At 60.7% G+C, this 56,888-nt stretch carries 56 protein-coding genes (2 of these 56 only partly in view); 22 read left to right on the top strand and 34 right to left on the bottom strand.

Features of this window, described 5'->3' with window-relative positions; genetic code table 11:
- On the top strand, positions 1-48 hold the 3' end of the coding sequence (gene cysG / locus YH62_RS06865) for a siroheme synthase CysG (RefSeq protein ID WP_046793425.1). 1,452 nt of this gene lie to the left of the window's left edge; only the last 48 of its 1,500 coding nucleotides appear in the window; the start codon falls outside the window, past its left edge; its stop codon occupies positions 46-48.
- Here cysG and YH62_RS06860 read toward each other — a convergent pair.
- Genes YH62_RS06860 through YH62_RS06840 form a run of 5 tightly spaced genes read right to left on the bottom strand, consistent with a single transcriptional unit; the run spans position 43 to position 5,146 of the window.
- Positions 43-780 (bottom strand): ABC transporter ATP-binding protein, encoded by a 738-nt coding sequence (locus YH62_RS06860; protein WP_046793424.1) that lies wholly within the window; start codon positions 778-780, stop codon positions 43-45. The genes cysG and YH62_RS06860 overlap by 6 nt on opposite strands.
- Positions 777-1,622 (bottom strand): ABC transporter ATP-binding protein, encoded by an 846-nt coding sequence (locus YH62_RS06855; protein ID WP_046793423.1) that lies wholly within the window; start codon positions 1,620-1,622, stop codon positions 777-779. Before YH62_RS06855 ends, YH62_RS06860 begins: the two co-directional genes overlap by 4 nt.
- On the bottom strand, positions 1,609-2,511 hold the full coding sequence (locus YH62_RS06850) for an ABC transporter permease (RefSeq protein WP_046793422.1): 903 nt from the start codon (positions 2,509-2,511) through the stop codon (positions 1,609-1,611). Before YH62_RS06850 ends, YH62_RS06855 begins: the two co-directional genes overlap by 14 nt.
- A complete protein-coding gene (locus YH62_RS06845; protein ID WP_046793710.1) occupies positions 2,508-3,536 on the bottom strand; it encodes an ABC transporter permease in 1,029 nt (342 codons plus the stop codon). Before YH62_RS06845 ends, YH62_RS06850 begins: the two co-directional genes overlap by 4 nt.
- A 20-nt stretch (positions 3,537-3,556) precedes the next feature.
- Positions 3,557-5,146, bottom strand: coding sequence for an ABC transporter substrate-binding protein (locus tag YH62_RS06840; protein WP_046793709.1), 1,590 nt, complete (start codon positions 5,144-5,146; stop codon positions 3,557-3,559).
- A gap of 280 nt (positions 5,147-5,426) precedes the next feature.
- Between YH62_RS06840 and YH62_RS06835 the strand changes: the two genes are divergently transcribed.
- Both YH62_RS06835 and kdgD read left to right on the top strand, forming a co-directional pair.
- Complete coding sequence (locus YH62_RS06835; protein WP_046793421.1) at positions 5,427-6,407, top strand: mannonate dehydratase; 981 nt, start codon at positions 5,427-5,429, stop codon at positions 6,405-6,407.
- A gap of 51 nt (positions 6,408-6,458) precedes the next feature.
- Positions 6,459-7,382, top strand: coding sequence for a 5-dehydro-4-deoxyglucarate dehydratase (gene kdgD / locus YH62_RS06830; RefSeq protein WP_046793420.1), 924 nt, complete (start codon positions 6,459-6,461; stop codon positions 7,380-7,382).
- 88 nt (positions 7,383-7,470) lie between these two features.
- On the opposite strand, the gene YH62_RS06825 is transcribed toward kdgD, so the two are convergent.
- The 6 genes from YH62_RS06825 to YH62_RS06800 all read right to left on the bottom strand — a co-directional run bounded on the left by YH62_RS06825 (position 7,471) and on the right by YH62_RS06800 (position 15,720).
- Positions 7,471-8,625 (bottom strand): mandelate racemase/muconate lactonizing enzyme family protein, encoded by a 1,155-nt coding sequence (locus YH62_RS06825; RefSeq protein ID WP_046793419.1) that lies wholly within the window; start codon positions 8,623-8,625, stop codon positions 7,471-7,473.
- Positions 8,626-8,637: 12 nt separating this feature from the next.
- Positions 8,638-9,846 carry a D-mannonate dehydratase ManD gene (gene manD / locus YH62_RS06820; RefSeq protein ID WP_046793418.1) on the bottom strand — a complete coding sequence of 403 codons (1,209 nt, stop codon included), beginning with the start codon at positions 9,844-9,846 and terminating at the stop codon, positions 8,638-8,640.
- On the bottom strand, positions 9,843-11,570 hold the full coding sequence (locus tag YH62_RS06815) for an ABC transporter ATP-binding protein (protein ID WP_046793417.1): 1,728 nt from the start codon (positions 11,568-11,570) through the stop codon (positions 9,843-9,845). Before YH62_RS06815 ends, manD begins: the two co-directional genes overlap by 4 nt.
- Positions 11,567-12,721: an ABC transporter permease gene (locus YH62_RS06810; RefSeq protein ID WP_046793416.1), complete on the bottom strand. Its 1,155-nt coding sequence runs from the start codon at positions 12,719-12,721 to the stop codon at positions 11,567-11,569. Before YH62_RS06810 ends, YH62_RS06815 begins: the two co-directional genes overlap by 4 nt.
- Positions 12,718-13,704, bottom strand: a complete 987-nt coding sequence (locus YH62_RS06805; RefSeq protein WP_046793415.1) for an ABC transporter permease — start codon at positions 13,702-13,704, stop codon at positions 12,718-12,720. The genes YH62_RS06810 and YH62_RS06805 overlap by 4 nt, the downstream gene beginning before the upstream one ends.
- A gap of 78 nt (positions 13,705-13,782) precedes the next feature.
- Positions 13,783-15,720, bottom strand: a complete 1,938-nt coding sequence (locus YH62_RS06800) for an ABC transporter substrate-binding protein (RefSeq protein WP_052760355.1) — start codon at positions 15,718-15,720, stop codon at positions 13,783-13,785.
- Positions 15,721-15,941: 221 nt separating this feature from the next.
- Between YH62_RS06800 and YH62_RS06795 the strand changes: the two genes are divergently transcribed.
- From YH62_RS06795 to YH62_RS06785, 3 genes are all read left to right on the top strand, one after another.
- Complete coding sequence (locus YH62_RS06795; protein WP_245282063.1) at positions 15,942-16,592, top strand: GntR family transcriptional regulator; 651 nt, start codon at positions 15,942-15,944, stop codon at positions 16,590-16,592.
- Between the two features lie 220 nt (positions 16,593-16,812).
- Positions 16,813-17,109: a hypothetical protein gene (locus YH62_RS06790; protein WP_046793413.1), complete on the top strand. Its 297-nt coding sequence runs from the start codon at positions 16,813-16,815 to the stop codon at positions 17,107-17,109.
- Between the two features lie 223 nt (positions 17,110-17,332).
- A complete protein-coding gene (locus tag YH62_RS06785) occupies positions 17,333-18,064 on the top strand; it encodes an alpha/beta fold hydrolase (protein ID WP_046793412.1) in 732 nt (243 codons plus the stop codon).
- A gap of 226 nt (positions 18,065-18,290) precedes the next feature.
- On the opposite strand, the gene acpP is transcribed toward YH62_RS06785, so the two are convergent.
- The 4 genes from acpP to YH62_RS06765 all read right to left on the bottom strand — a co-directional run bounded on the left by acpP (position 18,291) and on the right by YH62_RS06765 (position 21,663).
- On the bottom strand, positions 18,291-18,566 hold the full coding sequence (acpP, locus tag YH62_RS06780) for an acyl carrier protein (protein ID WP_046793411.1): 276 nt from the start codon (positions 18,564-18,566) through the stop codon (positions 18,291-18,293).
- 120 nt (positions 18,567-18,686) lie between these two features.
- Positions 18,687-19,430, bottom strand: coding sequence for a YoaK family protein (locus YH62_RS06775; protein ID WP_046793410.1), 744 nt, complete (start codon positions 19,428-19,430; stop codon positions 18,687-18,689).
- A 167-nt stretch (positions 19,431-19,597) separates the two neighbouring features.
- A complete protein-coding gene (hutC, locus tag YH62_RS06770) occupies positions 19,598-20,323 on the bottom strand; it encodes a histidine utilization repressor (protein WP_046793409.1) in 726 nt (241 codons plus the stop codon).
- Positions 20,320-21,663 (bottom strand): formimidoylglutamate deiminase, encoded by a 1,344-nt coding sequence (locus tag YH62_RS06765; RefSeq protein ID WP_046793408.1) that lies wholly within the window; start codon positions 21,661-21,663, stop codon positions 20,320-20,322. The genes hutC and YH62_RS06765 overlap by 4 nt, the downstream gene beginning before the upstream one ends.
- Before the next feature lie 97 nt (positions 21,664-21,760).
- Between YH62_RS06765 and hutI the strand changes: the two genes are divergently transcribed.
- From hutI to YH62_RS06745, 4 genes are read left to right on the top strand one after another with little or no spacing between them, the layout of a single operon-like run.
- On the top strand, positions 21,761-23,023 hold the full coding sequence (hutI, locus tag YH62_RS06760) for an imidazolonepropionase (RefSeq protein WP_046793407.1): 1,263 nt from the start codon (positions 21,761-21,763) through the stop codon (positions 23,021-23,023).
- Entirely contained in the window at positions 23,020-24,555 is a 1,536-nt protein-coding gene (gene hutH / locus YH62_RS06755; protein WP_046793406.1) for a histidine ammonia-lyase, read from the top strand. The genes hutI and hutH overlap by 4 nt, the downstream gene beginning before the upstream one ends.
- 1 nt (position 24,556) lies before the next feature.
- Positions 24,557-26,242: a urocanate hydratase gene (gene hutU / locus YH62_RS06750; RefSeq protein ID WP_046793405.1), complete on the top strand. Its 1,686-nt coding sequence runs from the start codon at positions 24,557-24,559 to the stop codon at positions 26,240-26,242.
- 4 nt (positions 26,243-26,246) lie between these two features.
- A complete protein-coding gene (locus YH62_RS06745) occupies positions 26,247-26,825 on the top strand; it encodes a HutD family protein (protein WP_046793404.1) in 579 nt (192 codons plus the stop codon).
- Between the two features lie 48 nt (positions 26,826-26,873).
- On the opposite strand, the gene YH62_RS06740 is transcribed toward YH62_RS06745, so the two are convergent.
- From YH62_RS06740 to YH62_RS06680, 13 genes are all read right to left on the bottom strand, one after another.
- Positions 26,874-27,668, bottom strand: coding sequence for an ABC transporter permease (locus tag YH62_RS06740; RefSeq protein WP_046793403.1), 795 nt, complete (start codon positions 27,666-27,668; stop codon positions 26,874-26,876).
- A 4-nt stretch (positions 27,669-27,672) separates the two neighbouring features.
- Positions 27,673-28,554 (bottom strand): ABC transporter permease, encoded by an 882-nt coding sequence (locus tag YH62_RS06735; RefSeq protein WP_046793402.1) that lies wholly within the window; start codon positions 28,552-28,554, stop codon positions 27,673-27,675.
- Complete coding sequence (locus YH62_RS06730) at positions 28,551-29,669, bottom strand: ABC transporter ATP-binding protein (protein WP_046793401.1); 1,119 nt, start codon at positions 29,667-29,669, stop codon at positions 28,551-28,553. The genes YH62_RS06735 and YH62_RS06730 overlap by 4 nt, the downstream gene beginning before the upstream one ends.
- Before the next feature lie 29 nt (positions 29,670-29,698).
- Positions 29,699-30,736 (bottom strand): ABC transporter substrate-binding protein, encoded by a 1,038-nt coding sequence (locus tag YH62_RS06725; RefSeq protein ID WP_046793400.1) that lies wholly within the window; start codon positions 30,734-30,736, stop codon positions 29,699-29,701.
- Positions 30,737-30,776: 40 nt separating this feature from the next.
- Complete coding sequence (locus YH62_RS06720) at positions 30,777-31,448, bottom strand: RraA family protein (protein WP_046793399.1); 672 nt, start codon at positions 31,446-31,448, stop codon at positions 30,777-30,779.
- A gap of 14 nt (positions 31,449-31,462) precedes the next feature.
- The gene (locus YH62_RS06715) at positions 31,463-32,266 is read right to left on the bottom strand and encodes a carbon-nitrogen hydrolase family protein (RefSeq protein WP_082118267.1); all 804 of its coding nucleotides are present in this window, start codon (positions 32,264-32,266) and stop codon (positions 31,463-31,465) included.
- Between the two features lie 120 nt (positions 32,267-32,386).
- Positions 32,387-33,277, bottom strand: coding sequence for a LysR family transcriptional regulator (locus YH62_RS06710; RefSeq protein ID WP_046793397.1), 891 nt, complete (start codon positions 33,275-33,277; stop codon positions 32,387-32,389).
- A 118-nt stretch (positions 33,278-33,395) separates the two neighbouring features.
- Positions 33,396-34,466 carry an ABC transporter ATP-binding protein gene (locus YH62_RS06705; RefSeq protein ID WP_046793396.1) on the bottom strand — a complete coding sequence of 357 codons (1,071 nt, stop codon included), beginning with the start codon at positions 34,464-34,466 and terminating at the stop codon, positions 33,396-33,398.
- On the bottom strand, positions 34,463-35,290 hold the full coding sequence (locus YH62_RS06700) for a carbohydrate ABC transporter permease (RefSeq protein ID WP_046793395.1): 828 nt from the start codon (positions 35,288-35,290) through the stop codon (positions 34,463-34,465). The genes YH62_RS06705 and YH62_RS06700 overlap by 4 nt, the downstream gene beginning before the upstream one ends.
- The gene (locus YH62_RS06695; protein WP_046793394.1) at positions 35,287-36,189 is read right to left on the bottom strand and encodes a sugar ABC transporter permease; all 903 of its coding nucleotides are present in this window, start codon (positions 36,187-36,189) and stop codon (positions 35,287-35,289) included. Before YH62_RS06695 ends, YH62_RS06700 begins: the two co-directional genes overlap by 4 nt.
- Positions 36,190-36,263: 74 nt before the next feature.
- Entirely contained in the window at positions 36,264-37,496 is a 1,233-nt protein-coding gene (locus YH62_RS06690) for a sugar ABC transporter substrate-binding protein (protein ID WP_046793393.1), read from the bottom strand.
- A gap of 62 nt (positions 37,497-37,558) precedes the next feature.
- Positions 37,559-38,461, bottom strand: coding sequence for a sugar phosphate isomerase/epimerase (locus YH62_RS06685; protein ID WP_046793392.1), 903 nt, complete (start codon positions 38,459-38,461; stop codon positions 37,559-37,561).
- Between the two features lie 7 nt (positions 38,462-38,468).
- Positions 38,469-39,503, bottom strand: coding sequence for a Gfo/Idh/MocA family oxidoreductase (locus YH62_RS06680; protein ID WP_082118266.1), 1,035 nt, complete (start codon positions 39,501-39,503; stop codon positions 38,469-38,471).
- Positions 39,504-39,639: 136 nt separating this feature from the next.
- Between YH62_RS06680 and YH62_RS06675 the strand changes: the two genes are divergently transcribed.
- A complete protein-coding gene (locus YH62_RS06675) occupies positions 39,640-40,668 on the top strand; it encodes a LacI family DNA-binding transcriptional regulator (RefSeq protein WP_046793390.1) in 1,029 nt (342 codons plus the stop codon).
- On the opposite strand, the gene YH62_RS06670 is transcribed toward YH62_RS06675, so the two are convergent.
- The 5 genes from YH62_RS06670 to YH62_RS06650 form a co-directional block, all read right to left on the bottom strand.
- Complete coding sequence (locus YH62_RS06670) at positions 40,665-41,486, bottom strand: carbohydrate ABC transporter permease (RefSeq protein WP_046793389.1); 822 nt, start codon at positions 41,484-41,486, stop codon at positions 40,665-40,667. The two genes, YH62_RS06675 and YH62_RS06670, sit on opposite strands and share 4 nt — an antisense overlap.
- Position 41,487: 1 nt before the next feature.
- Positions 41,488-42,354: a sugar ABC transporter permease gene (locus YH62_RS06665; RefSeq protein ID WP_046793388.1), complete on the bottom strand. Its 867-nt coding sequence runs from the start codon at positions 42,352-42,354 to the stop codon at positions 41,488-41,490.
- 56 nt (positions 42,355-42,410) lie between these two features.
- Positions 42,411-43,736 carry a sugar ABC transporter substrate-binding protein gene (locus YH62_RS06660; protein ID WP_046793387.1) on the bottom strand — a complete coding sequence of 442 codons (1,326 nt, stop codon included), beginning with the start codon at positions 43,734-43,736 and terminating at the stop codon, positions 42,411-42,413.
- 52 nt (positions 43,737-43,788) lie between these two features.
- Complete coding sequence (locus YH62_RS06655) at positions 43,789-45,303, bottom strand: putative N-acetylmannosamine-6-phosphate 2-epimerase (RefSeq protein WP_046793707.1); 1,515 nt, start codon at positions 45,301-45,303, stop codon at positions 43,789-43,791.
- Between the two features lie 78 nt (positions 45,304-45,381).
- Positions 45,382-46,131: a GntR family transcriptional regulator gene (locus YH62_RS06650; RefSeq protein WP_046793386.1), complete on the bottom strand. Its 750-nt coding sequence runs from the start codon at positions 46,129-46,131 to the stop codon at positions 45,382-45,384.
- A 326-nt stretch (positions 46,132-46,457) separates the two neighbouring features.
- Here YH62_RS06650 and YH62_RS06645 point away from each other — a divergent pair, with 326 nt between their 5' ends.
- The gene (locus YH62_RS06645) at positions 46,458-47,117 is read left to right on the top strand and encodes a peroxiredoxin (RefSeq protein WP_046793385.1); all 660 of its coding nucleotides are present in this window, start codon (positions 46,458-46,460) and stop codon (positions 47,115-47,117) included.
- 175 nt (positions 47,118-47,292) lie between these two features.
- Here YH62_RS06645 and YH62_RS06640 read toward each other — a convergent pair whose 3' ends face one another.
- Positions 47,293-48,159 (bottom strand): LysR family transcriptional regulator, encoded by an 867-nt coding sequence (locus tag YH62_RS06640; RefSeq protein WP_046793384.1) that lies wholly within the window; start codon positions 48,157-48,159, stop codon positions 47,293-47,295.
- 130 nt (positions 48,160-48,289) lie between these two features.
- On the opposite strand from YH62_RS06640, the gene YH62_RS06635 reads away from it, so the two are divergent.
- The 10 genes from YH62_RS06635 to YH62_RS29405 form a co-directional block, all read left to right on the top strand.
- Complete coding sequence (locus YH62_RS06635; RefSeq protein ID WP_046793383.1) at positions 48,290-48,994, top strand: ribonuclease activity regulator RraA; 705 nt, start codon at positions 48,290-48,292, stop codon at positions 48,992-48,994.
- Positions 48,991-49,917: a dihydrodipicolinate synthase family protein gene (locus tag YH62_RS06630; protein ID WP_046793382.1), complete on the top strand. Its 927-nt coding sequence runs from the start codon at positions 48,991-48,993 to the stop codon at positions 49,915-49,917. Before YH62_RS06635 ends, YH62_RS06630 begins: the two co-directional genes overlap by 4 nt.
- 104 nt (positions 49,918-50,021) lie before the next feature.
- Complete coding sequence (locus tag YH62_RS06625; RefSeq protein WP_046793381.1) at positions 50,022-51,032, top strand: substrate-binding domain-containing protein; 1,011 nt, start codon at positions 50,022-50,024, stop codon at positions 51,030-51,032.
- Between the two features lie 44 nt (positions 51,033-51,076).
- Positions 51,077-52,351, top strand: a complete 1,275-nt coding sequence (locus YH62_RS06620; RefSeq protein ID WP_046793380.1) for an extracellular solute-binding protein — start codon at positions 51,077-51,079, stop codon at positions 52,349-52,351.
- 73 nt (positions 52,352-52,424) lie between these two features.
- Complete coding sequence (locus tag YH62_RS06615) at positions 52,425-53,276, top strand: sugar ABC transporter permease (protein WP_046793379.1); 852 nt, start codon at positions 52,425-52,427, stop codon at positions 53,274-53,276.
- Positions 53,273-54,103, top strand: coding sequence for a carbohydrate ABC transporter permease (locus YH62_RS06610; RefSeq protein WP_046793378.1), 831 nt, complete (start codon positions 53,273-53,275; stop codon positions 54,101-54,103). Before YH62_RS06615 ends, YH62_RS06610 begins: the two co-directional genes overlap by 4 nt.
- Positions 54,104-54,116: 13 nt before the next feature.
- Positions 54,117-55,175, top strand: coding sequence for an ABC transporter ATP-binding protein (locus tag YH62_RS06605; protein ID WP_046793377.1), 1,059 nt, complete (start codon positions 54,117-54,119; stop codon positions 55,173-55,175).
- Positions 55,176-55,194: 19 nt separating this feature from the next.
- On the top strand, positions 55,195-56,448 hold the full coding sequence (locus tag YH62_RS06600) for a neutral trehalase (RefSeq protein WP_046793376.1): 1,254 nt from the start codon (positions 55,195-55,197) through the stop codon (positions 56,446-56,448).
- Between the two features lie 194 nt (positions 56,449-56,642).
- A complete protein-coding gene (gene napE, locus YH62_RS06595) occupies positions 56,643-56,834 on the top strand; it encodes a periplasmic nitrate reductase, NapE protein (RefSeq protein WP_046793375.1) in 192 nt (63 codons plus the stop codon).
- Between the two features lie 10 nt (positions 56,835-56,844).
- Positions 56,845-56,888, top strand: partial view of a ferredoxin-type protein NapF gene (locus YH62_RS29405; RefSeq protein ID WP_082118265.1) — the 5' portion only. Its footprint extends 457 nt past the window's final position; 44 of the gene's 501 nt are visible here — the first part of the coding sequence; the start codon lies at positions 56,845-56,847; the stop codon falls past the right edge of the window.

Here is a 56,888-nt window from a genome sequence, read left to right as displayed (position 1 = left end):
GAGCTGCGGGAGGATCAAACGCCAGCGCCCTTGCGCGCCAGCTTATAGAAAGCTGGCTTCGAACAGTTCGCGCGAATAGTCCGCATGCGTCGTGCCGGCCCGCAGGTCCGCCTTGGTCAACTCGTCGACGAATATCCCGTTCTGCATGACCAGAACCCGGTCGCACATATGGGCGATCACCGAGAGGTCATGGCTCACCAGCACATAGGTGAGGTTCCGTTCCTCGCGCTGATCCGCAAGCAGGTTCAGGACCTCTGCCTGGATCGAGACGTCGAGTGCCGAGGTCGGCTCGTCCAGAAGAAGGATCGGCGGCGACAGGATGAGCGCCCTGGCAATCGCCACGCGCTGGCGCTGGCCGCCGGAAAGCTCATGCGGGAAACGGCTGGCGAAATGCGCCGGCAGCCCGACCTGCTGCAGTGCCTTCGACACTTGCGACCAGCCGTCGCCCGTACCCATGGCGCGGATGGGTTCGGCAAGCGCCGTGCCGATGCGGTGGCGCGGATGCAGCGAACCGTAAGGGTCCTGAAACACCATCTGCGCGAGCTTGAGCTCTTCGCGATTGCGGGCCTTGCCCACGGGCTTGCCGTTGAAATGGACGGAACCTGTCCAGCCCCCTTCGAGACCTGCGAGCGATCGCAGCAAGGTCGACTTGCCGCAGCCGGATTCGCCGACGATCCCCAGCGTTTCGCCATGTCCGACCTCGAAGCTGACGCTCCGGACCACGTGGTTGCGGGTTTCGTTGACGCCATAGACGACGTCGAGATTTTCCACCTTGATCATCGGGCAATCTCCGCTTCGATCGATGCGCGGTCCAGAACTTTGAGGCGGGAGACCGGATGGCGGGGATCGGGCATCGCGGCGATCAGCCCTCTTGTATAGGGGTGCCGGGCATCGTCCAGGCTCGTGAGCGTTTCCACGATGCGGCCGGAATACATGACCAGAATACGCTCGCAGAAGGCGGCGACCATGCGGATGTCGTGGCTGATGAGGATGAGGCCAGAATTGTTCTCGCGAACCAGTTCGTCGAGCAGCATCAGCACGTCCTTGCGGACACTGACATCGAGTGCCGAGGTCGGCTCGTCGGCGATCACCAGCTTCGGCTTTGCGATCAGCATCATGGCGATCATCACACGTTGTCCCATGCCGCCCGAAATCTGATGCGGGTAAAGCTTCAACACCCGCTCCGGGTCCTTGATCCTGACCCGTTCCAGCATGTGGCGCGCATGGGTGAGCGCATCCCTTCCCTTAAGGCCGAGATGGAGTTTTGCGGATTCGGCGATCTGCTTGCCGATGGTGAGCACCGGATTCAGCGAATAGCGCGGGTCCTGCATGATGAGCGCCAGGTCCTTGCCGCGCAGCCGCCCCATCTCCTTTTCCGATTTCGCAAGGAGCGGCTCACCATTGAAATCGAGCCGTTCGGCCGTGATGCTGGCCTTTGCCGGCAACAGACGCATGATCGCCCGGCCGGTGGTCGATTTTCCCGAACCGGATTCTCCGACGATGCCGATGCGCTCCCGGCCAACGTCGAAGCTCGCCTCGGAGACTGCGGCGATCGCATTGCGGCCGAAGCGGACGTTCAGGTTGCGGACGGAAAGTACGGGCTGCATATCACGATCGGGCATGGCGGGGATCCAGGAGGTCACGCAGCGTGTCGCCGGCGATGTTGAAGGCAAGGCTGGTCAGCAGGATCGCGATACCGGGCATGACGGCGACCCACCAGTAATCGAGCATGAATTTTCGGCCGCTGGAAATCATCGCACCCCATTCGGGCAGCGGAGGCTGGGCGCCAAGGCCGAGAAAACCCAGGGACGCCGCCGTCAGTATAATCCCCGCCATGTTGAGCGTCAGCCGCACGATGACCGAGGGGATGCACATTGGAGCGATGTAGAAGAACAGGATGCGCAGCGGCGATGCGCCGTAAAGGCGGGCGGCGGCCACATAATCGGCGTTGCGTACAACCAGGGCCTCGGCGCGGGCCAGACGGGCGATCGGTGGCCAGGCGGTGAGCGAGATCGCGATGATGGCCGTGCCGAGCCCGGCGCCGAGCGCGGCGGCAAAGGCAAGCGCCAGGATCAACGAGGGAAAGGACAGGACGATATCGGTGGCGCGCATGAGGAACGCATCCGTTCTGCCCCCGAAGAACCCGGCGACCACTCCGATGATGAGCCCGATCGGTCCGACGATGACCGAGACCGAAAGCACGGTCTGGATGGTGATGCGAGTTCCGTAGACGAGCCGGCTGAAGATATCCCGGCCGAATTCATCGGTTCCAGCCAGATGCGCGAGGCTCGGAGGTTGCAACGCATCGCTCAGTACTTGCCGTACGGGATCATAGGGCGCGATCACCGGCGCGAAGATCGCGACCAGGATGAGCAGGGCGAGGATGATGAAGCCCGCCATCCCGAGCGGCTCGTCGCCGAGTTTGCGGATCACACGTCCCGAACCGCTCAGCACCCGTTGGGCAAGGCCGGGCTGCTGAACGGCGCTGGTATCGTGAAGGGTGTCGGTCATCGTGCGACCTCCCGTGTGCGCGGGTCGAGCAGCGCATAGGCGATGTCGGCCGCGAAGTTCAGAAACATGAAGATGAAACCAATGATGATCGTACTTGCCAGGATGGCGTTCATATCGCCGATCATCAGCGCGTTGGTCATGTACTGGCCGATCCCCGGCCAGGAGAAGACGATCTCGGTGATGACCGCGCCCTCCAGCAGGTTGCCATAAGAGATGGCGAGCACGGTAATGAGCTGCACGGCGATGTTCGGCAGCACGTGGCTGATGACCGTTCGCGCCGGGCCGACACCTTTCGCGCGTGCGGCGATCACATAATCCTGGTTCAATTGTTCCAGCGTGAAGCTGCGCGTCATCCGGGTGATATAGGCCATGGCCATATAGGCAAGGATCGCCGCCGGCAGGATGATATGCGAAAGCGCATTCCAGAATATCTCCGGCTCTCCCTCGAGAAGACTGTCGACGAGCATCAGACCGGTCGTCGGCTCGATGATGCCTTCATAGAAGACGTCCACCCTGCCCGGACCGCCCACCAGCGAAAGCCAGGCATAGAAGACGACAAGGCCGACGATCCCGAACCAGAAGACCGGGATGGAATGGCCGATCAGCGCGAAGACGCGGGCGAACTTGTCGATGAAACTGTCCCGGAAGAGCGCCGCGACCAGACCGAGCGGGACACCCACGACGGTCGAGATGATGATCGCCAGCGTCGCCAGTTCCAAGGTTGCCGGAAAGGCCTGTGTCAGATCGCGGGCCACCGGATTTCCCGTGAGGATCGCGGTACCGAGATCGCCGTGCAACAGGCCTTTCAGATAAATGAAGAACTGCTGGTAAAGCGGCAGATCGAGACCCAGTCTCGCGCGCATCGCCTCGTAGGCGGCCGGTTCGGCGAGCTCCCCGACGATCGCGCCGACCGGGTCCGTTGGCATGACCCGGCCGATCACGAAGGTGACGCATAACAGTATGAACAGACTGACGGCGAAATGCACGAGACGTCGCGTCAACCCGCCTAGGGATAATTCCTTCATGATCGGCCGCCTGTCGCTGTTCAATCAGTCTTGGTTACGCCTTCGAGGCGGGTCGTCTGGCTCGGATGCCCGACATAATCCTGCACCCGCTTGCTGACGACGATCGGCTCGAAGCGCTCGAAAAGCGGCAGGACAGCCGGCTTCTGCGCCACGAACATTTCCTGCATCTGCACGTAAATTTCGCCACGCTTCTTGGAATCCGGCTCCAGGGAGGCCTTGGCAGTGAGCGCAGTCAGCTCCGGAATGTCCCAGGCCGAGCGCCAGACGAAATTGCCGGCATTGTTGGCTTCCCGCGAATTGTCGGGGTTGCTGGAGAACTGCTCCATCGAGCCGAGCACGTTCGGCATGTAGGCACCGGTCTGCGGGATGAGGAGATCGAAGTCGCGAGCCCGATGCGCCGCGATGATATCCGAGCCGTTACCCTGCTGGATGTTCACGGTGATGCCGATCTCGCCGAGCGAAGCCTGAATGGCGGTTGCGAGATCGATGCGCGGTGTCTGGGCGATCGTCTTCAAGGTCAGCGTGAAGCCATCCTTGTAACCGGCTTCAGCCAACAGCGCTTTTGCCTTTTCAACATCCAGCTGCCAATCGGGGCTGGGAATGGCGTATTCAAAGTTCTCGGGCACAGGAACCGTGCGCGCTCGGCCATACGGACCCATGATGGCCTTTTCCATGCCCTTGTAGTCGATGCCGTAGGCGATCGCCTCGCGAACCTTCGGGTTCGAAAGCGGCTCCTTGCCGGCATTCATCGACAGCACGTAGAAGCCGCCGGTCGGCACCCGCTGGATTTCGAAGCCTTCCTTCCCGTTGAAGGTGGCGAGATCGGAAGCGCTCAGCGCACTGGCTATATCGACATCGCCACGCTCGAGCATCAGCCGCTCCACCTGGCTTTCCGGCACGTGACGGACCACGACGCGCCGCATTTTCGGTTCGCCGCCGACGTAATTTTCATTCGCTTCGAGGATGACGATCTCGTTCGGCGTCCAGCGGTTCAGCGTGAACGGGCCGGAGCCTGCGGAATTGGTACGCAGCCAGCCATTTCCCCAATCGCCGTTCGATTCATGTGATTTGACTTCCTCGCTGTCGACGACGCTCGCAATTACCATTGCTAGCCGGTAAAGCAGGAGTTCGGAGGTGGTTTCCCCGGAAAGATCGATCCGAACCGTTTTTTCGTCCGGCGCCGTCACGAGTTTTTCCACGTTTCCGGCGTTGTAGCCGACCCGCTTGAGGTTGGCGGCGGAGGCTTGATCCATCTTCAGCAGACGAGTGATCGAATAGACGACATCGGCGGAGGTGACCGGGTTGCCGGAGGCGAATTCAGCCTCGCGAAGATGGAAAGTAATGCCCTTGTCGTCAGCCTCCCAGCTCTCGGCAAGCTGAGGCGAAACCTTGCCCGAGCTGTCGACCGAGATCAGCCGATCGTAGAGATTGGCCATGATTTCATTGGCCTTCGCTTCCGTTGCCTGGTGCGGGTCAAGCGATAGAACCTGCGCAAGCGAGGTGGCGATGACGAGCTGGTTGGCAGGCGTTTTGGCAAAAGCGGCGGGTGAAGTGAGCGTCAAGGCGCCGACCACAGCGCCAACGAGAAGCCGGGTACAAATATGCCTCATGATGTCCTCCCTGATCATCGGTCAGATAATATCTTTATCCTCATGTCATAATACGATTATCGAAGTTGATGCTAAATGACAAGGGCCGCCGATCAATGGGAAAAAGCCAATAAATTACGGCAATTAGTTGATCAACAATGCAATCGCAACAATAGGTTGGGAACTCGCATCGCGACCAACCGACAACGCCGTATTGCACCAGAATTCCGCAGGCTCTCTCGACATACCCGGAGAGTCATATTATGACATGTGATATCAAAACGATATTCGGGAGGCTTTCTTGTATCTGGGAACGCAGGTGACGGTTCGCGACGACGATGACTACAAGGTCTTCGCGCAGCTTGGAGTGAAAAACATCTCGGCCGATCCGCCGGGGGATCCGGCGAGCTGGACGCTTGAGGATCTGGAGCGCCATCGTGACAAGGTGGAGAGCTTCGGCATCGTTCTCGACATGATCCAGCTCCCCCTTCCTTCGCAACCGATCGAGAAAGCCTCCTATCCCGATATCCTGTTGGCCGGTCCTGATCGTGACCGACAGATCGACGCGGTCTGCCGCCTGATCGAAAATTGCGCCAAGGCGGGCATCCCGGCGGCGAAATACAATCTCAACCTGATCGGCATCCCCCGCACAGAACTGGAGCTGGGCCGCGGCGGCTCCCTGAATGAAGCCTTCCGGTGGGAAAAGGCGGATCAGCAGGCGGCACCCGGCCTGGCCGGCACGCTCTCTGAAGACGAGAACTGGGAGCGCATCGACTATTTCCTCGAGCGGGTCGTTCCTGTTGCCGAGAGCAACCGCGTGCGCCTCGCCTGCCATCCGCACGATCCCTATACGCCGCCGGGCTACAAGGGCGTTACCCGCGTGCTTGGAACTGTGGAAGGCCTCAAGAAGTTCGTGATGATGCGCGAAAGCCCCTATCACGGGCTGAATTTCTGCCAGGGTTCGATCGGCGAGATGCTCGACAACCCGCATGAGGAAATCGACGACATCATCCGCTGGTTCGGCACGCGCGGCAAAATCTTCAACCTTCACTTCCGCAATATCAGCGGCGGCAAGCTATCCTTCATGGAAACATTCCCCGACGAGGGCGATATGGACATGATCCGCTCGCTGAAGATCTATCAGGAGGTCGGCTACAAATACATGGTGATGCCGGACCACGTGCCGCGCATCAGCGGAAGAGACCCCACGGGCGTCGCCTTCGCCTATTGCTACGGCTACATCGCGGCGATTCTTGAAGCGCTTGAGGCCAGGCATCTCTGACCGCACCGCCGCGGTTACAGATGTCGATTTCGGACAGCCAGGGATTTTCAGATGGAACCAAACACTCTCAAAAAGGCAGTCGGCGCCGGCCTCCTTTCATTTCCGGTAACGCATTTCGACAGCGATCTTGCATTCGATGAGGCAGCTTATCGCGAGCATGTGGGATGGTTGGCGGAATATGACGCCAGCGTTCTCTTTGCGGCAGGTGGCACCGGCGAGTTCTTCTCGCTCAATCCTTCCGAAATTCCGGCTGTCATACGCGCCGCCAAGGCATCGGCCGGCAAGACGCCGATCGTTTCGGGAACCGGTTACGGCACCTCGCTTGCGATCGAGATCGCAAGATCGGCGGAGAAGGCCGGCGCCGACGGCCTGCTTCTCCTGCCGCCCTATCTCATGTTCGCCGAACAGGAGGGATTGGTCGCGCATGTGAAGGCGGTCTGCCAATCTGTCGGCATCGGCGTCATCGTCTATAATCGCGATAACGCGGTTCTTTCGGCCGATAGCCTCGCGAGGCTTTGCGATGCGTGCCCCAATCTCATCGGCTTCAAGGATGGTGTCGGAGACGTCGATCGCGTCATAGAGATCACCACGAAGCTGGAAGACCGCCTCGTCTATGTCGGCGGCATGCCGACCCACGAAGTCTTCGCCCAGGCTTATTTTGCCGCCGGGGTGACGACCTACTCATCCGCAGTCTTCAACTTCGTGCCCGCCCTCGCCCAGCGCTTCTATCAGGCTCTACGCTCAGGCGATCAGCCTGCGGTCGACCAGATACTGAAGGATTTCTTCTTCCCCTTCGTGGCCCTGCGCAATCGCAAGCGGGGCTACGCAGTCTCCATCATCAAGGCAGGCCTGAAGGTGCTGGGACGGGATCCGGGGCCGGTGCGGCCACCACTCACCGACCTTACAACGGAAGAACTGAAACTTCTGGAACAGATTCTGAACGCCAACGACGCTACCCGGGCCGCCGCGGAATAGTCGCTGGAGGTTCGAACTATCGGGCTTCAGTAACAATGCCCGTAAAAGCGCAGGGCGCGTCGATATCGAGCCCTGCGCTTTTGTATTTTCACCAGTTCGTCACGGAACCATCCCTGCGCTTCAGGTGCGGCGCCTCCCAAAACTCGAAGCTCTGCCTGGCGATGAGTTCCTCGTTGACTTCTACCCCGAGACCGGGGGCGTCGGAAACGGGATAATATGCTCCCTCAAGCCGCGGCTGGACCGGGAAGAAGTCCGAATTGTCGAAGCCTAGATGGGTTTCGGCAGGGCTTGCACGCGTCTCGAGCCAGGAAAAATTCGGAACTGCGGCGGAAAAGTGGATCGTCGCGGCGGTGCAGACCGGTCCAAGGGGATTATGCGGCATCATGTCGACATAGTGGGTCTCGCTCCAGGCGGCGACTTTCATCGATTCCGTCAGCCCGCCGACATTGCAGACGTCCAGCCGATTGAACTGGTGGATGTCGCGTTCGATGAAGGGCTGAAACTGCCATTTCGAGGCGAATTCCTCGCCGATCGCAAAAGGTATGTCCGTCAGCCGGCGGAGGGCCTCGTAAGCGCCCGGAGACTCGTCGCGGATCGGTTCTTCAAGGAAGTCCAGCGTGCCGGAGGGCATCTTTTGGCAGAAGCTCGCGGCTTCTGCCACCGTCAGGCGGTGGTGATAGTCGATGCCGAGCGCGACCTCCTCGCCTAATGTCTCGCGGGCCTTCACGCACCATTTGGCGGTCGTGGCGATATGCTCGCGCGGTTCGTAGATCTCCTTGTTCTCATGGCCGGAGGGCGATAGGCGCATGGCGGTCCAGCCGTGCTCGACCAGCATCTTCGCCTGCTCTATCATGGCGGGGCCGGGTTCGGCGAAGGTCGTCGCGAAAGTCGGGATGCGGTCGCGGTGCTTGCCGCCGAGGAGTTCGTAGACCGGCACGCCAAGCGCTTTGCCCTTGATGTCGTGAAGTGCGATGTCGATTGCGGAGATCGCCGCCTGTAGCACCCGCCCGCCTTCGAAATACTGGCTGCGATACATTTCCTGCCACAGCGCACCGGTCTTGAAGGGATCGCATCCGCGCAGGAATTCGGCATAGTGCTCCAAGGCGCCGATTACCGCCTTTTCGCGGCCGGAAAGGCCGCTTTCGCCCCAGCCGAAAATGCCTTCATCCGTTTCGATCTTCACCAGAAGCTGGTTTCGAATGCCGACTTTGACCGCATAAGTCTTGATCGTCGTGATTTTCATAACGTCCTCGTTTCACCAGTGCCACAGCGTGCCGTCTTCAAGACGGTTCACCGGCAGGTAGGCGCGCTGGTATGGAAATTTTTCCGCAAGCTTCTCGTCGATATCGACGCCGTGACCGATCGCCTCGCCCGGATGCAGGTAGCCATCCGCAAGGCTCCAGGCACTCGGGAAGATTTCCAGGATCTGCGGCAGGTAACCGGAATATTCCTGGATACCGAAATTCGGCGCCCAGAGATCGAGATGCAGATTGGCGCCGAGGCAGATGGGCGACATGTCCATCGCGCCGTGGCAGGCGGTACGGACATTGTAGACGCCCGCGAAATCCATGATCCGGCGAAGCGCGGTCACGCCGCCTGCATGTACGGTGGTCATGCGGATATAATCGATCAGTTGCTCTTCGATCAGCAGCCGTGCGTCCCAGATCGTGTTGAATACCTCGCCGACCGCAAGCGGCGTCGTGGTATGCTGGCGGATCAGGCGGAAACCTTCCTGATGTTCGGCGGCGACCATGTCTTCCAGCCAGAAGAGGCGGGCGAATTCGAGATCCTTGCCGAGCCGCGCCGCTTCGATCGGGGTCAGGCGGTGATGGGTATCGTGCAACAGCTCGATATCCCAGCCATGTGCCTCGCGCACCGTCTTAAAAAGCTCCGGTATGTGACGGAGATATTTAGAGGTCGACCAGGTTTCTTCATGCGGAAAGGCGTCGTCATCAGCATTGTTTGTGACCGACTTCGCACCCGTGCCGTAGACGTCCGCAAGGCCTGGAATGCCCACCTGCACCCGGATGGCCTTGTAGCCCTCCTCCTTGCGCCGGCCGACCGCCTCCACGGCTTGCGCGATATCGCGCCCATGCGCATGGGTGTAGCACAGCACTTTCTCGCGGCTGGCGCCGCCGAGAAGCTGATAGAGCGGCATGCTGGCGGCCTTGGCCTTGATGTCCCAGAGTGCGGTGTCGATGCCGGCGATCGCCGCCATGGTCACCGGCCCTCTACGCCAATAGGCGCCCTTGTAGAAATACTGCCAGATGTCTTCGATGCGAGAGGGGTCCCGGCCGATCAATAGCGGCGCCAGGTGCTCCTGCAGATAGGCGACGACGGCCTTTTCGCGACCGTTCAACGTCGCGTCGCCGACCCCTGTCAGCCCTTCGTCGGTGAATATCTTGACGGTGACGAAATTGCGCCCCGGCGAGCAGACGATGATTTTGACATCGGTAATTTTCATGACTTATCCATTGGCTGAAACTGTGCCCGCTTGACTGCGGGTTCGTAGCGGAACCGGTTGTGGATGCGCCGGCTTCGCGGATCGGGGTGGGGAATGGCGGAAAGAAGCGCGCGCGTGTAATCGTGGGACGGATCGTTGACGACCCGATCGGTCTCGCCGGCCTCCACGATCCGGCCGCGATACATGACCGCGACGCGATCGCACATGTAGCGGATCACCGACATGTCATGCGAGATGAAGACATAGGAAAGGCCCATCTCGTCCTGGAGCTGCATCATCAGATCGAGCATCTGCGAGCGAAGCGACACGTCGAGCGCCGATGTCGCCTCGTCGGCGACGATGAGCCTCGGATTGACCGCAATGGCGCGTGCTATGCCGATGCGCTGGCGCTGGCCGCCGGAAAAGGCATGCGGATAGCGCTCGCGCCAAGCCGGCTCGAGCCCCACCTGACGCATGAGATGGGCAACGCGATCGTCGCGTTCGCTTCCCTTCATGCCGGCAAGCTTCAGGGGTTCGGCTATGATCTGCCCGACGGTCTTGCGCGGACTAAGCGAGCCGACAGGATCCTGAAAGATCATCCGGACCTCGCGGCGGATATCCTTCAAGGTCGCATTGTCTGCCGTGCGGATATCCAGCGTTCGGCCATCCGTGCGGCGGTAGTCGATCGTGCCGGACTGGGGATCATAGATGCGCAGAAGGCATCGCCCCATCGTCGTCTTGCCGGAACCGGATTCGCCGACGATGCCGAGCGTTTCCCCCGGCCGCACGGCGAGCGATACATCATCGACCGCCTTGAGCCCCGACGCGAAGGTCAGCGACAGGTTCTTCACTTCCAGAAGAGGCGGTGTCTCGGTCGGCATCTCAGCTCGCCGGACACGAACTTCAGCCTTTTTCTCCAGCTTGACGACGGAGCCGATCAGCCGACGCGTGTAGTCGTCCTGAGGGGCGTGGAATATCTGGTCGACCGGGCCCTTCTCCATCACCTTGCCGCGATACATGACCAGTACTTCGTCGGCGATCTCGGCGACGACGCCCATATCGTGGGTGATGAAGAGCACAGCCATGCCGTGGCTCTGCTGCAGTTTCTTGATGAGGTCGAGGATTTCGGCCTGGGTTGTCACGTCGAGCGCGGTTGTCGGCTCATCCGCGATCAGCACGGACGGATTGCATGCCAGCGCCATGGCGATCATCACGCGCTGGCGCATGCCGCCGGAGAATTCGAACGTATAGCGGTCGATCGCCGTTTCCGGCCGCGGGATTTCCACCTGCTTCAGCAGTTCTAAAACACGGGCGCGCTGTTCGTTTCCGCGGATGCCGAAATGGATGCGCAGCGTCTCGCCGATCTGGGTGCCGATGCGGTGGACCGGCGACAGCGAACTCATCGGCTCCTGGAAGATCATGGCGATCTCCTTGCCGCGAATGCCGCGGATGTCCCGCCCCCGCGGATCGAGCCTGGCGAGATCGGTCTTGGAGCCGTCGGCGCGCGTGAGCAGGATCGAGCCACCTTCGATCTGTCCGGGTTTGTCGACGATCTGCAGGATCGAACGGGCCGTGACCGACTTGCCGGAACCGGATTCGCCGACGACGCAGAGCGTCTTACCTCGTTGAAGCTCGAAGGAGACACCGTCGACGGCCTTGAACACACCGGTGCGGGTCGGGAAATAGGTCCTGAGGTCCTCAACCTTCAGGATCGTGTCGCCGGAGGGGTTCAAAGTCTTGGTCATGAAACGTCCTCATAGGGGTCTGCGGCATCGCGCAGGCCGTCACCCAGGAAATTCAGCGCAAGGACCGAAATCACGATCGCGGCGGCCGGCGTGAAGAGCAGCCACGGTGCCTGCGCGACGGCCCGGATATTCTGGGCCTCCTGCAGCAGCACGCCCCAGGAAATGATCGGCGGCTGCAGGCCGATGCCGAGGAAGGAAAGCGCCGTCTCGGCAAGGATCATCGAGGGGATCGCGAGCGTCAGCGTCGCGATAATGTGGCTCATGAAGGACGGCACGAGATGATTGAAGATGATGCCGATCTCACTCATGCCGTCGAGACGCGCGGCGATGACGAAATCTTCGCTACGCAGCGACAGGAACTTGCCGCGCACCTCGCGGGCGAGGCTCGTCCAGCCGATCAGGGAGACGATCAACGTGATAACGAAATACGTCCTGAGCGGCGGCCAGCCAACGGGGATCGCGGCCGCAAGGCCCATCCATAGCGGAATGGTGGGGATAGAGCGCAGGAGTTCGATGACACGCTGGATCGCGAGATCAACCCAGCCGCCGAAGAAGCCGGATACCCCGCCGATCGTCACGCCAAGGATCAGGCTCATGAAGACGCCGACAAGCCCGATGGACAGCGAGATTTTGGCGCCGTGCACGACGCGCGAGAAAATATCCCGGCCGAGCCGGTCGGCGCCGAAAATATACATGCTGTCGCCGGGTTTCGGGTCGATCATCCCGAAGAGCTTTGTCTCCATGGGAATGAAGCCCAGCAGATGATAGGGCTGCGGAGCCTTGACGAAGAAGCCGACAGGAACCGGTCTGGCCGGATCGGGCGTGAACTCGCGGCGCATGGACTCGGTGTTCAGCGTCATCCGGAGCTGGTCGACATGGGGTCGGAATGCCCCCTCATGCATGAGGGAAAGCCCCTGCGGCGGCGCATAGGTGAAGCGTGCATTGGTGGCGTTCGGGTCGAATGGCGCGATAAAATCCGCAAAGGCCGCGACCAGATACATGAAGATGATCACGACCAGGCTGACGAGCGCGATCTTGTGCTTCTTGAACTTGAGCCAGAAAAGGCGCCATTGGCCGGCGGCAGCGATATCCTTACCCGCAAGATCGAAAGAGGGGCCGGTATCGGGCGGAAGATGCGTGATGTCTGTCATTGAAAGCGTATCCGCGGGTCGGTGATGGCGAGCAGGATGTCCGAAACCAGCGTGCCTATGATCGTGAGCACCGATATCAGGAGAATGAGCGAGCCGGCGAGATACATGTCCTGGGCAAGCAGGGCGCGCAGGAGCAGCGGTCCGGTCGTCGGCAGGCTCATAACCACCGAGACGATGATCTCCCCGGAGATCACGGCCGGGAGTATCCAGCCGAGTGTCGAAATCAGCGGATTAAGGGCAAGCCGCACGGGATAGCGGATCAGGAGTTCGAATTCCGACATGCCCTTCGCCCGTGCCGTCGTGACATAGGGCCTCGACAACTCGTCGAGCAGGTTGGCGCGCATGATGCGAACGAGCGCGGCCAGCGAGCCGAGGCCGATGACGATGACCGGCAACCAGACATGCCGGGCAAAATCCGTGAGCTTGCCGAAGCTCCACGGCGCATCGACATAGGCCGGCGAGAAAAGCCCGCCCACGCTTTGGCCGAACCAGGCGGACATGATGTACATGGCCGAAAGCGCCATCAGAAAATCGGGAATGGCCAGGAAGAAGAAGGCGAGGAAGGTCGCGGTATAGTCGGAGATCGAATACTGCCGCACCGCCGACAGGATGCCGATCGGGATCGCGATCGCCCAGACGAAGCAAAGCGTGAGCACGGAAAGCAGGAGGGAAAACCCGAGCCGGTTCCAGATGAGCTCCGTCACCGGCCTGCCGAGCTCGAAGGATATGCCGAAGTCACCACGCGTCAGGATGCCGGCGATCCATTTATAGTACTGGAAGTAGATGGGCTGATCGAGGCCGTAGCGTTCCCGCATGGCCGCGACCGTGCCGGCCTCCACCGCCCCGCCCTGGCTCGCCCAATCCGCCATCAGCGTCGTGAGATAGTCGCCCGGCGGGAGTTGGATGATGATGAAGGCGATGATGGAGACGGCAAACAGTGTCGGGATCGCGAACACCAGCCGCTTGATGATGAAACGAAGCATGGTTTGGGACCGTTCGAACGGATCGAAGGGGTAGCCGGCGATGGCAGGGGCGCCACCGGCGGCCTCGGGAGGAGGCGGTCAATTCGCCTTGTCGAAGTACCACTGGGTCAGGGTCGGTGCGGGATGCCAGAGATTGCCGGTGATGGGGATGCCGTCGACGACGTTTTTCAGGTTCTTCGATACCATCATGTATTTCGGCATGGGCCGCGAAATACCGATATTGAGGAAGTTGTCGGCCGAAAGGTTCAGGAATTCCTTCATCTTCTCGCGGCGATCGTCATCGGTGACGGCGGCGTTCACCTTGTCATAGGCCGCCATCAGTGCCTTGACTTCCGCCGGCGGCTCCTCCCCCGTCGAATGATCGGAGTACCACTCGCTCCATTTCACGGCAAAGAAGATGTCGGCCTTCTGGAAGGGCATATAGCAGCGCGGATCGGTGTAAACCTCCGACAATCCGCCGACACAGTTCCAGATATAGGCGTCCTGCTCGTTTGCCGCCCACATGGTGTTAAGCCGAGCGCGATCGGTGGTGCGGAGTTGGATATCGATGCCGACATCCTTGGCATATTGCTGCACCATCTGCATCACGTCCGGATAGGAGAGACCGAAGACATCCGCCACCATGAAGTTGATGGTGAGGCGCTTGCCGGTCTCATCCAGGCGGAAGCCCGCAGCATCCTTGTTCGGCATTATCTTATCGAGCATCTCGTTCGAGAGTTCGGGATTGTATTCGGTATATTGCGTCGCCTCGCGCTCATTGAAGAGTTCATGCTCGGGCTGGACCGCAACCTGGGCAGGAGCGCCCTGCCCCACATAGACGAGATCGATGATTTCCTGCCGATTGATCGCGTGGCTCAGCGCGATGCGGAAATCCTTGTTCTGGAAAAGCTTGCGTTTCAGCGGATCGGTGGAGTTCAGATTGAGCAGGACCACGGCGTCGTTTGCCGGCAGATCCTTCACATCCACGAACCGGTAGTTTCCGGTTTCCTGTCCGTCGAAAAGGACGGATTTGAAGGTCGAGTTGTTGATGTGGCGGAAGGCGAAATCGAATTCACCGGAGGTCATCTTCAGCGCCATGAGCTGCGGATCGTCGAGCTTTGCCCAGGTGATGCCATCGATATAGGGAAGCTGGTTACCCTCCGGATCGACCTTCCAGTAATAGGGGTTGCGGGTCGCCACCACGCGCTCACTGTCGGCATAGGGAACCGTCAGGACCCACGGGTTCAGCGTCGGCAGTTCGAGATTCTGCCAGAAGGGCGGTTGGAAGGTCAGTGAAACCTTGGAATTGAAGAGCGCCACCCAGTCGCCAGCGGCCGGATTGGCTTTGAGCAGGTCCGCAATGCCGTCCTTGTTGTACTTCTCGTGGAATTGGCTGAGATAATGCTTGGGATAGATGACCGGCAAATGGCCCTGGCCATAGGCGAGCTGCTGCAGGAAGAGACCGTAGGGCGAGTCGAACTTGAACTCGACGGTGACATCATCGATCTTGCGGACCTTCACCGGCTTGCCGGCGACCGTGAACGTCGGGTTCTTGGCAGGAGATAGCGCATCGTTCATGAACACGTCTTCGTACCAGAACATGATGTCGTTGGCGGTGAAGGGCTGACCGTCGCTCCACTTCAAGCCCTTGCGGAGCTTGAACGTGTAGGTGGTCGCGTCCTCGGATGCGGTGAACTCCTCGGCCAGTGACGGGGCGACCTTCTTCCACTCGGGGTCCCAGCGCACTAGTAGTTCATTGGCGATCGTACGGGTCAGGTTATAGTGGTCGCCATTGGCGAGGATCGTCGTGCGCAGCGTGCCGCCATATTTGCCGACGCCACCGACCATCGTCTCCACATAGGGCTGCTCGGGAAGGCGCTCGGAAACAGCGGGCAGCTTGCCGGCCTTGACCTCTTCTTCCAGCATCGGCGACTGCTTGAACTCCATCGCCCAGGCCGGGGCCATCGAACTTAGAATGAGCGTCCCCACCAGGCCTGACGACATGACAAGGCCACGCAGCTTCCGCTGATAAAGCATCTTCTCTCCTCCTCTTGGGCCAACCCTCACCGCCGGCCTGCTCCCCATAGGCCGTTGCGGCCCAAGATGGACAAAAGCTTCCAGATCGTACATTATTTGTCAATCAGAATGTATAAAGTGAACTATTTCACTCTTTGCAACCGAGAAGAAAGTGCATTAAAAGCAAGCACATGAGCACGATCACCAACATTCGCGACGCGAGCTCCGAGGGCGATGATTCCATGGAGGACGGCGGTTCCTCCATCTACGAGCGGCTGCGCGACGACATCATCCACGGGCGGGTCAAGGCCAATGAACGGCTGAAAGTGGCTGATTTGGCAAGCCGCATGGGCACGTCCACCAACCCGGTCAGAGAGGCGCTGCAGCAGCTTCGCGGCGAAGGCTTCGTCATCATGACGCCGAACCGTGGCGCGCGGGTTCGGCCGATCGATGAGGAGTTCGTGCGCGATATCTGCGAGATCGAAGTTTTGATCGAGCCGGCGCTGACCCGCTGGTTCGTCGGGATCGTCACCAAGGAGGACATCGAGGAGCTGGAAAGCATTCAGGCGGAGATCGAAGGGCTCAATTTCGCGGATGAAATGAAGCACTCCAATCTGGATCTGCGGTTCCACAAACTGATGTACGACCGCCATTACAACCGGCATGCAGTGGATCTATGGATGCGGCATCGTCACATCCTGTGGGCGATCAGCCGCCGTTTTCCAACGTCGTTGAGCCGGCAGTCGAACGTGCTGGACGAACACCGCGAATTACTCGCCTGCATCAAGGCACAGGACGCGGATGGCGCTGCCCGCATGATCGGGCGTCATGTCGAGGGGTCAGGCCGCCACATCATAGAGCGAATGCGCCTGGCGCGGCTGACCGCTCCATAAGTCAAGTTTAAGAAATCCAACATCGAAGCTTGGCTCCCCGATGACGCAAGACCTTCTACTTGCCGGTTTGACGAGAGATCTCCCTGGAGGCGAGGTGCAGAACGAGCGCCGCCGGCAACGCGAGGCAAAAACGGAGGCGGCATAGGGCTGAAAATCGGGGTGTCACACTGGTGCGGCTCGCGGAGTATACCTATCTCCTGCAAAATCTCAGGAGACCGCTTTGTCAGAGTTCATCAGCTACCTTTTCGCCATCTTCGTTGTAACGCCGCTTCAGGCTGAGATTTCTGAACGTCTTCAGGGCGTCCCATCTGCGGAGATTGTTGCGGCTGGTAGGGCCTGCATAACGTCTGAAGGACCGAACTTGCTCCAGCGTGCGCAGGAGAACTGGGGATGGGCGGCGGCAAATGGCCTGGGTGTTGCGGCCGGTCTGGTCGATCCAGTTACACTGCTGCCGCAGAGCAACGAGAACTGCCGTCAGGTGGTGCAGGTTCTTACTGCCCGTGAGGCGGATGCCTAGGCAAAGCATTGAGCTTTCTCGAATCTCGGCCGATTGGAATTCAATGCCCCGCTAATCGGAATTTCAAGGTCGCAATCTGGAAGGAGGAATGCTTCCGAACGGCGGTTCGTTGTCGGCGCACCAGGCAGGACCGGACGCGGTGATCATGAACGGCGGGAAGCAATTGTCCGGAATCAGGCCATGTGCCAACTTATCCTCCGAACGTTTCAGAGGAGGTGGTGTAATGTTGCGTACGATTTTGCCTTTGGTTGCAATGGTTTCGCTTGGGTTGTTCAATCTTGGCGCTGCAAATGCCGGACAGGTCGCGCTCACATCGAGTGCGAGCGTCAAGAATGATCTCAAGTATCTTTTGTACACGCCGGATGGATACGAGGCGTCCACGGAATCTTATCCTCTCGTCATATGGCTCCACGGAGGGGATCAGGGTGGAAGTGATATTGAAAAAGTCAAATCGAGCGGCATTCCAAAGCTGATCGAAGACGGAAAGCAATTTCCATTTCTCGTCTTTTCTCCTCAAAACCCGAGCGAAGAGCTGCTTTATCCAATCGAGAAAGTGGACTCTGCTCTTGAGGAAGTAATTTCGAAATATCGCGTTGACCGTTCACGCATCTATGTCGTCGGTTTTAGCCGGGGGGGCTTCGGCGCCTGGGCCTTGGCTGAACAGTTTCCGGACAAATTCGCCGCTATCGTGCCGATCGCTGGCGGCGGCAATCGGCACTATCTGAATAGAACGAACGAGAAAGCTGCGTTCTGGGTGTTTCATGGCTCAGATGATGATGTAATCCCGTTATCGGATTCGGTTGTGCTTTATGAGCGACTTAAGACTCTGAAACGCAACGCTCGACTGACCGTGCTGGAAGGTGTCGATCATTCGGGCGTCGAGTGGGCGACCTTGAATGATGCTGAACTATGGGATTGGCTGCTGAAGCAGCGTCTTGAGGAGGCGCCTCAATAGCGTGAGGATTGCGCTTCCGCTGTAGCCATATAATTGTCCTCGACTTGTTTAAGACGCAATTGCATCCTATATTGCACTCATCGGCATTGCTGATGAGCGCTGAATGAAATCGCCGCTCGCAATTGCCGTCGTCGCTTCGACTTTTGACCACGGATGTACTGGCAGGAAAGATAGCGATGATGAGGAAGGTCGGTGCGGTTTCGCCCCGGCCTTTTTTGTTGCGAGGTTACGCAGGCTTTGCTGAGGCGCCTTGTTCCTTCACGACTGCTTTTACAAAATCGATCGCGTCAGCCACTGTAACCAGATTTTCCGCGACATCATTTTGAACGTCGATTCCGAACTCTTCCTCGATTAGAATAACGATCTGAGCGATCTCTAATGAATCAGCACCCAGGTCGTCGGTCAAACGCGCGCTATCGGTTATCTCATCGGAACTGACCCCGAGCTGTTCGGCGATGATGTTTCTGATCCGGCTAGCCGTCGTAGTGTCTGTATCCGCCATTGTGGCCCTCTCAGTTGAAGGAGCGCGCACCTATCTCTTGATCGGTGCTGATCAAGATTATTCCGAGTGATAGCGGCAATTATAAGTACCGGGCGTACCACCTCGAGAGAGCAGTCATCGTCAGCCCATCGTCGCGCGTGGTGACTTTTTCGCACCCGGCCGCTCTCGAGTAGGAGGCTTTCTTAGATAGCGCGCGCTTAGGGACAGAAGGATTGCGGCGAATACACAAAATGCCGAGCCGCGCAGGCTTTCGTAGCTGAGAACCCCGATAACCCCTCCCAAGGCGAAGAAGATTATCGTCGCGAGATGAAGCTTCAGGCGCCGAATCATATCTGCTTTTGCCGGATCGGCTTTGCTCCCCGATAACATAGCAAGTCCAACGCCGATGTCGGTAGCAATCCCGGAAACATGAGTGGTACGAACCCTGCTACCGGAAATCCTGGTTGAGGCGGCATTCTGAATGCCCATTGTCAGACTGAGTAGACCGACGACGAGAATGCCATTCGGTGGTTGCGCCTTAAGTACCAAGACAAGTCCTACTGCCATCAACACGGCCGCCTCTGCCACCAACGTGAGCGCATAGATGTTGGTGAGCTTTCTACCTTTTCCGATCTCGATAAAAAGGGAAGCCAGGAAAGCTCCAAATATGAACATCGCTACAACAGTCAAAAACGCAAACGCGGCGTTAAGCTGCCATACGGACAACAGCTCGGAGGCAATGGAGACGTTCCCGGTCATATTCGCCGAGAAGTATCCGTAGACCATGTATCCTGCGCTATTCACTCCGCCGGCGACAAACGCCAGTATGGCAGCGAGCAGCAGGTCTACGGATGCCGTTCGCGTATCACCTTCGTGTACGAGCATTTTCGTTCAGTCACCACCAAGTCAAAGCCGCCTAAATGCATAGTGCATCGGGGCTGGAGACGCTGCAATGTATAAGTAGCGTAATTCTTAATCCCCAAGATTAAACCATGCCAATCCTGGGACGCCCGCCACAAGCATCTGCCTATCCGCGAGATGTAGTTCACGACCTAGTTCTCCCCACCGGGAGTAAAGCGAGCAATCAGCATGTGCCGGTCACCGGGATAGGTGAAGCGCACGAAGGTGACTGGACCGCTGCTGCTCCAGGTGCGTCGTTCGATGATAAGGCAGGCAGTATGGCGGGGGATCTCAAGCGCCGCAGCAGCATCTGCCCCGGCCGAAACGGATGAAATGCGATGTTCGGCGGCACTCCAGGGCACACGGCTGATCAGCCAGGCGCCGGGCGCCACCCTTGAGAAATCCTCGCCATCCGCTTCCGGCACGGCAGACAGATTGATGAGCCTCTGCTCAAGGCAGAACGGGCGGTCGCCGGCATTGTGGATGCAGGTCAGATCGAGCAAGGGCCTGCTTTCTGGCAGGTCCAGATGTATCCGGTCCGCCGGCCCTGCATTCCGCACCATCCGGCTTGCCAGCCTGAAGGAATAGGCAAGCCGAAGCGACCGCACCTCGGTCTCGATGTCATGAATCTCGAGCACGGCAGCTTGCGCCGCAGGCTGGGCGACAAAGCTGCCGGATTTCCTGCGGCGTTCGATAAGGCCGCTCCTGGCAAGCTGCGTCAGCACCTTGTTCGCCGTCATGCGAGAGCAGCCGTGTTGCGCGGCGAGATCCACCTCGAACGGCAGGCGATGGCCCGGGGGCCACTCCCCGGAGACGATCTTGCCTTCAAGATCGCTCAGGATTCGTTGATGAAGCGTCGCTTCCTTCGCCGTTGTCATAGCGAGAGAAGTTCCTTCATCGTGGCACGGAACCGCCGGCTGATCGCGTCGCGGCGGATATGCCGGCCGTTCTCCACCTGCTTGCGACCGAGCGCCCACACACAGTCGACCGCAACCCCACCCGCAAATATCCAGTGATCGAGGATCTGGGCCGGAGAGAGATAGGGAACTTCCCCGAGATCGAGCGATACGATGTCGGCAAAATTACCCTCCGCCAAACCGGCCGGCGCACCGAGAGCGAGACTGCCGCCAAGGAGCGCCTGTTCGAACAACAGCGCACCGGTCGAACCCTCCGGCCGAGCCATCACATTGCGCGCCCTTGAGGCCAGACGCTGCGAATATTCGAGCTGCCGCAGCTCGCCCGGCACCGAGATCAAGACATTTGAATCCGATCCGATGCCGAACCGCCCGCTTTCGCCGAGGAAAGCCGCGCCGTTGAACATCCCATCGCCCAGATTGGCCTCGGTGATCGGGCAAAGGCCGGCGATCGCGCCGCTTTTGGCCACCCCTCGTGTTTCCTGTTCGCTCATGTGCGTTGCATGGATCAGGCACCAGCGCTCGTTCACCGGCATGTTGGCCAGCAGCCATTCGACCGGCCTTGCGTCCGACCAGGCCAGGCAGTCTTCAACCTCCCTGACCTGTTCCGCCACATGGATATGAACCGGCCCATCAGTCATCCGCACGATGCTTGCGAGCTCCTCCGGCGTTACAGCTCGCAGGCTATGAGGAGCAACGCCAAGCCGCGCTCCGGGAAGAACTGCGGTGAGCTTTTCGCAAAGCTCCATGAGCGCCGCGAACGCCTCGGGCGAGTGAATGAAGCGCCGCTGCCCCTCGATCGGCTCTGCGCCGCCGAAACCCGAATGGGCGTAGAAGACCGGCAGCAAGGTGAGCGCAATGCCGGCTTCGGCACTTGCAGAAGCAATCCGCTCGGCCATTTCCGCAATATTGGCGTAGTGTCTGCCATCCTTGTCATGATGCAGGTAATGGAACTCGCCCACGCGGCTGAGACCGGCCTCCAGCATCTCCATGTATAGCTGGGTGGCCACCACCTCCATCTGATCCGGCGTCATGGAGAGCGCGAACTTGTACATCAGCGTCCGCCAGCTCCAGAAACTGTCCTCGCCGGGGCCGCGCTTCTCGGTGAGACCGGCCATTGCGCGCTGGAAGGCATGGCTATGGAGGTTCGGCATCGCGGGTAAGAGCAGCTCATGACGCTCGTCGGCCGCCTCCGCCTCGACATCGGCCTCCACACTGGAGAGGCGGGTCTCTTCGATCGTCAGCCGGACGTTTTTCCGCCAGCCTTCCGGCAAGAGCGCCCTATCTGCATGAAGCGTGACCATGCTTCTCTTTCCTTTGCCGTCGGAGCCGAAAATTCCGGCTTGTCACTTTGTCCATTATGTATATACATGTTGACACATAAAGAAAGGCGAAAAGCTGATGTATGGGGACGATTTTGTGAAAGCCGCATCCGGTACGGGAGGTTCCTCCCGCCTTTGGCGGAACGCGCGGATTGCGACACTTACGCCAAATTCCAAAGGCTTCGGCGTCATCGAAGCCGGAGCGATCGCGGTGAGCGATGGCAGGCTCGCCTATGTCGGAACCGAAGCCGATCTGCCTGGAGAATTCGCCGCTGATGCGGAGGCCATGGATTGTGGCGGCCGCTGGATCACCCCTGCCCTTGTCGACTGCCATACGCATCTCGTCTTCGGCGGTGACCGGGCAATGGAATTCGAAATGCGGCTCGCCGGCGCGACTTACGAGGAAATCGCCCGTGCCGGCGGCGGCATCATCTCCTCCGTCAAGGCAACCAACGCTCTTTCCGAAGACGAATTGGTGCAGCAGGCGCTTCCACGACTGGATACTCTGCTGGCTGAAGGCGTCTCCACCATTGAAATCAAATCAGGCTATGCGCTGAACATCGAGGGCGAGCTCAAGATGCTGCGCGCCGCCCGCAAGCTTGGCGAGGTCAGGCCCGTCCGCGTGGTGGCGAGCTGGCTTGCCGCGCACGCCACGCCTCCGAAGTATAAAGGACGCAATGGCGACTACTTAACGGAAGTGGTATTGCCGGGACTTGAGGCGGCACATGCGGAAGGGCTTGTCGATGCCGTCGACGGCTTCTGCGAAGGGATCGCTTTTTCCCCTGCCGAAATCGCCCGCGTCTTCGATAAGGCCAAAGAGTTGAGCCTGCCCGTCAAACTGCATGCCGAGCAGCTCTCCGATCTCGGCGGAGCAAAGCTTGCGGCCTCCTATGGCGCGCTTTCGGCCGATCATCTCGAATATCTCACAGCCGAGAATGCGAGGGCCATGGCTGCCGCTGGCACGGTCGCCGTGCTGCTGCCGGGGGCGTTTTATACGTTGAGAGAGAAGCAGGCGCCCCCGGTGAAGGCGTTAAGGGAGGCAGGTGTCCATATCGCGCTTGCCACCGACAGCAACCCCGGCACCTCCCCTCTGACTTCCCTTCTGCTGACGATGAACATGGGGGCGACGCTGTTCGGTCTCACCGTGGAAGAATGCCTAGCGGGTGTGACGCGCGAAGCGGCGCGAGCGCTCGGCCTGCTTTCCGAAACAGGCACGCTGGAAATCGGAAAATCGGCCGATTTCGCCATCTGGGATATCGAGCGGCCGGCGGAACTTGTCTATCGGCTCGGCTTCAACCCGCTCGCCGCGCGCGTCTTCAAGGGCGAAAGGATTTCCGCATGAGCTTTGTTCTTTCTCCCGGCGCCGTGAAACTCGCCACGCTTGCGGATATCTATTGGAACAGTGGTTCAGCTCGACTCGATCCGACCTTCGATGCGGCGATCGAAAAGGGTGCCGCGAGGATCGCCGAGATCGCTGCCGGTAACGAGCCGATCTACGGCATCAATACCGGCTTCGGCAAACTCGCCTCCATCAAGATCGATGCCGCGGACGTGGCCACGCTCCAGCGCAATCTCATCCTCTCCCATTGCTGCGGCGTGGGAGCGCCGCTTCCGGAAAACGTCGTGCGCCTCATCATGGCGCTGAAACTCATCTCGCTCGGCCGTGGCGCCTCCGGCGTGCGGCTGGAACTGGTGAGACTGATCGAGGCGATGCTGGAGCAAGGCGTCATTCCCATCATTCCGGAAAAGGGATCGGTCGGTGCTTCGGGCGACCTTGCACCGCTCGCGCACTTTGCAGCCGTGATGATGGGCCAAGGGGAGGCCAGCTTCTCAGGCGAGACGCTCTCCGGCGGCGAGGCTCTTCGGCGCGCCGGCTTGAAACCTGTCGTGCTCGCCGCCAAGGAGGGCCTGGCCCTCATCAACGGCACCCAGGTCTCGACTGCGCTGGCGCTCGCAGGCCTCTTCCGCGCACATCGCGCCGCCCAGGCCGCCCTCATCACCGGCGCCATGTCGACCGATGCGGCCATGGGCTCGTCCGCTCCGTTCCACCCGGACATCCATACGCTTCGCGGACATCGAGGGCAGATCGATACGGCGGCAGCTCTGCGTGCGCTGCTCGCCGGCTCCGTCATCCGAGAAAGCCATCTGCAGGGCGATGAGCGGGTGCAGGACCCCTATTGCATCCGTTGCCAGCCGCAGGTGGACGGCGCCTGTCTCGACCTCCTGCGCTCCGTCGGCCGCACGCTGGAGATCGAAGCCAATGCGGTCACCGATAATCCGCTGGTGCTCTCGGACAATTCCGTCGTTTCGGGCGGCAATTTCCATGCAGAGCCGGTGGCCTTTGCCGCCGACCAGATCGCCCTTGCCGTCTGCGAAATCGGAGCAATCGCGCAGCGCCGCATCGCGCTTCTCGTCGATCCGGCTCTCTCCTACGGGCTTCCGCCATTTCTTGCAAAGAAGCCGGGGCTGAATTCCGGTATGATGATCGCCGAAGTCACATCCGCTGCCTTGATGAGCGAGAACAAGCAGATGTCGCATCCCGCTTCGGTGGATTCGACGCCCACTTCGGCCAACCAGGAAGACCACGTCTCCATGGCATGCCATGGCGCCCGGCGTCTGCTTGCGATGACGGAAAATCTTTTTGGCATTATCGGAATCGAGGCGCTGGCAGCGGCGCAGGGCGTCGATCTCCGCGCGCCGCTGACGACCAGCCCGCAACTCACCAGCGCCATTGCTGCCCTCAGGACGGAAATTCCCGCGTTGGAGGAGGACCGTTATATGGCAGGTGACCTCAAGACTGCCGCACGGCTGGTCGCCGATGGCATCCTGCATTCTGCCGTTTCGCCCGATATTCTTCCCGCGTTGGAGATCTGAAATGACCAATCCTCGCCACAACATCCGCGAAATCCGCGCTCCCCGCGGTCCCGAACTCAACGCTAAGAGCTGGACGACGGAAGCGCCACTCAGGATGCTGATGAACAATCTCGATCCGGACGTGGCAGAAAACCCGAACGAGCTTGTTGTCTATGGCGGGATCGGCCGCGCCGCGCGTACCTGGGAGGATTTCGACCGGATCGCCGCGACGCTGAAGACGCTTAGCGAGGACGAGACGCTGCTGGTGCAATCGGGCAAGCCGGTGGGTGTCTTCCGCACCCACAAGGATGCGCCGCGGGTGCTGATCGCCAATTCCAACCTGGTGCCGCATTGGGCGACGTGGGACCATTTCAACGAGCTGGATAGACGAGGTCTCGCCATGTACGGGCAGATGACCGCAGGTTCGTGGATTTATATAGGCACCCAGGGCATCGTGCAGGGCACCTATGAGACCTTCGTGGAGGCCGGCCGCCAGCACTACGGCGGCAATCTCAAGGGCAAGTGGATCCTGACCGGCGGGCTTGGGGGCATGGGCGGGGCCCAGCCGCTCGCGGCCGTCATGGCCGGCGCCTGCTGCCTTGCCGTCGAATGTGACGAAACCCGCATCGATTTCCGCCTGCGCACCCGTTATGTCGATGCCAAGGCGAAGACGCTGGACGAAGCACTCGCCATGATCGATCAATGGACCAAGGCGGGTGAAGCAAAATCCGTCGGCCTGCTCGGTAACGCCGCCGAAATTTTCCCGGAACTCGTCAAGCACATGAAGGCAGGCGGCCCGCGCCCCGACATCGTCACCGACCAGACCTCCGCTCATGATCCGCGCAACGGCTATCTGCCGATCGGCTGGACGATTGCAGAGGCCAAAGCCAAACGTGAGAGTGATCCGAAATCCGTCGAGGCGGCCGCGCGCGCGTCCATGAAAACCCATGTGGAGGCCATGGTCGCTTTCTGGGAAGCGGGCGTGCCGACGCTCGACTATGGCAACAACATCCGGCAGGTCGCCAAGGACGAAGGTCTTGAAAACGCCTTCGCCTTCCCCGGCTTCGTTCCGGCCTATATACGCCCGCTCTTCTGCCGCGGCATCGGCCCTTTCCGCTGGGCGGCGCTTTCCGGTGATCCGGAGGATATCTACCGGACCGACGCCAAGGTGAAGGAATTGCTGCCGGACAACACGCATCTGCATAACTGGCTGGACATGGCCAGAGAACGCATCTCCTTCCAAGGCCTGCCGGCACGCATCTGCTGGGTGGGGCTCGGCGATCGTCACCGCCTTGGCCTGGCCTTCAACGAAATGGTCCGCAACGGCGAGCTGAAAGCACCGATCGTCATCGGCCGTGACCATCTCGATTCCGGTTCCGTCGCCTCGCCGAACCGTGAAACGGAAGCAATGAAAGATGGTTCGGACGCCGTTTCCGACTGGCCGCTGCTGAACGCGCTTCTCAATACGGCATCAGGCGCGACCTGGGTTTCGCTGCATCATGGCGGCGGCGTCGGTATGGGGTATTCGCAGCATTCCGGCATGGTGATCTGCTGTGACGGCACCGAGGACGCCGATCGTCGCCTTGAGCGCGTATTGTGGAACGACCCGGCGACCGGCGTCATGCGCCATGCCGATGCCGGCTACGACATCGCTATAGAGTGCGCCAAGGAGCAGAGGCTGCGACTGCCCGGCATTCTCGGGAACTGAGATCGTGCGGGTTTTGCGCGCGACCGATTACACGCGCATGCCGTGGAAGAATGGCGGCGGCGAGACGGTGGAAATCGCCGTCTTCCCGTCGGGTGCCGGATTGGAGGAGTTCGACTGGCGCGTAAGCACCGCGACAGTCGCCGCCGATGGGCCTTTCTCCAGCTTTGCGGGCGTTGACCGGACGTTATCGATCCTTTCCGGCGCAGGGCTCATCCTGTCGATCGACAACGGCGTTCCGGTCATACTCGATCGAAACTCCCCTCCCTGTTCCTTTCCGGCCGACAAACCGACATCCGCACGACTGCTTGATGGTACGATCACCGACCTCAACGTGATGACGAGGCGCGGGCACTACACCCATTATGTCCAGCGGATCGAAACCCCGTGCGTGCTTGTCCCGTCTCCTCACATCAGATTCGTACTGTGTAATCAGGGGAAACTGCAGGTCAGCATACCTGGCGGCGAACTGACGCTCGATGCCCTCGATTGCCTCATCCTTGCTCCCGATGAATGGGATCGAGTGGCACTATCCGGTCAAGTCGCGGCCTTTCTAGTCGAACTCCAGGCAATCCAGGTTGAATGATCATGAGCCGGCCGCAATGTCGCGGCCTATGGCAGCGATGACGGAGCCCTACTTCACGAAAGTCCGTGTCAGGCCCAGGGTCCGGTCGACGACAAGGACGATGGCAAGCGTCAGCAGGACGAGGAGCACCGAAACGCTGGCAACGAGAGGATCGGCCTGGCTCTCCACATGATGGAACAGGGCGACCGGCAGGGTCGTCAGTCGCGGACCGGCCAGAAACATGGTGATCACCACTTCGTCGAACGACACGAGAAAGGCAAGCACCGCGGTTGCGACAATGCCGGGCGCCATCATCGGCAGTGTCACGCGACGGACCACGGTCAGCGGCTTTGCGCCGAGCGACGAGGCCGCCTCCTCGCATGCCAATTCGAGATTTCCGAGTGAGACGGCCAGAACCCGCAACGCATAAGGCAGCGTCACGACCAGGTGGCCTATGACGAGGCCCGTGAAGGTTCCGAGCAATCCGGTGGACGCGAAGATGATCAGGATAGCCAGACCCAGGACGATCGTCGGCAGCAGCAGGGGCGCGGTGAAGAGGTTATACCAGATCTGCGATCCGGCGACCTTGAGGCGAACAATGGCATAGGCCGCGGGAATGCCGATCGCCAGCGACAATACCGTCACGACCAGCGCCAGCCCGAGACTGGTGGTGAAAGCGGACATCATTTGGCTGTTGTTCGCGAGCGCCGCATACCAGCGGAAAGACCAGCTTTCCGGCGGAAAGGACAGGATTTGCTCGCCGCTGAAGGAAATTGGAAAGACCAGAAGAACGGGCGCCAGCAGAAAGAGGAAAAGTACGGCGACCACGATCTTCATCGGCAGGGATGTCTGATGGTTTTCCATGGTCCTATCCTTGCTCCAGAAGCCGCATCGCGCGGGAATAGAGAACCAGCGCCGCGCCGAAAATTACAAGAACGAGCACGGAAAGCGTCGCGGCCAGCGGCCAGTTCAGCGTCACGATCGCCTGGTCATAGATTTCCGTTGCGAGCAGGAAGACACGTCCCCCTCCCATCAGCTTCGGCGTGATGAAGGAAGACACCGCCAGAACGAAACAAAGCAGGCAGCCGAGCGCGATGCCGGGCGCGGTCAAGGGCAGCACGACGCGGCGGAAAACCGCGAAGGGCCTCGCCCCAAGCGTGCTCGCTGCCTCCTCCACCCTCGGATCGAGCCGGCCGAAACCGGCCATCAATGCGAGGATCATATACGGCATGAGGATTTCCGTGAGGCCGATCACCACGCCGGTGGTGTTGAACATCAGGCGCGGCGCCGGAATTCCAAGCGCAGTCATGGCCTTCACCACCGGGCCAGTATCGGAAAGAAGGGCGATCCAGCCATAGGTGCGCACCACCGCAGACGTCAGAAGTGGTGAGATGACGAGCACCGTCAGAAAGCTCTTCCACGCGCCGGTGGCGCGATGCAGGTAAAGCGCGATCGGATAGCTCACCAGCAGCGTCAGCAGCGTGATGGTCAGGCTGACGACGAGCGAATTGACGATGAGATCTATATAGAAGCCGTCTCCCAGCAATCCCGACCAGTTGGCGGCGGTGAAGTTCTCGCCGATGCCCCCACCGGGAAGCGCTTCCCGAATCGAAAGACCGGCAAGATTGAGGATGGGCCAGATGAAGCCGACCGCGTTGACAAGCGCGATCGGAAGCAGGAGCGCAACGGCGACATTGCCGGTTCCGCGACGTTTCGCGGGTTCGAGAAAGGTTGCGGTGCCAGCCGTCATCGTTCCGCTCCGAAGGCGAACGTGTCTTCCACACGCCAGCTCAGCGTCGCCATGTCACCCACCCGGCGCTGCGAGGTGTCCCTGGCGGTCGCCTGCTCGACGATGATTTCTCCGCCGGCCGAATGGAAGTGGTACTGCACGAGATCGCCGATGAAGGTGATGCGGGCAAGCGATGCGGTCAGGCGGTTTTCGCCATCGGCTGCGTTTCCGACAGGCTGACCCTCATGCCACGCGATCGAGATGCGATGCGGCCGGATCATCAATTCGATCTCTCCATCCGCAACGTAGGAGGAGATCCTGACGAGCTCGGGACCGAGCCTGACCGCTCCCTTGCCTTCGCGTATCCCCTTGAGGCGGTTCGTGCGTCCGACGAAGGATGCCACGAAAGAGGTGGCGGGCTCCTCATAGATCTCATGGGGAGTGCCGACCTGCTCCACGGCGCCGCCGCGCATGACGACCACTCGGTCGCACATGCTGAGCGCCTCCACCTGGTCATGTGTGACGAAGACCGTGGTGATGCCGAGCTCCTGCTGGATATCGCGGATCTGGGTTCGCATCTCGTCGCGCAGCTTCGCGTCGAGATTGGAAAGCGGCTCGTCGAGCAGCAGGATCGACGGCTCGATCACCAGAGCCCGTGCGAGCGCCACGCGCTGCTGCTGACCGCCGGAAAGTTCGCGCGGCTTGCGCTCGGCCAGATGCCGAAGCTGGACCATGTCCAGCGCCTTCTCGACCCTCGCGGCGATCTCGGACCGTGCAAGCTTGCGCATTTCGAGCCCGAAGGCGACATTGCGAGCGACCGTCATATGCGGAAAGAGCGCATAACTTTGAAAGACCAACCCCATGTCGCGGGCATAGGGCGGCGCGAAGGTCACCTCCCTGCCCGCCACTGCGATACGGCCTCCGCTCGGCTGTATAAGGCCGGCGATCATACGGAGCGTCGTGGTCTTTCCGCAGCCGGAGGGGCCCAGGAGAGCGATGAGCTCTCCCTTGCGAACCCCGAGGTCCAGTTTCGAAACGGCCGTGAAATTCCCATAGCTCTTGCAGACGCCCTCCAGCGAAAGATGGGCATCGGTCGATGCCAGCTTGCCGTCCCGGGCTATGTTCTGATGCATCATAAGCGCCTCCAATCTTGGCTGACCGCGGATCAGCGGCTGAGCGGGATGACTTGTCGGCGCCATTTCTCCGTTATGGAGTCGCGGATTTTCGCGACCGCGAGCCAATCAATATCGATCATCTTGTCCATCTGGCCCGCCGCCGTCCGCTGCAGCGCTTCGCCAGAGACCTGCGCCTTGCTGTTGGTGGGGGCATAGAACATCTCGGCGGTGAAGGCGGCTTGCGCTTCCGGGCTCAGCGCATAATCGATGAACTTCTTCGCCGCATCGCCTGCCGGAGCATTCTTCACGAGGTTGATCGTGTTGATCTGGAAACCGCTGCCTTCCTCGGGCAGAACCACCGCCATCTTGCCGCCGGAGGTGCCGGAATAGATCTGCGCGCGTGCGTTCCAGCCGATGCCGATAGCCGCTTGGCCGTTCGCGATCGGCGTATACACGTCCGGCTTGGGCTCCCAGGTTTGCACACCGGGCGCGAGTTCACCGAGTTTCTCGATGCCCGCATCGACGTTCTCTTTGTAATCGCCGCCGCCGGCGAGCCTGTTGGCGATGATCGTCAGCGTCGTTCCCTGGATGTCGGGAACGGCCGGGATGACCAGCTTGCCCGCGTAATTCTGATCCCATAGCGCGTTCCAGGACGTCGGCGCCTTCTTGATCTGGTCGGTATTGTAGATCAGTACGAGATTGTCGAAGGTGACGGCTACGCCCGCGACACCTTCGGCGAATGCATTGGGATAAAGATCCTTCACATTGGCGCTGACGCTCTCGTCGACCTTTTCGAAGAGCCCTTCGTCGGCTCCGGCCTTTGCCACCGAGATGTCGAGGATCGCGACGTCGATCTGTGGACTGTCCTTCTGGGCGCGAAGGGTTCCGAGCATCTGTGCGGAGTTCGGCAGGCCGTAGAATTCGACCTTGATGTCGGGATTTTTCTTCATGAAGGGCTCTACGACGGCCTTCGTGTAGTGATCCTGAAATATCCCGCTATAGGCTGTGATTGTGACCGTCTCGGCAGCCGCCCCAGTTGCGGCTCCGAGAGCAAGGATCGACACGGCGATTGAAAGTCTGGCTAACATCTTCTCGTTCCCTCTTTTTTGACGTTGAGAAAGACAGTTGTCAGGCGACGCGGCGGCTTTCGTCCTCCACGATTTTGGTTGCCCCGGAAATATCCGGCAGGAATTCTCCGTTGCGGAGCCGTTCCAGGAGCTTGATTTCGTTTTCCTGCATGCCGATCGCTTTTTCGGCAGCCGCCTTGGCGGAGGATGGCGCTAGAACAACGACGCCGCTTTCATCGGCAAGGATGGCATCTCCGGGCTTGATCACCTGGCCGCCCACCGTCACCGGCACATTGATGGCGCCTTCGAGCCCGAGGATCTTGGTCGTGATGGGCGAAGGACCGCGGCACCACATCGGCATCTCGACCTTCCGAATTTCGGAAAAATCGGTGGCCGGCCCATCGATTGCAGCGCCCGCAATGCCGGCAATCTTCATGGCATGGGTGACCACACCTCCCCAGCAGGCATGGCGATCGTCGCCACAGCGCTCGACGACGACGAAGTCGCCGGGCCTGACGATCTTCGTCAGGTAATGGAGAATGGTGGAATCCGCGTGCGGAAGGCGAACGGTGACCGCCGTCCCGGCGACACGCTTTTCCGGAAGCACGGCGCGCAGTTCGCGGTCCATGAAGCCGGAGTGCAGAAAATGGCCGATGGTGGCGACTTCCACTTTTTCGAGCAACCCGATCAGATGAGGATCGAGTTGGGCAGGCATGGGATTGACTTCGAACATCCGTATCGCCTCCATCACAGAACGTGGTGCTGCGCGACCGGTACGTCGCCGCGAACTTTTTCCACATAATCGAGATCGAGCCGGGCGCTCGTCGTCCCGACACCGTCCGAGCACTGGGCCACGATATGCCCCCAGGGGTCGATCACCATCGAATGCCCCCAGCACCACTTCTTCCCATCGGAATGGGAGAGCGCCTGACCGACCGCAAGGAAATAGGTCTGCGTCTCGATCGCGCGTGCCCGGGCCAGCACCTCCCAGTGATCCTTGCCCGTCATCAGCGTGAAGGCTGCGGGAAGCACGATCACCTCCGCTCCCTCGTCGCGAAGTGCGCGGAACAGCTCGGGAAAGCGTATGTCATAGCAGATCGCGCAGCCGACGGTCTTGCCGGCCACTTTGTACGTCACGACATCCTGTCCGCGGCTGATCGTGTCGGACTCGCGGTAGACTGTGCCGCCGGGCGTGTCGACATCGAACAGGTGGATCTTCCGGTACTTCGCCAGTTCCTGGCCTTCCGGCCCGAAGACGACGGTCGTGTTGAAATGATTGTTGCCATCCTTTTCCACGACGCTGCCGGCATGGATCGTGACCTTATGCCTGGCCGCCAGTTCGGACATGGCACGATAGGCTTCGCCGTCAGGAAAATTCTCCCCGGCTGCATAGATGTTTTCCTTACCTTCACCGAGGAAGGCGTAATATTCGGGCAGGACGACAAGATCCGGACTGTCCCGGGCAATACAGTTTTCGATCAAGTCGATGGCATCACGGATATTCTTCGCCTTATCGGCCTGCGAATTCATTTGTACCAGGCTTACTTTCACCTTCGCACCTCCAGTTGGACGAAGGAATGGTGGGCGAAATCACCCATCAGGACAAACGGGAAAAACTTACCCGTTCCCATAGAATTTTCTTATGCGTCTCCTGCCCGAACATCCCCGCGTTCATACATCCGCCATGGAAAGCGAAACCTCCGCCGCCATGGCAGCGATGATCGAAGGCAGGAGATTGTCGGGGTGATCCGGATAGACCGCGTGGAAGGTCAGCGGCTTGAATGCCGGAAAAACGTCGAGCTGCACCAGTTTCCCCGAAGCAAGATGCTCATCCAGAATGACGCGCGGCAAAGGGGCGATGCCGAGACCATCGCTGGCGAGCCGCATGATGGTTGCGAGCGAATTCGAGTTGGAGATCGTCGGCGGATCGAGCCCCTCGTCACGGAACTGCTTGAGCAATCCATGATGCGGCGCACTTCCCTTCGAAAAGGCGAAAATCGGATATCCGCAGAGATCCTCGAAGCTCAATCGGCGGCCGTGCAGCCCATATTTGGGATTGGCGACCCAGACGCAGCGATATGTGCCCAGTTCGAGGTTTATGAGCGCCGGGTCCTGAACCGGCCCCATGATAAGGGCGAGATCGATCTTTTGGTCGGTAATTTCCCGTGCGACATTGAGGCTCGTATCGACGTTGAGGTCGATGGCGATACCGGGATAGCGCTCCTGAACCCGTTCGAAGAGATGGGGCAGGAAGGAATGCACGATGGAATCGATCGTGCCTATACTGACCGTTCCTTTGAGGGTCGTCGGAGAGGCGATTGCCTCGCGGAACTCGTTGGCCGCGCGGATGATCTCCTCGGCCTTCGGTACCGCAGCCCGGCCGATGGAAGTAAGCGTCACATTGCGGCTCTCGCGGTCGAAAAGCTGCACTCCGAGTTCCCGCTCCAATGTGGCGATGCGATTCGATATCGAAGCCTGGGTGGCGTTCAGTTTCTCCGCGGCGGCGCTGAAGCTGCCGAGCCGTACGATCCAGAGAAACGTCTCTATGAATCGAAGATTCATGGTGAACCCCACTGCAGCTGGAAGAGAGAGTTGGTCGAGGTACCCCGTACTCTCCTACCAATAGCTGCGCATGCACAAGTGCTGGAGTTCGTGAATTGAGGTGTCGGTGTCTCTTTCGTTATCCGATGCGTTCTTCGGTTTCCGCATCGAAGACATGGACGGATTGCGGAGCAAACGACAGGCCGATGAGGTCGCCCCCGGAAACGTCGGTGCGGCCGGTCTCGACGATCGCAAGCTCCGGTTTTGTCGCGGTGGTGATGTAGCTCATCGAACCGGTGGATTCCACGACTGCGACGGGAACGCGCATAAGCCCGCTGTCGGCTGCCACGACGCTGATATGTTCGGGACGAATACCCGCGATGACCTTGCGACCGGGCTCGACATTAATCGAAATCGGTATCGACTGCGGCGCGCCGACATCGACGACAAGTGAGCGGCCATCGTCGCTGCCGATCGCCGGCAGGAAGTTCATCGCAGGCGAGCCGATGAAGCCGGCCACGAATTTATTGACCGGGCGGTCGTAGAGATCGAGCGGCTTTCCCTGCTGCTCGATCACGCCGGCGCGCATGACCACGACGTGATCGGCCATGGTCATCGCCTCGATCTGGTCGTGCGTCACATAGACGGACGTGGCGCCGAGCCGGTCATGCAGGGCCCGGATCTCCTTGCGCATATGGACCCTGAGCGCCGCGTCGAGATTGGATAGCGGCTCGTCGAACAGGAACGCCTTGGGGTGGCGGATGATGGCCCGGCTCATGGCGACGCGTTGCCGTTGGCCGCCGGAAAGCTCGCGCGGATAGCGGCCAAGCAGATGGGAAAGGCCGGTCGTCGCCGCAACCTCTTCCGCCGCCTTCTTCGCCTCGGCTTTCGGTGTGCCGCGGATGCGTAGGCTATAGGTCAGGTTCTGCTCAACCGTCATATGCGGATAAAGGGCATAGGACTGGAACACCATGGCGACGTCGCGCTTGCGTGGCGGCACCTTGTTCATCACGTCGCCGGCGATCTTCAAGGTTCCGGAAGAAATGCTCTCGAGACCCGCAAGCGAGCGCAGCAAGGTGGACTTACCGCAGCCCGAAGGGCCAACGAGTGCCGTGAAGCTGCCTTTCTTGATCGAAAGCTCGACATTCTTGAGCGCATGGTAGGCGCCGTAATATTTGTTGACGCCGGAAAACTCGATCTGGGGGGTCATTTGAGGGCTCCCGATGTGAGGCCGGAGACGATACGGCGCTGCAGAAGAACGAAGATGGCAAGAATGGGCGTCACATAGATGGTGGCGTAAGCCATGATATTGTTCCACTCATTGGTGTTCGGCCCCATGAAACTATTGAGCCCGACGCTTGCCGGCTGCAGTTCGATCGCCTGGATCATGGATTTCGAATAGACGAACTCGCCGAAGGCCTGCATGAAGATCAGGATGGCGCTGACGAGAATGCCGTTGCGGGCGAGCGGCAGCACGATGCTGAAGAAGGCGCCGATCCGGGAATTGCCGTCGACCAGTGCGGCTTCTTCCAGTTCCTGCGGCACGCTCATGAATGTCGCGCGCACCAGCACGACGAAGAAGGGCATGCTTTTTGCGGCGATCGCCAGGATAACGGCGAGCCGCGGATATTCGAGCAGCCCGACCTGAGAGAAGCCGACGAAGATCGGCGTGATCATCAGGGAAGCCGGCAGGACTTGCAGCATGAGGATCAGGAAGAGCCCGATATCGACCCAGACATTCCGGTAGCGGGCGAGCACATAGGCGCATCCGACGCCCAGCACGGTGATGACGGCGACGGAGCCCAGTGCGATCACCACGGAATTCCAGACGTAGCGGCCCATATTCCGGCTTTCCCATACCTGGCCGTAGATCTGCCATTGCGGATCGCTGGGCCAGAAGGCCGGCGGGGTTGCGAACATCGCCGAACCGGATTTGAGCGCCGTGATATACATCCAATAAAGCGGGAAGAGGTAGATCGCTGCCAGTACCAGCGCGATGACGAGCATCGATCTTTCGCGGAAGGTATCGCTCATCCGCGCACCTCATGCCGGGTGGAACGCACGTAGACGATGGATGCCAGCATGACGAAGACGATCATGATGACGGAAATCGTCGCGCCCTTGGCGAAATCGTACTGTCTGAACGACATATCCCAAGCCCAGTATTGCGTGACATTGGATGAATTGTTCGGGCCGCCGGAGGTGATGGCCGCGAAGAGATCGAATTGCTGCAGCGTGAAGATAAGGCCGAGCGCGATCAGAGCGCCGATCGAGGAGCGCATCATCGGCAGGGTGATGGTCCAGAAGCGTTGCCAGGCATTGGCGCCGTCGAGTTCAGCCGCCTCGTAGAGATCACCCGGGATGGCGGACAAACCCACCGACAACAGGATCATGTTGAACGAGGTGCCGAGCCAGACATTGGCCATGACAACGGCCCACAGCGAATAATTGGGGTCCGAGCGCCAGAAGATGTTACCGCTGATGAGCCCGCTTTCGCGCAGAAGGAAATTGAGAACACCGAAGTCGCCGGAGAGAATCCAGTTCCAGATCGCGCCGACGACGAGACCCGGCATGACCCAGGAAACAAGAAAGAGGCCGCGCAACCAGGAGGCTCCCGGAAAATTAGTCCAGAAGAAAAGCGCCAGCCCGAAGCCGATCAGGAACTGGCCGGCGATCGAGGCGGTCACGAAGATCGCGGTATTGCCAAGGATCGGCAGCGTTTCCGGCTGTTCGAAGAGTTCCCTGTAGTTCTCGAAGCCGACAAAGGGCCGCCAGAGCGTGCCGAGCGAGAACATGTCCACTTCCTGGAAACTCATCAGCACGTTGTAGAGGAGCGGCAGGCCCGAAAGCAGGAGCAGGAAGGCAAGCGGCAAGGCGACAAGCGCGATGTCGAACCCTCTGCCATCGGTGATGCTCGAAAGAATTCTTTTCATGATCCCCTCCTCCGGTCAGGGCCGGCAGGCTGCGCCATGCCAGCCCCGCCGGGAGGAACTGTTGGAGCCTGCGTTCAGTCGAGCACGGCCTTGATCTTCGCGGCCGCCTGATCGAGCGCCTCTTGTGAGGTCATCTGCCCGGTGAGCGACGCCTGGATGGCATCCTGGATCGCCTTGGAGATCTTCGGCCATTCCGGATGCGGGCCGCGGGGCTTCGCATATTTAAGCTGCTCGACGAAGACCTTCAGCGCGGCGTCCTTCTTGGGCTCGCCCGTTTCAGGGATCGATATGTCCGAGCGGGCCGGAAGCTGGCCGAAGTCCTTGAACATTCGGTTATCCTGCGAGACAAAATATTCGAGCACCTTGAAGGATTCCTCCGGGTGATCGGTATTGGCGAAGATCGCCCAGTTGAAGTCCCCCATGGCGGAGGAGCGTTCGGCACCCTGCTCCGGGACCGGCAGCAGCGTCACGCCCCAGTCGAACTTCGCTTCTTCCGTCATGCGATCGAGCTCCCAAGGGCCCGAAATCGCCATGGCGGCATTGCCGGAATTGAAGGTGCCGGTCGAATCCCATTGGCTGCGGGTCAGCGTATCGGGAGAGGCGAGCTTTTCCTCGAGGATCGTCTTCCACGTGTCGAGCGCCTTGACCGCGCCTTCCGCGTTGATGTTCTCGTAGCTCGCACCGGCCATCTGCGCCCAGGGCAAGAACTGGAAGGTCCCCTCCTCATTGGCCTTGGCGGAGAAGGTAAGCCCATAGACGTTCGCTGCCGGGTCGGTCAGCTTGCGCGCGGCATCCACCAGTTCGGTCCAGGTTTGCGGCGGCTTTTCCGGGTCGAGACCCTTCGCCTTGAACATGTCCTTGTTGTAGTAGAGCGCGATCGTGTTCGTGGCTTTCGGGATGCCGTAATTCTTGCCGTCCCACATGGTGGAGGCAAGCGGACCGGGGAAATAGTTCGCGGTCTTGACCACCTCGGACTTGGCGATCATGTCGGTCAGGTCGAGAAAGGCATTGCGTGAGGCGAAAAGCGCATGCTCGGGATTGTCGACGGCGATGATGTCCGGCGCCTGCCCTGTCGAAAATGCGCGCATGGCTTCGCTCACCACGTCGTCGAACTGGATCTGCCGGTATTCGACCTTGATGCCCGTATTGAGCTTGTTGTAGTCGGCGATGAGGTTCGGGGCCGGCTGGATGTCGCGATCGAGCGACCAGACGGTGATCGTCACGTCCTCAGCCTGTGCGGGAATGCAGAAGCTCGAGACGGTTGCGAGCGCCAGAGCGCCAAGCATTGCGTATTTGCGGATACCCATAGTCTCCTCCTGTCGGTTATCCTGTCGGACCTGCATCCTCCGTGCCGGGCCGCATGCCTCACTCACACCGGATCGGTGACGAAATCGCCTCCCCGGCATCCTTTCAAGTAGTTCAGGCCGTGGACCTGGCCGGTCATCTCCAGCGCGTCGCGATAGACCGGGTCATGCCAGCCCTCGATGTCGATGGAGCCGGACCAACCGGCGAGACGCAGTTCCGAGATGACGTCCGTCCAGTTCGTGTCGCCGAAGCCGGGCGTACGCATGAAGACGAATTTTTCCTTACCGAAAATGCCGTGCTCGCGGATGACATCCCAGCGGATCGTCGCGTCCTTGCCGTGTACGTGGAAGATTTTGGAAGCCCATTTGCGGATCTGCGGTAGCGGATCGATCAGGTAGACCATCTGATGGCATGGCTCCCATTCGAGCCCGATATGGTCGTCCGGCGTCTCGTTGAAAATCAGCTCCCAGGCATCCGGATTGTGGGCGATGTTCCAGTCGCCGGTCGTCCAGTTGCCGTCCATGGCGCAATTCTCGAAGGCGATCTTCACTCCCTTGTCGGCGGCGCGCTTGGCAAGCTCGCGCCAGACCTGGCCGTAGCGCGGCAGGCTTTCCGGCAGCGGCCTGTTACGGACACGGCCGGTGAACCCCGCCACGCAGGTGGCGCCGAAGTGATGGGCATTGTCGATGCAGTCTTTCCAGCCCTGCAGCGTCTGAAGGTCCAGTTCCTGCTCTTCCAGCGGATTGCCGAACATGCCGATCGTCGAGATGGTGATGTCGCGGTCGCCGATCGCATCGACGCAGCGCTTGCCGAGTTCGGCGAGGTCCTGTCCGTTGGTGGTCTGCCAGAAGAAAGGCTCGAAGCTCTCGAAACCCATATCGGCGATCTGTCCGATGCGCCGGGCGGCGTCGCCCTTGGTGGCGCTCACCATGGTGCCGATGCGGATGGACTTGGCGGGATCGGTCATTGTTTCCTCACGCTGCTATGGTGACGCGCTTGCGATCTCGGGCGCTCTCGATTGCGCCGAAGACCATTGCAAGGCTCTTGATATTGTCGCTGCCGTCGGTTTCGGGCCGTTGCCCCGTCTCGATCGCCGCAATGAAACTCTCGATCACGCTGGCATGGCCGTGCGTATCTTCGGCATGTTCGGGTTCGGGCACGGCAATCGGCTCGACGGGGCGAAAAAAGCCCTCTTCGCCTGCCACGACATTGGCCTCGAACCGATCGGCGCCGTCCCAGAGGAGCGAGCCCCTCGTGCCCGTGAGCCGCCAGGCGCTCTCCCAGCTCGTGGCGGCTCCTTCCGCACACCAAGAGCCGCGATAGGTGAAGACGACGTCGTCGGAGAGTTCGAAGATCGCACTTGCCGCCGCGCCATGGCGATACCAGGAACCGGGCGGATTGGTTTCATGGCAATAGACGGCAAGCGGCTCCTTAGCCGACATGAAACGGGCCGCATCGAATGTGTGGATTGCCATGTCGAGAAGCAGGACATTGTCCATTTCCTCGCGGAAGCCGCCGAAGTGCGGGCCTAAGAAGAAATCACAATGAAGCCCGGTGAGCTGGCCCAGGGCGCCGCTTTCGATCAGTCGGCGGATGCGACGTACACCGGCGATATAGCGACGGTTTTGCACGATCGCGTGCAGCCGCCCTGCCTTATCGGCAAGCTCCCTCAACTGGCGGGCTTCATCCAACGACGTCGCCATTGGTTTTTCGCTGAGCACGTGGCAGCCGCGGGAAAGGCCGGCGGCAACGACCGTGCGGCGTGCGGGCGGTACGACGATGTCGAACAGGATATCGGCGCCCGTTGCGTCGAGCACCTCGCCCAGATCCGTTCCGATAACCGCATCCGTCAGGGAGAATTCCGCTGCTCGCGCCTCGGCCGTCTCGCAGTTGATATCCACGAGGCCGACGACCTTCACTTTGTCCTTGAGACCGGGGCTGGATGCGAGCGCCTTCAGCCACCCCTTGGCCATTGCACCGCACCCGCACAAGACTGCCTTGTACGTCACTGAAATCCTCCTGAAACGGTCGCCGTCAACTCCTCGATTGGCTTCCGTAAACGTTTACGATACTATGCGTGAAGCGGATTTCATGTCAATAGCCGATATGGGATCGAAACTCGGTCTCCGGGAGGAAGCAGCAGAAATGACGGGAATTCGCGAGCTTGCACGGCATCTCGATATTTCGATCGGAACAGTTTCGCGAGCGCTCAACGGCAAGCCCGATGTGAATGAGGAGACCCGCCGGCGCGTGCTTGAGGCGGCCGAGAAGCTGGGCTATGTCGCCAATCAGTCAGGTCGGGCGCTCCGCAAGGGCTCCACCGGCGTCATCGGTTTCATGATGCAGACGGGCCGGGAGATCACTGGCCAGGGCGATACCTTCTTCATGAGCGTCTTCGACGGCGTCCAAACGGTGCTCGCCCGCCACAGGCTCGATCTCGTCGCTCTGCTATGCTCTTCCGAAGAAGACCCGCAGGCCTATCTGAAGCGCGTCGTCGCGCGCGGCTTTGCCGACGGCATCATCCTCTCCGCCACACGCCGGCATGACGAACGGTTCGAGTTCCTGGCAAAAAGCAATATTCCCTTCATCGCACTCGGGCGCAGCCTGACCGATGTCGGCCAGCCGTGGTTCGACTTGGATTTCGAAGGCATGGCCGATACCGCGATCGATCGGCTCGTTTCCCACGGTCACAGGCGCATCGCCGTCACCCGCCCGCATGACGACATGAATCTCGGCTATGTGTTCGTCGATCGTTGCCGGCAAGCGCTCGCGCGTCGTGGGTTGGCTCTGGATGAAACCCAGGTCTTTCGCTCCACGCCCAACGAGGCGGGCGGCTACCAGATCGCGCGGGATCTCATCGCCTGCCGGGAACGTCCGACCGCCATCGTGCTCGTCAACGAGGCGATTGCGATCGGCCTCTATCGCGGGCTCAACGAAGCTGGCGTGAAACCGGGGCGCGACATCGCCGTCATCGGACGCCAGAGCCCGCATTCGCAGTTTCTCTCGCCACGCTTGACCTGCTTCAGCCTGGCCCTGCGGGAGCTCGGAATTTCGCTGGCCGAATCCCTGCTCGCCACTATGCCAACCTATTCGAACCACTATCCGGATGCGGCGGTCCGCCGGCTATGGCCAATGGAACTCGTGCCTGGCGAAAGCGACACCTTCGATCTCTAACCCTTCACCGCTCCGGCCATCATCGAGCCGGAAATCTGCCGGTACATGAGAAGGCCGAGCAGCGCCGGCGGCAGGGCGCCGAGGATCATGACCGCGGATGCAGTGCCCCATTGCACGCCCCCGCCGCTCGCCGCAAAGAAGAAGGAAGAGCCAACCGTCATCGGCACGGCGCGGCTCGTCGTCAGCATCAGGCCGAAGAGGAACTCGTTCCAGGCGGTGATGAAACCGAAGATGAAGGTGGTGACGAGCGCCGGCCGGATCACCGGGCGGATGATCATCAGCATCACCTGCAGGGAACTCGCGCCATCCACCTTGGCCGCCTCGTCCAGCTCGGCCGGCACGTCGGAAATGGCGTTCACCAGGATTACCAATGCGAGCGGCACGTTGACGATGGTGAGGATCAAGCCGAGACCGAGCTGCGTGTCCAGAAGCCCGAGCCACTGATACATCATGTAAAGCGGGATGGCGAAGATGATGAGCGGCACGGCGCGCAGATTGACGACGACCGGCAGCAGGATGCGTCTTCCGGCCTCGCTGCGGGCAATTGCATAGGCTGCCGGAAAGGCCAGCAGGATCGCAAGCCCCGTACCGATGAGCGCGGCAGCGGCGCTGTTCGCCAGATAGATATAGATATTGAAGCGGCTTGTGTCGCTCAGCACGCGAAAATAGTTCTCCAGCGTTGGCTGGTTGATCCAGAGACCGGCATTGGTCGAGAGTTCGCGGGCACTCTTGAAGGAGGTCACCAGCGTGACGATCACCGGAAAATTCATCGCCAGCACGGCGATCGCATAGACGATCCAACGCAGGCCGTTCAGCATTTTACCTCCTCCGCAATCCGGCGAGCCAATTAAGAACGCAGAGAACCACAAGTGACGCCAGGAACAGGAGGACCGATGCGGCGACCGCCTTGCCGATCGCCCCTTGTTTGAAGAAGGCGTGATAGATGTAGATCGACAGCGAGGTGGTGGAGCCCCCTGCCCCGCTTCCGGTCAGCGCATAGACATTGTCGAAGACGCGGAAGCCGTCGATGAAGCGGATGAAGAAGGCGATGGTGAGCGTCGGCAGCATGAGCGGCAGCTCGATCCACCACAGTGCCTTGAAAGATGTCGCCCCATCGAGGGCGGCGGCTTCGCGCACATCGAGCGGGATCGCCACATAGGCCATGTAGAACAGCAGAAAGGCGAAGGGCGTCCACTGCAGTACCTCGACCACCACGAGCGTTCGGAAAGCATTGTTGACGTCGAGGAAGGCGGGGCTGTCGCCGAACCACTCGAACAGGTAATAGGGCACGGGGCCGGCGAACTCGTGGAGCACCAGACGGTACATGAGCCCCACCATGGCAGGCGCCACCATCAGAGGCAGCATCAGCGGCGCCATCAGCACCGAACGTCTCGCGAGGAGCGGCGCCAGGAAGATCGCCAGAAAAAGGCCGATAAGACACTCGGCAAGCGCCGTGACGATGCCGAAGCGCATCGAGAAGGAAACCGAACGCCAGAACTCCCGGTCGCCAAGGACCGAAAGATAGTTGCCGAAGCCGGTGATCGTCGGGCTGCGCAGGGTCTCGAAATTCACCGTCGAAACGGAATAGACGAGATTGACGATCGCCGGAAAGCCAAGGAACAGCAGCAGGAAGCCGACGAGCGGCGTGAAATAGAGCCTGCCCTCGGCGCGGTTTACAATAGCCATCTCGATCCGCCGGGAAATGCCGGACGCGCGCCCATTCGGCCGCGTCCGGGAATGAATTACTTCTTCAGAAGATCCTGCATGCCCGCCTTGGTATGGGCAAGTGCGTCGTCGAGGCTCTGCTGGCCGGACCAATAGCCGGTAAACTCCTTGGCCTGGAGTTCATAGATGGAAAGGGCATTGGCCGATGTCGCGCCGGTCATGACGTAGCCATACCGGCTGGCAAACTCGCCGAGCTTGACCAGGTCCGGGCGCTCGGAAGCGACCTTCGCCACCACCTCGGGGGCAAGCGCCGGTGAACCGCCGCCTCGTGCATAGGTGAGCGCCGCCTCCTCGCTCGCCAGCCATTTCAGGAACTTGATCGCCCCTTCCTTGTTCTTGGCATTCTTGTTGAGGCCGAGGCCGAGCCCGTGGATATGATCGGCGCGGCCGTTCGGCCCTGCGGGTGGTGCGACGACACCGGTCACATCGGCTACGGCAGGTGACTTTTCCGCGTTCGTCAGATCGGCGGCCGCGGCGTTCCATTGCAGTGCCGTCGCAGCCTGGCCCGCGCTATAGGCGGCGTTGGTTTCGGCAAATTCATAGCTTAAGGAATCGCGCGGCGAGGCGCCGGCGTCGTAAAGCTTCTTGTAGAGCTCAAGACTTGTCCGATAAGCTTCGGAATCAATGGTGACATTGCCGGCCGCATCCATCCAATCTCCGCCGTAGGATCGTGGCAGAGACTGGAAGACCATCATGTTGAAGAGCAGGTTCTTCATCTGCAATACGGTGCCATAGCGCACGGGACTTTCGTCGTTGACCTGCTTGCTGAAATAGAGCGCGGTCGCCGCCCAGTCCTCCCAGGTCCACTGATCGGGATCCTTCGGCTGCAGCTCCTTTTCAAGATGCTCTTTGGCGATCTCAGCATATTTTGCCTTGGCAGCATCATCCGCCATCAGCGCCTCGATCAGGTCCTTGCGATAATACATGAAATGCAGGGAAAGATCGGTCGGCACGCCATATTGCTTGCCGTCGAACTGCATGGTCTTCAGCACGGATTCGCCGAAGACCTTGGCGGCATCCGGCCCAAGCTCGATCGGCTCCATATAGGGGGCATAGCGGCCGATCGAATAGGTAGCGACGAGATTGATGTCGAAGGCGCTGGAGCCGGCGGCCATATCCGCCTGCAGTTTGTCGAAAAAACCGTCACGGTTGAAGAAGAGAAGCTCGACCCTGTCGGTTTCCGCAGCTTTGCCGTTATAGGCTTCCACGGCGGCGCGAAGGGCGGTTTCCTCAGAACCACCCGGCCAGCCGAGCACGGTGACGGCGGCATTGCTAAGACCCGGCATAGCTATGCTCGAAAGCAGAGCGGCAACTGCCGCAAGAGATGTTCTCATCATTTTCATCGTTGGTTCCCTTCTTTATCGTTGCATTTGAATGCCTGCCATTGCGGTGCGCCTATCCCGCCTCGCGAGCGAGATCGGCAACCCCGATGATGCCGGCGTGTGCGCCGAGCTTTGCTGCAATGAGATTGGGGGCAGCCGGTGAGGCAAGCCCTGCCAGATGGTCTCGAACCGCGTCCAGATAGCCATGGGCGAGACCGATACCTCCACCGATGACGATCACCTCGGGATTGAGCATCATCTGGATGTCCCTGCAAAGCAGGGCGACGTTTTCGGCCGAGCGGGAAACGATGTCCCGTGCCCACGCCTCACCTTCGCGTGCCCGGCCGAAAACTGTGGCCGCATCCGCCTGGTGCCCGTTCCGAGTGGCTTCGGCAGCGATCCAGCGCCCGGATGTATGGTCTTCCAGAGGCGATTCCCCTCGTGAAGGACTGCGGATCAGACCAAAATGGCCAGCAAGTCCGAGCAGCGGCCGTCCGTTGACGACGATGCCGCCGCCAATACCCGTCGAGATGGTGAGAAAGACCAGATTGGAGCCCCTGCCCGCTCCGAACCGATGCTCGCCCCAGGCGGCCGCCTGCGCATCGTTCACGGCATAGGCGCGCCTGCCGAACAGCTTTTCGGCCTTTTCGATCAGAGGATAGCCATTCGGGATTCCGAGGGTGGCGGGATTGAGGGCGGACCATCTGCCTGCCTGGATGAATCCTGTGACGGCGATACCGATGCACTCATACCGCCCGGCCCAAGCTGCCGTGCTTTTCGCCACTGCGGAAAGCCAAGCGTCCGGGCCGGCCTCGCGAATGGTCGGAACGGTGATTTCCTCCAGCACGTTGGAGCCTGCAACCAGCGCCGCCATGGTCTTGGTTCCGCCGATATCGATCGCCAGCACTGGCTCACCGCGTTGCGCTCTGAACGCTTTCGAGACGGCCTCTTGGAACCATGACGTCACGTGTTCGGTGCGGGTGATTGCCGAGCCCACCACGACCGCGCAGGCGCCGGCCCGCACGGCGGAAACCGCCTGTTCTGGCGAGCGGATGCGGCCTTCGGCGATCACGTAAGGCGTAAGCTCCCGCATAGCGGCAATCAGGTCGATATCGGCCTCGACCGGCTCAGGGCCTCCGACATAACCGGAAAGCGTCGTCCCGACGAAATCGACGCCAGCTGCAAGCGCCCGGCGGGCATCTTCGAGGCAGGAGCAATCCGCCATCGTCAGCTTGCCCTTCGCCTTCACCGCCTTCACCAGCTCCTCGACGGAAGCGGGTCTCGGCCGATCGGTCGCGTCGAAGGCAACGATGTCAGCACCGGCATCCGCCAGTTCCTCCGCATCCGCAACAAAGGGAGTGATCCGGACCGGGCTATCGTCGAGGTCACGCTTGACGATGCCGATGATCGGCACGGAAACCGCGGACCGCACCGCCCTGACATAAGCGACGGATTCGATGCGAAGGGCGCTGGCACCGGCATCGAGCGCGGCCTTGGCAAAGCCTGTTACGAAATCGGCATCGTCCATCGGCCCGCCGGGAACCGGCTGGCAGGATACGATGAGGCTGTTGGCGATCTCTTCCTTCAGCTTGAGCACTCGCGACACTCCATTCGGAGCATCACGATAGATAGAAAATACCAGCTTGCAACCAGCTTTTGACTGGTATCATCGACGCAGTTCGAAAACGAAGTCGTAGACCTCACCCTTGTAGCGGGTCTCGCAATATTCGACGATCTGTCCATCGGCAAGGAAGCAGCGCCGCTCCGTCGCCAGGATAGGCGCGCCGGGCTCGCATTGCAGATGTGTCGCGTCCTCCTCAGAGGCCGCGCGCGCGCGCATGCGCTGGACGGCCCTTTGCGGCAGGAAGCCACGTTTTTCCAACGCCTCGTAGAGTGAATCTCCGACCATTTCAGGCTCTGGCAGGAAACGGGCAGGAACAGCGGAATGCTCGACCGCGATTGGTATCCCATCGGCGGTGCGCACCCGCTTCAGCCGAACCACATGGGTAATGCCGGCAACCCCAAGCGCCATCATCTCAGCCGGGGATGGCCTGACGATTTGCTTTGAAAGCCAAGCACATCCGGGCTCAAGGCCGCGAGCGCGGATGTCCTCGGAAAAGCTTGTAAGGGTCGAAAGGGATTTTTCGACCCGCGACCCGATCTCCGTTCTCGCCCCATGCCGGCGGTTTAAAAGCCCCTCCTCCTCCAGCAGCGCCAGGGCCTTTCTCACCGTGACACGCGATAGCGACAGCGTTTCGGCAATCACCCGCTCGCCTGGCAGCGTGGCTCCGGCCTTCAGGGCATTGGAGCGGATCGCAGTCTCGATCGCGGTTTTCAGTTGCTTGTACAGGGGGACGTCGGAAGCCGGACGATCGAGCTCCCTGCTCACCAGTTCCATCAGATCTACTGTCGCCATCGCCTTGCCTCGCAAAAATCTTGCCGATTTTCTCGCTGGAGCTATACTGGTATTATCCAGTTTTCGCAAATCATGGCCGGGACCGCGCAATAGCTGCAACCGCGGCCTGGAACGTCCGTCTCCAATCGACCTCATGATTGGAAAACGGTGCCACGGCCGGGGCTCACTTCACAAAAATACGCGTTCTAAATTCGCCACATCCGCGCAAAATGGTTGCAACCCAAATTCTCGCATGCATTCCAAAAATGGAGGCGCCCGCGAGGTGGACTTTCAAGGGACTTCGACCCATCCTTTGCCGATACGAACCAGCTAGAGAGGAGCACGCCATGAGCCTGCGCATCAACGATACCGCGCCCGATTTCACTGCCGAGACGACCCAAGGCACCATCCAATTTCATGATTGGATCGGCGATGGCTGGGCGGTTCTGTTCTCGCACCCGAAGAATTTCACGCCGGTCTGCACGACCGAGCTCGGCGCGATGGCCGGCCTGGAGGGCGAATTCAGGAAACGCGGCGTGAAGATCATCGGCATTTCGGTGGACCCGGTCGACAGCCACACGAAGTGGAAGGACGACATCAGGACGGCGACGGGCTTCGATGTCGAATATCCGCTGATCGGCGACCGCGATCTGAAGGTCGCGAAACTCTACGACATGCTGCCGGCCGAGGCCGGCTCTTCCTCGGAAGGCCGCACGCCCGCCGACAATGCCACCGTTCGTTCGGTCTACGTCATCGGCCCCGACAAGAAGATCAAGCTGATCCTCACCTACCCGATGACGACCGGCCGCAATTTCGCGGAGATCCTTCGCGCGATTGATTCGATCCAGTTGACCGCCAAGCACCAGGTCGCGACACCGGCCAACTGGCAGCAGGGCGACGACGTCATCATCACGGCTGCAGTCTCGAACGAAGACGCCGTCACCCGTTTCGGCTCGTTCGACACGGTCCTGCCCTATCTCAGGAAGACCAAACAGCCTACTGCCTGAGCCTGGCTTCCATAGCCAAGACCGGCGGAGTCACGCTCCCGCCGGTCTTTTTCGCCTTGCACATGCTTCCCGCCGCTGCCGACGTTTTCCGGAAATTATGGCCGGGCTGCCGGATGCCGCATACTAGGTTACCTGTCGACCACAGGCAGCTGGGCGGCAATCGGATCGCCAACTATTACTTCTGACCCTTGAGCGCATCCAGCATGATCGCGATGAGCCGGCGCGCGGGCGAGCTGCGAGGCCACAACATGCCGACTTCCCGCGGCGGAGATGTAGCCGGCAGCTCGAGAACGCAGATATCCAGGTCTCCGGGCCATGGTCGCGCCCAGTCCGGAACCAGGGAAACGCCGAGACCGTTGCTGACCATCACGGCGATCGCCTCCAGCGAATCCAGCTCCAGCCGCTCCACCGGTTTGAGGCCCTGGCTCCTCAGATAGCCGTCTGCCAGGCGCCCACCCCAATTGCTGCGGTCATAACGAATGAAGGGCCGCGTCGCGATGATGTCATGGGGTGATTGTCGACGGCATTCGCCCGGCGCCAAAAGTACGAGGCGCTCTGCCCGCAGCAGCTCCCATTCAAATGTTTTCGGGATAGGAAACGGCGGTTTGACGAGGATTGCTGCGTGGATATCGGCATTCCGGAGCCTCTGGTAGAGTTCAGCGGAGGTACCCGGCAAAAGGAAAACCTCCACCTGCGACCTGCTCGCGAAGACGGAGCGCAAGGCCGGCGGCAGAAGCCCGGTGAGTGCCGTCGAGATCGCACCGAGCCGCAACTCCCCGGAAGGCAGATCGGCATTGGCGAGCGCGCGCAGGTCGCGGACCTCCGCAATGATAGTGCGGCTTTTCTCGATGAGTGCATGACCCGTCTCGGTCGGGCTCACGCGCCTGCCGGCTCGGGTGAGCAGCGGCACCCCGATATCCTCCTCAAGCGCCTGCATGCGTTGCGCGACAGCGGCAGGCGTAATGCCGAGCCGCCGGGATGCCTCGGCCAGCGAACCAAGCTCGGCGACCAATAGGAAGGTTTCGAGAAAACGCGTTTCCATCAAAACAAAAGCTATCGTCTAAAAGCAGGAAGAGCTACATTTTTCTTCTTCTTAGGCTGACCATAATGCCGCCAAAGGCCGTCCTTTGCCCTTCGTCAGGGCTTTCCTTTCAGTCAACGAGGTTCCAGACATGCCGCTTGATCCGCAGACCGTCGAAACGCTCAAAGGCGTTTCCACTGCAACGCTGACTACCGTTCTCCTGAAGAAGGGGCTCCGGAACGTCTGGATGCGCGGCACGAAACCGCTCAGACCAGGTCAGCCCCGCGTCGTGGGGCCGGCGTTCACTTTGCGCTTCGTGCCCGCCCGCGAGGATCTCGCAACGCCGGAAAGCTGGTCCTCGCCGATCTCAACGCGCGCGGCGATCGAGGCCATGCCTGAGGGCTGCGTGGCCGTGGCCGATGCCATGGGTGTGCTCGATGCCGGCATTTTCGGCGATATCCTCTGCTCGCGCATGGTCAAACGCGGGGTCGCGGGGTTGGTGACCGATGGCGTCATGCGTGATGCGGCGGGCGTGCTCGGCACCGGGCTTCCGGTCTGGTGCGACGGCGTCTCCGCGCCGCCCTCCGTTGCCGGTCTTACCTTCGTCGGCTGGCAGGAACCTATCGCCTGCGGTGGCGTCGCCGTCTTCCCCGGCGATATCGTGGTGGTGGACGAAGACGGCGCGGTCCTGATCCCTGCAAAGCTGCTTGACACGGTTTTAGCCGAGGCGCCCGAACAGGAGCGCATGGAAGCCTGGATCATGACCGAGGTCGATCGCGGCGTGCCGCTGCCCGGTCTCTATCCGATGAACGCGGAAACCAAGGCGCGCTACCAGGCCTGGAAGGACGCACAATGACATTCAGCACACAATCGAAGGGCGTCTATGCCATCGCCACCACGCCGTTCCTGCCGGATGGCGCGCTCGACCACCCATCCATCGACCGCCTGACCGATTTCTATGTCGAGAGCGGCGTTACCGGCATCACCATCCTCGGCATTATGGGCGAGGCGCCGAAGCTGGAGCCTTCGGAATCGCGCGCCATCATCAAACAGGTGGTATCGCGCGCAAATGTGCCCGTCATCGTCGGCGTCTCCGCACCCGGCTTCGCCGCCATGCGGTCGCTTGCCCGTGACGCGATGGAGATGGGAGCCGCCGGCGTGATGATCGCGCCGACACCGGCGCTTCGCACGGACGAACAGATCGTAGGCTATTTCGAGCAGGCCGTTGAAGCGATCGGGGAAGACATCCCCTGGGTGCTGCAGGATTATCCGCTGACGCTCAGCGTCGTCATGTCAGCCAGTGTCGTTGCCAAGGTCATCGCAAACCACTCCTCCTGCCGGATGCTGAAACACGAAGACTGGCCGGGCCTCGAAAAGATCTCGAAGCTCAGAGCCATGCAGAAGGCCGGCGAACTGCGGGAGTTCTCGATCCTTTGCGGCAATGGCGGCATGTTCCTCGATTTCGAACCGGAACGCGGCGCCGACGGCGCGATGACCGGCTACGGCTTTCCGGACATGCTGGTGGAACTCGTCGAGCTGTTCGCAGCCGGCAAGCGTGATGAGGCCCACGACCTCTTCGACGCTCACCTGCCGCTGATCCGCTATGAGCAGCAGCTCGGCATTGGGCTTGCGGTGCGAAAGCACGTGTTGAAGCGCCGCGGCGTCATTACCTCAGATGCGCAGCGCAAACCGGGCCAGATGCTGACCGCGACCGCCAAGGCCGAGGTGGATTACCTGCTTGAGCGGCTTGCCAGACGGGACAGACGCGCCGCGCTTTAGCAAACACTCCTCTTTCCCTTCTCGCCTCTCCTGAATCCTATCCAAAACGTTTCGGCTTGACTCCCAAAACGTTTTGGATGAACCTTGAGACGAGGGAGGAAACCTTGTCCAATCTAAAACAGCTTGCGCAATCGCTCGGCTTGTCCATCACCACGGTTTCCCGTGCCTTGGACGGCTATGCGGATGTTTCCCCCACTACGCGCGAGCGGGTTCGAGAAGCCGCCGACAAGGTCGGGTATAGGCCAAACGCCTCGGCGCGCCGGCTTCGCAAGCAACGGGCCGAACTCGTCGCCGTCACGCTTCCCAGCGATCCGGGCCATATCGGCCCTCCCCACTTCATCGACATGCTCTCCGGCTGTGCCGAGCATCTCGCCGGCGCCGGTCTCAACCTCGTGATTGCGCCCGTTCCGCGTGGCGAAAGCGAACTCGAGATGTGCCGCCGCTTTGTCGACGGGCGAAGGGTGGATGCCATGCTGCTGGTGCGCACCAAACGCAATGACGAGCGCGTCGAATTCCTGCAATCTCGCGGTATTCCCTTCGTCACCAACGGGCGCACCGAATCCCCCACGCCGCACGCCTTCATCGATGGCGATGGTTTTTCCGGCTTCCGCCAAGCGACATTGCGCTTCCATGCCGCCGGCCATCGCCGGATCGGCCATATCGCTGGCCCGCAGGAATACTATTTCGCTCACACCCGTCGTCGCGGCTGGCAGGCTGCCCTGGATGAATGCGGTCTGGAGGCCAGCCTCTGCGCCGAAGGCGCGCCGACCGAACAAGGCGGCTATCTTGCGGCGCTTGAGCTTCTGCGCCGGCCGTTGCGTCCGACGGCGCTTGTCTGCGCCACCGATGAAATGGCGATCGGCGCGCTGCGGGCACTGCGTGAAATCGAGGGTGGCGAGACCATCAGCATCGTCGGCCACGACGATCTGCCGATCGGCGCATTCGCAAGCCCACCGCTATCGACCATGCGGATGACCGGCGAAAACCTCGGCGCGAGCTTCGCCTCCCTGCTGCTTCGCGCCATCGCGGGAGAACCCGCCGAGAACCTTCAGGAACTGCGTCCCATCGAATTCGTGGATCGGGAAAGCCATCGCCGTTCTTTCCCGGATGTTTAGTCAACAGCCGAAGCAAACAGAAAGACAATAAGGAGGAGAAACAAATGAAACGCTTGCTGTCATTCGGAATTCTGGCCTCGACGGTGCTGACCTTCGCCTCACCCTCGCTGGCACAGACTGTATTCCTGTCCACCCAGCTTCGCCCGATCGAGGAAGCGACCGTCGTGCGCGAAGAACTGCTGCAAGGCGTCGGCGACATCGACTATGTCGTCGAGGAGCCGCCGCAGTTCGCCGTGCGCATGGAGGCGGAGCGCCAGGCCGGCAAGCATACGATCAGCCTTGTCGGGGCGCTGCATGGCGAGCTTTCGCCGATCGCCGACAGGGATGGTTTCGAGCCGCTCGACGAACTGGCGAAGAAACTGGCCGATGGAGGCATGCCGCAGTCATTGCTCGATCTCGGCAAGCTCGGCAAGACCAGCCAGCAATACATCCCATGGATGCAGGCCACCTATGTCATGGCTGCCCACAAGGATGCGCTGCAGCACCTGCCCGAGGGCGCGGACGTGAACACGCTCAGCTATGACCAGCTCATAGAATGGGGCAGGAAGCTGCAGGAGGCGACCGGACAGCCGCAGATCGGCTTTCCGGCGGGTCCGAAAGGGCTGATGGCCCGCTATTTCGAGGGCTATTTCTATCCGTCCTTTACGGGTGGCGTGGTGCGCACCTTCCAGAATGCGGACGCCGCTGCCGGCTGGGAGAAATTCAAGGAACTGTGGGCTCAGGTCAATCCAAATTCCACCAATTATGACTTCATGCAGGAGCCGCTTGCCGCCGGCGAAGTGATGGTTGCCTGGGACCATGTCGCGCGTCTCAGGAACGCGATCTCCGCCTCGCCTGACGATTATGTCGTCTTCCCCGCGCCGGCTGGTCCGAAGGGGCGCGGCTATATGCCGGTCGTCGCCGGACTGGCGATCCCGAAGGGGGCACCGGATGCCGCAGGCGCCACCAAGGTCATCGAGCACTTGACAATGCAGGAGACGCAGCTTTTGACCGCACAGCGCGTCGGCTTCTTCCCGACCTTGAACGTTCAGCTCCCGCCGGATCTCGATCCGGGCGTCGCCCTGCTTGCAGGCGCCGTCACAGCCACACAAGCTGCCGACGATGCGCTGATTTCGCTTCTTCCGGTCGGTCTCGGAGACAAGGGCGGCGAATTCAACAAGGTCTACATGGACAGCTTCCAGCGTATCGTTCTCCAGAACGAACCGGTGGCCGACGTACTCAAGGCGCAGGGTGCAACGCTTTCCAAGCTGATGACCGACACCAAGGCTGCCTGCTGGGCGCCAGATGCAAAGAGCGACGGCCCCTGCCCCGTCGAATGAGCGCCTCCCAAGGCTGTTCGGGTTCGGGCGCAAGCCCGGACCCAGTTCTTCAATCCGCCTGCGGGGCACGCCGATGACGCAAACCAGACCCTGGGTCCCCTATCTCCTGATCCTGCCTTCCGTCGCCTTCCTGGCGCTGCTGTTCATCGTGCCGCTGGTGCAGACGATCTGGCTGGCGATCTCCGATAACGGCGCGCCTTCGCTTGCCAATGCGCAGCGCATGGTGAACGACATCAATTTCGGGCGCTCGGTCCAGAATACCTTCCTGCTCACCGCTGTTGTCGTACCGGTTCAGCTCGCCATCGCGCTTGCCATGGGCACCATGGTCGCCAAAATCGCGGGCGGCCGCGAAACCATCCTCTGGATCTGGACCATTCCCCTTGCCATTTCGGATCTCGCCGCCGGCCTCGTCTGGCTCTCGATCCTGCAGAATACCGGGTATTTCAACTCGTTGCTCTTCGGCCTCGGCCTTATCGAGCGGCAAACGAGCTGGCTTTCCTATCAGACGCCGGTGGCGCTCTTTATCGCGATCGCGATCGCCGAAATCTGGCGCGGCACGGCGATCGTCATGGTTATTATCGTCGCCGGCCTCAACCAGGTGCCGAAGGAGTTCAAGGAAGCCGCCGAAATCTTCGGCGCAGGACCCTGGACGCGGTTCTGGCGCATCACCCTGCCGCTCATCCGCCCGGCGCTGCAATCCGCCCTCATCCTGCGGACCGTACTCGCCTTCGAAGTCTTTGCGGTCGTCTACGCGCTCGGAGGCCGCAATTTCCCGGTTCTCGTGGGTGAAGCCTACAACTGGCAGAACCAGAACCAGAATTACGGGGTGGCGGCTGCCTATGCGGTCCTGATCATGGTCATCTCGCTTGCCGCGACCCTCGTCTACCTCAAGGCCATCAAGGTCGATCCGGAGCGCCTGCCATGAGCACCGCCAACCCCGCGGGTTTCGTCTCTTCTCGCCGCTGGCTGCTGTGGAGCGGCATCATCGCGCTCTGCGCCTGGGTGCTGGTGCCGATTTACCTCGTGGCGCTCGGTGCGCTCGGCGGACGCCAAGGCGTCTACCAGTGGCCGAAAACCGGTTTGCCGATGGGCATTTCGCTGGACCCGTTCCTGCTCTTCCTCAGAACCGAGGGTGTGACGCAGAGTTTTTTCAATTCGCTCGGTGCTGCCGGGATCACCGTAGCGCTGTCGATCCTGCTCGGGGCGCCGGCCGGATACGCGCTTGCCCGGTACAATTTCCGTGGCAAGGATAGCTATCGGCTGCTGGTGCTGCTCACCCGCGCCTTTCCGCTAGCCATCCTGGCGCTGCCGCTCACCGTCTCCTACATCCGGCTCGGTCTCTACGATACCATTATCGGCGTCGGCCTGATCCATACGGTTTTGGCGCTGCCCTTCGCGGCGCTGGTGACGCAGGGCATTTTCCTCGGCGTCCCCCGAGAACTCGAGGAGGCCGCCTGGGTCTTCGGCTGCACCCGTATCCAGGCCTTCTTCAAGGTCGTCGCGCCGCTTGCGCTACCCGGCATCGTGGCGACGGCGGTCTTCGCCTTCGTCATTTCCTGGAACGAGGTCTTCGCGGCTTCCGTGCTGACGGTCAGAAATCGCACATTGACGGCTTACCTGCTGACGGTGCTGTCCGAAAGCCCGATGCATTACCGGTTTGCCGGCGGCCTGCTGCTCATCCTTCCCTCGGTCATCTTCATCTTCGCGGTCAGGCGTTACCTGTTCGCGATCTGGGGCATTTCCTCCAAGTAACGGGACCATTTCCATGGCCAATATTGTCATAGATCGCATCCGCAAGAACTTCGGCTCCTTCCAGGCGCTGAAGGAAATCTCGCTGACGATCAACGACGGAGAATTCGTCTCACTGCTCGGGCCGTCGGGCTGCGGCAAGACCACGCTTCTGCGCATCATCGCGGGGCTGGAGAGCGCAACCTCCGGCGACGTGCGCATCGGCGAGAAGTCGGTGATCGGCTTGCCACCAAAGGACCGCGGTCTGGCGATGGTCTTTCAGAATTATGCCGTCTTCCCGCACATGACAGTTTACGAGAACGTCGCCTTCGGCCTACGCATGCAGAAAGTGGACGACGCGCGGGTGAAAAAGCAGGTCGAGAAAGCCGCCGGTCTGCTGCATATCGAACCCTATCTCGACCGCTACCCGAACAAGCTCTCCGGTGGACAGCGCCAGCGCGTGGCGGTCGCCCGCGCACTCGCCGTCGAGCCCAAGGTGCTGCTCATGGACGAGCCGCTTTCGAATCTGGATGCGCTGCTGCGGCTTGAAATGCGCACCGAACTCAAAACCGTGCTGCAATCGGCGGGCACCACGACGATCTATGTCACCCATGACCAGACAGAGGCGATGGGCCTCTCCGACCGTATCGCCGTCATGCATAACGGCGTGGTCGAGCAGGTGGGCTCGCCGGTCGACGTCTACAACCATCCCGCGACACGTTTCGTCGGCGGCTTCATCGGCAATCCGCCGATGAATTTCATCAAGGTGCCGGTGGAAAACGGCCGTGTAGCCGCAGGGGTTCAACAATTGGTCGTGCCGGATGGGTCCGCAAGCGAGATCGTGCTTGGCCTTCGCGGCGAAGCCGTGGAGCTCGCAAACCTGCCGGAGGGGATGGAAATGAAGGTCCGCGTGGCCGAGCCGATGGGATCGCACCTGCTCCTGACAGGATCGATCCACGACCAGCCGGTGCGCGTCATCCTGCCGGCATCCGAAACCGTCAGAAGCGGCGATGTGATCGGGCTGAAGCTCGACCGCAACCGAATCACCTGGCTTTCGCCCGAAAGCGGCAAATCCTATCCGGCAGCGGCCGCCTGAAACCCCTGGAGTATCAAGAATGAGCAAGCATCTCGACGAGGCGAGGCGGATTCTCGCGGTCAATGACCGCGGCGGCTATACGGTGCCTACCGATCGGCTCTATCCCTTCCAGTGGAACTGGGATTCCGCCTTCGTCGCCATGGGGTTTTCACTTTATGACGTCGACCGCGCCTATCGTGAACTGGAACGGCTTGCCGAGGGTCAGTGGGCGGACGGCATGATCCCGCACATCGTCTTCCATCAGCCGAGCGATACCTATTTCCCCGGCGCTAACGTCTGGCGCACGCGCCATTCGGTCCCGACCTCGGGCATCACGCAACCTCCGGTTTTTGCGATCGCGCTGCGCAAGGTACACGAGGCTGCAGGCCCTGCCGAGGCAAGAACGCCTCCCCTCTACGAGGCTGCCCTGAAATGGCATCGCTGGTGGTATTCCGCCCGCGACCCCAAGGGAACCGGGCTCGTTGCGCTCCTGCACCCATGGGAAAGCGGCAGCGACAACTCGCCCGCCTGGGACCTCGCGCTTGCCCGAGTGCCGACCACGACCGAAACGGCGGTCGCGCGCAAGGATACCGGTCACGTCAATGCCGAGATGCGTCCGCGCGATGAGGATTACAGGCGCTTCATTCATCTGGTCGATACTTATGCAGCCTGCGACTGGGAACCGGCCAGGCAATGGGAAAAGGCACCGTTCAAGGTGGCGGAAGTTCAGACGACCGCGATCCTACTCAAGGCCGGCGAAGATCTGGAGCATCTCGCCCGACTGCTCGGAAGGCAAGATGACGCAGCTGAAATCGCAGCACTCAATGCTCTGAGCCGCAAGGCACTGCTTGCCCAGTGGCGGCCGGAATTTTCGCGCTTCGTCTCCCGTGATCTGATCTCGGGCGAGGACGTGGCGGCTCCCACCCAGGCAGGCTTCATCCCGCTTCTCTCATTGGACCTGGAGGAGGAAATCGCGGGAGCATTGGTGAATGAGATGAAAGCATGGTCGAAAGGCGTGAAGGTCGCCTTTCCCACCACCAAGCCCGGTATCGAGAGCTTTGAGCCGAAGCGTTATTGGCGCGGTCCCGCCTGGGCGATCATTAATTGGCTGTTGATCGACGGGCTGAAGCGCAACGGCCAGACGGATCTTGCCGAAGAGCTGCGCAAGTCCACCATCGACGCAATCGAAACCGAAGGCTTTGCCGAATATTTCGACCCGACGACAGGTGAAGGTTGCGGCGGGCTCGGCTTCTCCTGGACGGCTGCCGCCTATCTGTGGCTGATACGGCAATAGAGCCTTTTTGACCAAAGCAGTCCCGTACAAAAAAAGGGCTTTCCCACATCGTTGGGAACGGCCACTTCCGCTCATGGACTGCTCGCATACCTCCTGACGAATGCTCCGACCGGAAGCTCGGGGCTCTTTATACTCTCGGAAGGGTTGCCATTTTCCGACTGTATATTATCATTCGTGTATATTCAGGAGGTTGCATGTCGGACGTTCTTTCTGATCCGCCTTCCCCAACAAACCTGCGGCGCAGGCGGCGTAATGAACTGCTTGCATTCTTCGCCCTTGCTTTCGGAGTCTGGCCGATAGTGGCCATCGGTGTCGTCGGAGGCTACGGATTTCTCGTCTGGTTTTATCAGATGATTTTCGGGCCTCCCGGCCCTCCGGTGCACTGAGAGAGCGTCCATGAGGCCGGCACCGCTTTCCCGACGAGAGTTATTGACCGGCCG

This window comes from Rhizobium sp. LC145 (assembly GCF_001005825.1).
GTDB lineage: Bacteria > Pseudomonadota > Alphaproteobacteria > Rhizobiales > Rhizobiaceae > Neorhizobium.
Note: the sequence above shows the minus strand (reverse complement) of the source record. Positions and strands in the feature narration are given on the sequence as shown.

Excerpts from the sequence above, each read along its gene's own strand:
- YH62_RS06620 (WP_046793380.1), top strand. The coding sequence starts at position 51,077 with ATGAAACGCTTGCTGTCATTCGGAATTCTGGCCTCGACGGTGCTGACC.
- YH62_RS06815 (WP_046793417.1), bottom strand. The coding sequence starts at position 11,570 with ATGACCAAGACTTTGAACCCCTCCGGCGACACGATCCTGAAGGTTGAG.
- YH62_RS06860 (WP_046793424.1), bottom strand. The coding sequence starts at position 780 with ATGATCAAGGTGGAAAATCTCGACGTCGTCTATGGCGTCAACGAAACC.
- YH62_RS06725 (WP_046793400.1), bottom strand. The coding sequence starts at position 30,736 with ATGTTAGCCAGACTTTCAATCGCCGTGTCGATCCTTGCTCTCGGAGCC.
- YH62_RS06615 (WP_046793379.1), top strand. The coding sequence starts at position 52,425 with ATGACGCAAACCAGACCCTGGGTCCCCTATCTCCTGATCCTGCCTTCC.
- YH62_RS06855 (WP_046793423.1), bottom strand. The coding sequence starts at position 1,622 with ATGCCCGATCGTGATATGCAGCCCGTACTTTCCGTCCGCAACCTGAAC.
- napE (WP_046793375.1), top strand. The coding sequence starts at position 56,643 with ATGTCGGACGTTCTTTCTGATCCGCCTTCCCCAACAAACCTGCGGCGC.
- YH62_RS06800 (WP_052760355.1), bottom strand. The coding sequence starts at position 15,720 with ATGCTTTATCAGCGGAAGCTGCGTGGCCTTGTCATGTCGTCAGGCCTG.
- YH62_RS06640 (WP_046793384.1), bottom strand. The coding sequence starts at position 48,159 with ATGGAAACGCGTTTTCTCGAAACCTTCCTATTGGTCGCCGAGCTTGGT.
- YH62_RS06650 (WP_046793386.1), bottom strand. The coding sequence starts at position 46,131 with ATGGCGACAGTAGATCTGATGGAACTGGTGAGCAGGGAGCTCGATCGT.
- YH62_RS06710 (WP_046793397.1), bottom strand. The coding sequence starts at position 33,277 with ATGAATCTTCGATTCATAGAGACGTTTCTCTGGATCGTACGGCTCGGC.
- YH62_RS06700 (WP_046793395.1), bottom strand. The coding sequence starts at position 35,290 with ATGAGCGATACCTTCCGCGAAAGATCGATGCTCGTCATCGCGCTGGTA.
- YH62_RS06660 (WP_046793387.1), bottom strand. The coding sequence starts at position 43,736 with ATGAAAATGATGAGAACATCTCTTGCGGCAGTTGCCGCTCTGCTTTCG.
- YH62_RS06685 (WP_046793392.1), bottom strand. The coding sequence starts at position 38,461 with ATGACCGATCCCGCCAAGTCCATCCGCATCGGCACCATGGTGAGCGCC.
- YH62_RS06850 (WP_046793422.1), bottom strand. The coding sequence starts at position 2,511 with ATGACCGACACCCTTCACGATACCAGCGCCGTTCAGCAGCCCGGCCTT.
- YH62_RS06840 (WP_046793709.1), bottom strand. The coding sequence starts at position 5,146 with ATGAGGCATATTTGTACCCGGCTTCTCGTTGGCGCTGTGGTCGGCGCC.
- YH62_RS06740 (WP_046793403.1), bottom strand. The coding sequence starts at position 27,668 with ATGGAAAACCATCAGACATCCCTGCCGATGAAGATCGTGGTCGCCGTA.
- YH62_RS06720 (WP_046793399.1), bottom strand. The coding sequence starts at position 31,448 with ATGTTCGAAGTCAATCCCATGCCTGCCCAACTCGATCCTCATCTGATC.
- hutC (WP_046793409.1), bottom strand. The coding sequence starts at position 20,323 with ATGACAACGGCGAAGGAAGCGACGCTTCATCAACGAATCCTGAGCGAT.
- YH62_RS06610 (WP_046793378.1), top strand. The coding sequence starts at position 53,273 with ATGAGCACCGCCAACCCCGCGGGTTTCGTCTCTTCTCGCCGCTGGCTG.
- YH62_RS06810 (WP_046793416.1), bottom strand. The coding sequence starts at position 12,721 with ATGACAGACATCACGCATCTTCCGCCCGATACCGGCCCCTCTTTCGAT.
- YH62_RS06845 (WP_046793710.1), bottom strand. The coding sequence starts at position 3,536 with ATGAAGGAATTATCCCTAGGCGGGTTGACGCGACGTCTCGTGCATTTC.
- YH62_RS06735 (WP_046793402.1), bottom strand. The coding sequence starts at position 28,554 with ATGACGGCTGGCACCGCAACCTTTCTCGAACCCGCGAAACGTCGCGGA.
- YH62_RS06705 (WP_046793396.1), bottom strand. The coding sequence starts at position 34,466 with ATGACCCCCCAGATCGAGTTTTCCGGCGTCAACAAATATTACGGCGCC.
- YH62_RS06675 (WP_046793390.1), top strand. The coding sequence starts at position 39,640 with ATGACGGGAATTCGCGAGCTTGCACGGCATCTCGATATTTCGATCGGA.
- YH62_RS06765 (WP_046793408.1), bottom strand. The coding sequence starts at position 21,663 with ATGGTCACGCTTCATGCAGATAGGGCGCTCTTGCCGGAAGGCTGGCGG.
- YH62_RS06795 (WP_245282063.1), top strand. The coding sequence starts at position 15,942 with ATGGAGGACGGCGGTTCCTCCATCTACGAGCGGCTGCGCGACGACATC.
- YH62_RS06670 (WP_046793389.1), bottom strand. The coding sequence starts at position 41,486 with ATGCTGAACGGCCTGCGTTGGATCGTCTATGCGATCGCCGTGCTGGCG.
- acpP (WP_046793411.1), bottom strand. The coding sequence starts at position 18,566 with ATGGCGGATACAGACACTACGACGGCTAGCCGGATCAGAAACATCATC.
- YH62_RS06645 (WP_046793385.1), top strand. The coding sequence starts at position 46,458 with ATGAGCCTGCGCATCAACGATACCGCGCCCGATTTCACTGCCGAGACG.
- kdgD (WP_046793420.1), top strand. The coding sequence starts at position 6,459 with ATGGAACCAAACACTCTCAAAAAGGCAGTCGGCGCCGGCCTCCTTTCA.
- YH62_RS06730 (WP_046793401.1), bottom strand. The coding sequence starts at position 29,669 with ATGATGCATCAGAACATAGCCCGGGACGGCAAGCTGGCATCGACCGAT.
- YH62_RS06805 (WP_046793415.1), bottom strand. The coding sequence starts at position 13,704 with ATGCTTCGTTTCATCATCAAGCGGCTGGTGTTCGCGATCCCGACACTG.
- hutU (WP_046793405.1), top strand. The coding sequence starts at position 24,557 with ATGACCAATCCTCGCCACAACATCCGCGAAATCCGCGCTCCCCGCGGT.
- manD (WP_046793418.1), bottom strand. The coding sequence starts at position 9,846 with ATGAAAATTACCGATGTCAAAATCATCGTCTGCTCGCCGGGGCGCAAT.
- hutI (WP_046793407.1), top strand. The coding sequence starts at position 21,761 with ATGTATGGGGACGATTTTGTGAAAGCCGCATCCGGTACGGGAGGTTCC.
- YH62_RS06635 (WP_046793383.1), top strand. The coding sequence starts at position 48,290 with ATGCCGCTTGATCCGCAGACCGTCGAAACGCTCAAAGGCGTTTCCACT.
- YH62_RS06600 (WP_046793376.1), top strand. The coding sequence starts at position 55,195 with ATGAGCAAGCATCTCGACGAGGCGAGGCGGATTCTCGCGGTCAATGAC.
- YH62_RS06665 (WP_046793388.1), bottom strand. The coding sequence starts at position 42,354 with ATGGCTATTGTAAACCGCGCCGAGGGCAGGCTCTATTTCACGCCGCTC.
- YH62_RS06825 (WP_046793419.1), bottom strand. The coding sequence starts at position 8,625 with ATGAAAATCACGACGATCAAGACTTATGCGGTCAAAGTCGGCATTCGA.
- YH62_RS06785 (WP_046793412.1), top strand. The coding sequence starts at position 17,333 with ATGTTGCGTACGATTTTGCCTTTGGTTGCAATGGTTTCGCTTGGGTTG.
- YH62_RS06690 (WP_046793393.1), bottom strand. The coding sequence starts at position 37,496 with ATGGGTATCCGCAAATACGCAATGCTTGGCGCTCTGGCGCTCGCAACC.
- YH62_RS06605 (WP_046793377.1), top strand. The coding sequence starts at position 54,117 with ATGGCCAATATTGTCATAGATCGCATCCGCAAGAACTTCGGCTCCTTC.
- YH62_RS06630 (WP_046793382.1), top strand. The coding sequence starts at position 48,991 with ATGACATTCAGCACACAATCGAAGGGCGTCTATGCCATCGCCACCACG.
- YH62_RS06695 (WP_046793394.1), bottom strand. The coding sequence starts at position 36,189 with ATGAAAAGAATTCTTTCGAGCATCACCGATGGCAGAGGGTTCGACATC.
- hutH (WP_046793406.1), top strand. The coding sequence starts at position 23,020 with ATGAGCTTTGTTCTTTCTCCCGGCGCCGTGAAACTCGCCACGCTTGCG.
- YH62_RS06775 (WP_046793410.1), bottom strand. The coding sequence starts at position 19,430 with ATGCTCGTACACGAAGGTGATACGCGAACGGCATCCGTAGACCTGCTG.